The organism is Plantactinospora sp. BB1 (assembly GCF_003030385.1).
Classification (GTDB): Bacteria; Actinomycetota; Actinomycetes; order Mycobacteriales; family Micromonosporaceae; genus Plantactinospora.
This window is the reverse complement of record NZ_CP028159.1, coordinates 6,708,612-6,764,096: the sequence shown is the minus strand read 5'-3', so window position 1 is coordinate 6,764,096 and position 55,485 is coordinate 6,708,612. Positions and strand designations below refer to the sequence as shown.

Here is a 55,485-nt window from a genome sequence, read left to right as displayed (position 1 = left end):
CGGGATGCTCTTCGGTCTGCTGCCCCGGTCGCTGCGGCGACAGGCCTGGACCGGCCCGGCGTACGGCTTCGCCTTCTGGGCGGTCTTCGAGGCGGGCCTCGCACCCCTGCTCGGCATCGACGACCGCCGCCACCACGATGCCCGGGAACGGCTGGCCCTGCTCGCCGACCACCTGCTGTACGGCGTCGTCGTGGCCGCGTCACCCTGGCCGAACGCCGACTGACCGCCCCCGAATCCGCCCCGCCCGCCCCCGAACCCGAACCCGAACCCGAACCCACCCCGAACCCGAACCCACCCCGCCCCCGAACCCGGCCCGTCCGCGACCGATCCCCCCTGACCGATCCCGCCGCGACCGAGCCGCCACGCCGGTCGACCAGCGCACCGTCGCCGGTGGTGTCGTCGGTGGCGATTCAACGGTCGGTAACCGGGTAGCCGGCGACGGAAGCCGAGGGAGGGAGACCAGGATGGGTAAGGTCCACGGTCACGCCGACAACATCGTCTATGACCTGGTGTCGATCCAGTACCACGCCCTCAAGGGTGGTCAGGTCTACGAGCAGTACAAGAGCGACGCCGAGGGGCACGACGACGTCCGGCAGTTCATCGACCGCATCCAGCGGGAGGACATGGACCGGGCCCGGCGGGCCCAGGAGTTGCTGGCCAGCATCATCGACGTACCCGTCGGGGCCCGCTGACCGCCGCCGACGCCCGCCCTGGTCACGGCCGGGCCCGGCGTCGCGCCCGGCGCCGTCGCCGGATCAGCCACCACACCGCCAGGCAGAGCACCACCAGCGCGGCGAGGCCGGCACCGGCCTCGCCGAGGTGGTCCTCGATCCGCCGCCAGGAGGCGCCGGCCAGATAGCCGACCATCACCACCGTGGTCGCCCAGGCCGCGCCGCCGAGGGCGTTGAAGAGCAGGAACCGGCGGTACGGCATCCGGTTCATTCCGGCCAGGGCCGGCACCAGGGTCCGGAGCACCCCGACCCACCGGCCCAGCAGCACCGCCAGCGGTCCGTGCCGGGCCACGAACCGCTCGGCCCGATTCCAGCGCTCCTCGCCGACCCAGCGCCCGGCCCGGCTGCGTTTCAGTGGCGGGCCGGTCCAGCGACCGATCTCGTAGCCGACGCTGTCCCCGGCGATGGCGCCGACGGTGGAGACCACCACCATCGCCGGCAGGCTCACCCGGCCGGTCGCGGCGAGCGCGCCACCGAGCAGCAGGGCGGTCTCGCCGGGCAGGAACAACCCGACGAACGCGGCGGACTCGCCGAAGGCGAGCCCGCCGACCACCACCAGCGCCGCCCAGCCGGAGAGTGCGGTGAGGGTGTCGATCACGCCGTCCACCCGGGCCGCCCGTCAGCCGGTACCGGCAGCCGACCGGCCCGCGTCGCGGCCCCGGTCGCGGCCGGGCAGCTGATGGAGTACGCCGGGTAGCGCCGCACCGGCGGGCCGGCGGCGGGCGGGCGATTCGGCCGGGGCGAACTCCACTCGGCCATCGTGCCCGAGGAGATGCCCCGAAACGCCGTAAATGCCCCGACTAGCGCTGCTGGTGCTCCGACTAGCGCTGCTGGTGCCCCGAGGATCCGCCGAGGTGGCCGGACGGGCCGGCGAGGTACCCGGTGGTCCGGAGCACGGCCCGGGCGAACCGGCTGAGCGGCAGCGCGGCGAGTTCCGTCCGGCCGAACCAGCCGACCTCGCCGACCTCGTCGCCGTCCGGCACGGGCGTGCCGGTGACGATCTCGGCCCGGTAGACCGCGGTGACGTACGCGGCCCGGTCGCCGTGCGGATAGGTCACCTCGTACTCCGGACCACCGAGTACGTCGAGCAGCCCGGTCAACCGCACCCGCACCCCGATCTCCTCCGCGGCCTCCCGTACGGCGGCCTCGGCCGGGGACTCGCCGGGCTCGACGACACCGCCGACCAGTCCCCACCCCTCGGTGTGCCCCCGATGGCGTACCAGCAGCAGCCGGCCGGCCGGGTCGACCGGCAGTACCGAGGCGGAGGGCAGCAACAGCAGTTCGGATCCGACTGCGGCACGCAGCCGGGCGACGTACGGCGGGATCGGCATGTGCGCCACGGTAGAAGCATTGAGCTGCAACGAAAGGGACTTTCCGGGGCGTGTCCGGCGATAGGCTCGGCGGCGTGCGCCCCACCATCGAGGAGAATCCCCGGCTGCGCCCGGTGACCGCCGCCGACCGGGTCTGGACCGGCGTGACCACCACTGGTGACGGCCGGGTCTTCGTGAGCTTTCCCTCCGCCGACGGCCCGGGGATCCAGGTCGGCGAGGTGGTCTCGGACGGCCGGATCCTCCCCTATCCCGACGCGGCCTGGAACGAGGTCCGCGACGACCTCGATCCCGAAGGCGCCTTCGTGCACGTCAACGGGTTGCGGATCGGGCCGGACGGCAACCTCTGGATCGTCGACGCCGGCAGTCCGGGGGTCGGGCTGCCGGTCGTACCCGGTGGTCCCCGGCTGATCGTGGTGGAGCCGGAGTCGGCGACGGTGCTCCGCAGCTACGACCTCGGGCCGGCGCTGCGGCCGAACAGCTACGTCGACGACGTCCGGTTCAACGGCCGGATGGGCTACCTGACCGACGCGGGCGCACCCGGGCTGATCGTGCTGGACCTGGCGACCGGGGCGTGCCGGCGGGTACTCGACGGGCACGCCAGTACCGTCGCGCGCCGCCCGCTGCGGGCGGACGGGGAGATGATCCGCGACGCGCACGGCCGGGAGCTGCGGATCCACGCCGACCAGCTGGAGGTCTCGCCGGACGGGCGGTATCTCTACTACCAGCCCGCCTCCGGCCCGCTGCACCGGATCGAGACGCGCTGCCTGGACGACCCGGAGATTCCGCCGGAGATCGTGGCGCAGCAGGTCGAGCCGTGGGTGGACACCCCGACGACCGGAGGTACCGCGATCGACGCGGCCGGGGTGATCTATCTGAGCGACGTGGACCGGCGGCGCATCCTGGCGATCGACCTGGACCGCCGGATCGAGACGCTGGTCGCCGACCCCCGGCTGGTCTGGGGTGACGCGCTCTGGCTCGACGGCACCGGTCAGCTCTGGATCCCGGCGGCCCAGCTCAACCGGACCCCGGGGCTCTCCGGCGGCGCCTCGAACGTCGACTATCCGGTGTGGATCTACCGGATGCCGGTCGACGCGGTACCGCCCGCCAACGACCACGCCTGACCGCCGATCACCCGATCCCGCCACACCCGTGGGACCGGCGGTACGGGTCGCGCTGACCCCCGTACGGCTGTCACACTGACCCCCGTCCGGCCGTCACCGTGACCCCCGTCCGGCCATCAGGTCGCGCCGGACCGGTCCGGCGTTTCCGTCGACCGGAGACGGCCGGCAACGGGTGTCATCTGGGGCAAACCAGCCGTTATGCCTCTGCTATTGTTCGGCATCGATGTCTTGGGTGCGGTCCGGTTCGGACGTACCGCCGGGGCGGCGGAGCGACGGGAGGAGTCGGGCACGTGACTGTCTCCACCGCCACCGCCGCCTCCGCGCCGGCCGGGCGACCCGGGCCGGTCGACCCGCCGCCGGCCGGCACCGAGATGCCGGCGGCGAGCGCGCTGGGCTGGGTCTACACGATCTTTCCGGCCCTGCTCCGGCTCACCTGCGGGATCGCCTGCGCGGTGGCGGCGCTCGCGGTGCGTACCCCGCCGGTCTCCACCCCGCTGCTCGTCGTCGTGGTGAGCCTGCTGACCGCCTGGTCGGTGCTCTTCGCCGCCCTGGTGGTCCGGTGGCGGCGGCCGATGTCCGCGATGGCCGTCGACATCCTGCTCACCGTCGGCACCTGCCTGCTGATCCGTGACGTGGTCGCCGCCGAGGTACTGCCCGGCGAGGTGAGCTGGGTGGCGATCCAGTCCAGCACCTCGGTGATCGTCGCCCAGTTCATCCTGCCGGCCACCCGCTCGGTCCCGGCCGGGCTGCTGGTGGCCGCCGCGTACGGCATCGGCGCGCATCTGGCCGGCGACGACACCGAGGCGGTCGGGCACGCCGTCACCCTCGTCGTGCAGACCGTCAGCGCGGCCGCGCTCGCCGGGGTGGCCCGGCGCAGCAGCCGGCTCGCCGACGCCGCCTTCGCGGCCTACCAGGAGACCGCCCGGGCCGCCGTGACCGCGCGGGCCGCCCGGGCCGCCGAGCGGCAACAGAACCGCGACCTGCACGACACGGTGCTCTCCACCCTCACCGTGGTCGGTCTCGGCGCGGTCGCCGGCCGCTCACCGCTGCTGCGCGAACGGGCCGCCGCCGACCTGCGCACCCTGGCCGGCCTGGCCGGCGACCGATCGGCGTCCGGCGTCGAACCGGAGGGCGAGGTCCGGCTGATCGCGCTCGACGAACGGCTGCGCACCCTGCTCGGCCGCCTGCCGGAGCTGCGGGCCAGCGCCGCGCTGGAGCCGTGCGCGGTGCCGGCCCCGGTCGCCGAGGCGGTCACCCACAGCACCGGCGAGGCACTGTCCAATGTGCTCCGACACGCGCCGGGAGCCACCGCCTCGGTGCGACTGTGCCGCAGCGGCGACACCGTCGCGGTCGAGGTGGTCGACGACGGGCCCGGCTTCGACCCGACCACGGTCCCCCGGCACCGGTACGGCCTGCGGGAGTCCGTGCGCGGCCGGATGGCGACGGTCGGCGGCCGGGCCGAGGTCAGCTCCGCGCCCGGCCGGGGCACCCGGATCCGGCTGGAGTGGCCGGATGTCCACTGACCTGGCCGGCGGTGCCGCGGGTACGGTCACCGCCACCGTCGAACGTGGCCCCCGGATCGCCGCCGTGCTGATCGCCTTCGGCTGGCACCTGGCCATCAACCTCCCGGCGGTACTCGGCGACTGGGAGCACTACCGGCTGCCCTGGGTCGTCGGCATCGGCTGGCTGGTCTTCGGCGCGGTCGGGGTGGTCGCCGCGGTCAACCTGCTGCGCGGCACCCCCTCGCCGACCTGGCCACTCGTCGGGGTACTGCTCCTGGTCGACGTGGTGGTCTTCGCCTGCGTACCCGGGTCGCTGGTCTTCGACTCCGCCAACTTCGGCTGGGCGACCCTCGGCTGGTTCGTCGTACTCCTGCTCTGGGGTCGCCGGATCCCGGCCCTGGTCGCCGTACTGGCGGTCGGCGCGGCGATCGCCCTGGTCGGGGTACTGGCGCTGCGCGGCGGCGGCGCCGCGGACCTGAGCCGGTACGCGATGGCCGTCTACGGCAACGCGACCCTGCCGATCGCGATGATGATCGCGGTGAACCTGCTCGGCACCCTCGCCGGCACCACCGCCCGGGCGGCGGCGGCCCGGACGGCGATCGAGACCGAGCGGGCCGCCGCCGGCCGGACCCACCAGACCCGGCGGGACCGGCTCGCCGCGCTGGACCGGACCGCCGGGGCCATCCTGACCGAACTAGCGCAGGGCCGGGCCGATCCGGCGGACCCGGCCGTGCAGCGCCGCTGCGCCCTGGAGGCGTCCCGGCTGCGCCGCCTGATCGCCGAGTCCGACGACGTGCCGGATCCGCTCCTGCACGAGCTGCGCGCCTGCGTCGACGTGGTGGAACGCAACGGCCTGCCGGTCGACTTCGTGGCCGTCGGCACGCTGCCGGCACTGCCGGTGGAGATCCGCCGCCAGCTCGCCGAACCGCTGACCTCCACCCTGGCCGCCGCGACCCGGTGGGCCCGGCTGACCGTGGTCGGCCAACCCGACGAGGTCGTGGTGAGCCTGACCACACCCGGCACGTCGATCATCACGTCCGGGCCGGACCAGCCCGGTGACACCATCGGAGGCACCGGCGACGACCAGCTTTCCGCTGCCGGCGGCGAGGTCGAGTACGTCTACGAGGAGAACGAGGAACTGGTATGGGTGCAGACCCGGTGGCGGGCGGCGTGACCCCGGGAGGATCGCGGATCACGGTCGCGATCGTCGACGACCACCCGGTGGTCATCGAGGGGATCCGCTCGTGGCTGGCCGCCGAGCCACGGCTGGCGGTGGTGGCGACCGGCGAGGACCCGGACACGGTACTCGCCGCCGGCCAGCCACCGGCCGACGTGATCCTGCTCGACCTGCGGCTGCGCGGCCGGATGGTGATCGACAAGGTGGCCGAACTCAGCGGCGCCGGCCGGCGGGTGGTGGTCTACTCCGAACACAGCGACTCCGACACCATCCTGGCCGTCCTGGACGCGGGTGCGGTGGCCTTCCTGGCCAAACAGGAGGGACGGGAGCACTGCGTACACACCGTACTGGCGGCGGCGAGCGACCGGCCGTACGTGCCACCGGCGCTGGCCGGCGCGATCGTCGGCGACCGGCGTACCGGCCGGCCCGTCCTCTCGGACAAGGAACGCGAGGCGCTGCTGCTCTGGTTCCAGTCGATGTCGAAGGCCTCGGTGGCGCGCCGGATGAACATCAGCGAGCACACCGTCAAGCAGTACGTCGACCGGGCCCGGATCAAGTACGCCCGGGCCGGCCGGCCCGCCGCCACCAAGGCCGCGCTGCTGGCCCGGGCCATCGAGGACGGTCTCGTCCGGGCCGACGAGATCGGCAACTAGCCTGCACGACCCCGGCCGCCGATCGCCGCGGCGTCACGTCGACTCCCCTCGCTGTCACGTCGACGCGGCCGTAGATCCAACGCCAGTCACCCAACGGCCGTCCGGGGGTCAGCCGAGCGTCCGACCCCCCAACAACCGTCGTGACAGCGGATCGGAAGTCCGCCAGCCTAGAAGGTACGACGTCCCGTACCCGGGAGGCCCTCCCCCATGACCGAGAACGCGTCCCCGTTCTTCATCCGGCCCCACCGTTTCGACGACCCGGACCAGGACGACACCTACTTCCCCCGGCTCGACTGGCACCGCCGGCTCGTGCTGGACACCGACGAGCGGGTGCTGTGGCGTGACCGGGTCCAGGTCGCCGGATACCTGCTCGCCCCGCACGCCGGCCCGGACGAGTTGGCCTGGTCGCTGCCGCGTCCGGCCGAGGTGACCGTCACCGACCGGCGGCTGACGTACGTCTGCGTGGACTGCCACATCGGACCCGCGCCCGGGCTCGGGGCCGATCCACGGCACCGGCGGCGGACCGGACCGGTCGCCAGCCGGGTGGTGACCGGGCAGATCCGCTGGCAGTGGCCGGCCGGGTTGCGCATCCTCGCGCCCGGCACCGGTCCGGAGACCGATCCGGCGGTGGCCGGTGAACGCCTGCTCGTCGTCTGCGACGCGGTACGCGCCATCGGCCGGCCGGCGCTCGCCCTCTCCGGCGGCCCGCTCGACTCGCCGCAGAGCGTACGGCGGTTGGCCACGGTGATCCGGCGGGCGGTCGCCGGGTTCCGGCTGGCCAATCCGGCCATGGTGGAGCTGGCCCCGCCGGAGTGGGACGCGCTGCTCAGCCGTGCCGGGCTGGCGCTGCACGCCGACGCCCTCGCCGATCCCCGGCGCGGCGTCGACCTGCCCGGCTCGCTGCCGGTCGAGTTCGCGCACCGGGACGACTACTACCGTCGCGCGCTGCGTCGCCGGAACGCGCCGACACCGAGCCGGAGTTCCGCCCCGCCGACCGGCAACTCGTCGACCCCGGGCGGCGGCTCGCCGACGCCGGGCCGGAACCTGTCGCCGTCCGGGCACAACTCGCCGGCACCGAACCGGATGTCGGGCACGACACCTTCGCGCTGGCCGGAACGGCATCCCGGCTCCGCCTCCTGACCGGGTCGGGTCCCGGGCGGCTTTCACCGCCGGAACCGCACAGATCGGCCGACAGCGGCAGGTGTCGCCCGGGCATCGGGCGGGTACCCGTGACGCCGAGGTCGACAGGAGGCGGACATGGGCAACGCGGCCGACCGGTCGAACGGGTACGGCGGGCGCCCCAGCCAGCTACTGGACCGTCTCCCCTGGTTGGTGCGCTGGGCGGTGTTGGCCAGTGCCTGCCTGCTCGTCATCACGGCCGGGGCGTACGTGCTGGCGCAGATCGCCACCCGGCTCGCACCGCTGAGCATCGCGCTCGCGGCCACCCTGTTCCTGGCCGGGCTGCTCGATCCGGTGGCCAGCCGGCTGCGCCGGTACCGCTTTCCGCCGGCGCTCGCCGCGCTGGCCACCGTACTGCTGCTGCTGGCGCTGCTCGGCGGCGCCGTACTGCTGGTCTGGCGGCTGACCGCCGACCAGTTCTCCGACCTGGCCCAACAGCTCGACCAGGGGCTGGAGCGGACCCGGGACTTCGTCACCGGCACGCTGCCGATCAGCGAGCAGCAGCTCGACAGGTTGACCCGGCAGGCGGTTACCGGGGTGCAGAGGTCGGCTCCGGACCCGGTCAGCGGCGCGGCCACCCTGGCGGAGGCGGCCGGCGCCCTGCTGCTGGTCCTGGTGCTGCTGTTCTTCCTGTTGAAGGACGGGCGCCCGATGTGGCGGTGGGTGCTGGGTCGGGTCGCGGAACCGTCCCGCCCCCGGGTGGCGGCGGCCGGTCGGGCCGGCTGGCACACGCTGGGCGCGTACACCCGGGGCACGATGATGATCGCCGCGATCGACGCGATCGGCATCGGGATCGCCCTGGTGCTGCTCCGCGTCCCGCTGGCGCTGCCGCTGGCGGTGATCACGTTCCTCGGCGGCTTCGTGCCGATCATCGGAGCCACCGTCGCCGGAAGCATCGCGGTCCTCGTCGCGCTGGCCGCGAAGGGGCCGACCACGGCGCTGCTGGTGCTGGCAGCGGTGATCGCCGTGCAGCAGACCGAGGGGAACCTGCTCGAACCGCTGATCATGAAACGGCAGGTCCGGCTGCATCCGGTGGTGGTGCTGCTGGTGGTCACCGCCGGCACCCTGCTCGGCGGGATCGTCGGCGCCTTCGTCGCGGTGCCGATCGCCGCGGTCCTCTACAACGTGGTCGACAGGGTCGCGGCCGACCGGCGTGCCGCCAACGACGCCGGGACTTCCCGCCGACCCGGACGTGTGGTCGACGACGACCGGGTCGCGCCGACCGGCGAGGAGCACGACGCGGGCCCGACGAGACCCGGCGACGCCGGACGGAACCCGCCGGAGAACTGACCCGCCGCTGGCCGCCGCTGTTCGGCCCCATCGACATCGCCCCGCCGCCCCCGGCGGATCCGGAGCCGCCCGGGGGGAGAGGGGTCTGCCTGCTCTCCGCCGCCCAGCGGGCGCCCCGGCTGCTCGGCTACGGTGCGCCGAGCCGGCTGTGCAGCTCGGCGCCGTCCAGGTCGGCGAGATAGACCGGGGTACCGGGCTGGTGCCGGCGCCCCTGGGTCAGCGGGCCGGCGTCCACCGGCTCGTACCCGACCTGCTCGATCAGATCGGCGACCTGCCGTTTCGCCCCGTCGTCGTCACCGGAGACGGGGATGCCGTAACGGCGCTGCGCCGAGGACTGGCGGCCGTACTCGCGCAGGTGCTCCCAGCGCATCGCGTTGAACGCCTTCACCACGTGCGCCTCCGGCAACTGCCGTTGCAGCAGCTCGCTGGAGGTGGTCCGGTCCTGGTCCAGCTCCGGGTTGGGGCCGTCCCGCTCCGGATAGTAGTTACCTGTGTCGATCACCGTCTTGCCCCGCATCGGCTCGGCGGGCAGCTCGGCGTACCGGCCGACGGGTACCGAGACCACCACCACCTCGCCGAACCGGGCCGCCTCCGCCACGGTCGCCGGGTGTACCCGTTCGCCCAGTTCCTCGGCGAGCCCGCGCAGCGTCTCCGGGCCTCGCGAGTTGGCCACCGCCACCTCGTGGCCCGCCTTGGTGAACAACCGGGCCAGGGTGCCGCCGACGTGCCCGGTGCCGACGATGCCGATCCGCATGATCCTCCCCCTCCACCACCTGGGCCGGGCTACCCGGCCGGGTACCCGGCAAACGCCCGCCACCGCGCCCCGGCCGGCGGACATAGGCTGGTCGGAGCCGTGCGGGAGGTGCCAGGGTGACGGACGAGGCGAGGTCGGAATTCGTCGAGCGGCGTCCGGCGCCGGCACTGCGGCCCTATCTCGCCGGTTACGTCGGCTACCGGGAGAGCGGCCAACCGCCGGGACGGCACCGGGGACTGCCGTCGCCGTACCTGACGTTGATCGTCACCCTCGACGACCCGCTGGTGATCGCCGTCCACCCGGATCCGGCCACCCCGCCGGGCCGGTACGACACGCTGCTCGGCGGCCTGCACACCGCGCCCGCGCTGATCGCGCACCCCGGCCGGCAGTCCGGGATCCAACTGGCGCTCAGTCCGCTCGGTGCCCGGGCGCTGCTCGGTCTGCCGGCCGGGGAACTCGCGCACACCGACCTCGACGCCGGTACGGTGCTCGGGCCCTTCGCCGCCGAACTCCGGGAACGACTGCACGCCACCGACGGCTGGGCCGGGCGGTTCGCGCTGCTCGACCGGCTGCTCACCGAACGGCTCACCCCGGACACCCGACTCCCAGCCGAACTCGTGCACGCCTGGCGGCGCCTGCTGGCCAGCGGCGGCACCGTGCCGGTGGCGGAGCTGGTCCGGGAGACCGGCTGGAGTTCCCGCTATCTGAGCCGGTCGTTCGGGGTGGAGATCGGGCTGAGCCCGAAGCGGGCGGCCCGGGTGGTGCGGTTCGACCGGGCCCGCCGGCTGCTCCAGCGTCCGCCCCGGCCGGGCCGGGCCGGTGCGCTGACCGAGGTGGCGGTGGCGGCGGGCTACTACGACCAGGCGCACCTCGACCGCGACTTCCGGGCCTTCGCCGGCTGCCCGCCGAGCCGATGGCTGGCCGACGAGGCCGGTGGCGGGTTCCGAAACGTCCAAGCCGGGGCGGGGGCCGGGTCGGCAGACTCGGCCGCATGACAGTCAACTCACCTCCGCCGCCGCAGGTCTGGCCCACGTTGCGGGCCCGGGACGCCCGGGGGCTGATCCGGTTCCTGGTCGACGCGTTCGGCTTCGAGGAGGTCATGGTCAGCGCCGAGGGTGACCTGGTGCATCATGCTCAGCTCCGCTGGCCGCCCGGCGGCGGCATCATGCTCGGCTCGGCCCGGGACGATCCGACGGACCCGTGGGCGCTGCAACCGGGCAGCTTCGGGGCGTACGCGGTGACCGACGACGTGGACGCGTTCTATGCCCGGGCGGTCGCGGCCGGTGCCGAGGTGGTCCAGGACCGGCGGGACACCGATTACGGCGGGCGCGAGGTGCTGGTCCGTGACCCGGAGGGCAACCGCTGGTCGTTCGGCAGCTACCGGGGCGAGGCCGCACCCTCCTGATCGGCACGCCAGGCGGGCCGGTGCCCGGGACCGTGTCGACGGGGGACACCGGTCCGGCCCGGTGGGGAGGGCCGGGTGCGGGGCGGGACGGTGTATGCACCGTCCCGCCCCGCACCCGAGCCGTCAGTTGCTAGGCGGCGCTGTAGGTCAGGCAGTGGTCCAGTCGGATGCTGTCGTCGTGGCTCCAGTACTCGACGATCCGGTCGCCGTCGACCCGCAGGATGTCGACCCCGGAGCAGGCCACGACGATCCGGTGTGGACAGACGCTGCCCGGGTCGTCGCCGGCCCGGGTGAGCATCCACCGGCCGGCGATCAGGTCGGGCCCGATGATCGGACCGACCTCGACGGCGAGCTGCGCGTCCGGGCAGCCGGCGTGCCGGCCGGAGACCCAGGCGACCAGCGCCTGGCGGCCCCGGACCTGCTCCGGCGACCCGCCCGGCACCGGCAGGTGGGCCAGAACCGTGGGCGCGAGGATCTCCTCGACGAGCGACCGGTCGCCGTTGCGCAGCGCCATCCAGTTCTGCCAGAGCATCGGTCGGGAGTCGACGGGGGCCACGACCGAGCTGTGGTTGGTGTTGATGGTCATCGCGAGAGTCCTCCCGTGGGCGGTGATCCGGCCCGGCCCGCCGATCGCGTCGGCGGCACCGCGCCGGCCTCGTCATCCACCATTCTCGACGCCGGTCAGGACAGCATCCTGTCCGCTTTTCTCGACGAATCCGCTCGTCCGGGCAGTTGCAGCGGGGTCGCCGGCACGTCCAACCCACCCCGCCAGGCCGGCTCGATCGACCGGGGCGGAGCCGTCTCGTTGGTCGGCGCGGCCCGGCGCATCCGGTCCAGCCGGAACCCGCGTACCTCCTGCCGGAGCCGGCACCAGCCGACCAGATACCAGAGCCGGCCGGCGCCGAGCAGCTCCACCGGCTCGATCAGCCGCTGCGAGGCGGCGCCGTTGCGGTCGACGTATTCGATCGCCAGCACGGTGCGGCTGAGCAGCGCGTCACCGGCGGTCCGGAGCACCTGCCGGGCGGGCGCCGCCACCGGCTCCGGCTCCAGCGCCGTCAGCCTGATCCGGCCGGCCAGCTCGGCCACGGCCTCCACACCGGACGGTGGCATCACCGCCAGGATCTTGTGCAGCACCGAACGTGCCGCGTCGAGGAACGGGGTGTCGGCCATCGTCTCCAGCGCGACGGCGGCGGCGATCGCCTCGCGCGGGGTGATGTTCACCGGCGGCAGCGTGTAGGCCCGGTCCAGCACGTAGCCGCCGCCCCGACCCAGCTCGGGGTAGATGGGCACGCCGGACTCCTGTAGGGCGCCGATGTCCCGCCTGATCGTGCGCGCGTCGACCTCGAATCGGTCGGCGAGCCAGCGTGCGCTGCGCGGTCGGGGTGCGACCGCGCGCAACTCCTCCACCAGGGCATAAAGCCGATCGGTACGGTTCACCTGCCAAAACTACCGGTCGGGTACGACGTTTCCGCCCTGCTCACGCACCGCCCTCGCCGGTCAGGAGCCGCTGCTCACCAGCCCCGGCGCATCGGCCAACCGCAGTACGATGCTGGCCAGCGCCGGAGTCCGGGTGTCCCGGGGATCGCTGAGGATCCCGGCCCAGAACCGGGCGTCCCGGGCCGCCTCCCGGTCACCGGTCTCGTCGTACGCCCGGGCGAGCATGTTCAGCGTGGCCGCCTGGGCCGACGGCATGCTCATCTCCTCGAAGGTGCGCGCACAGCGGCGCAGTACGCCGACCGCCGCCGCCGCGCGTCCCTCACCGATCCAGCTCACCGCCAAGTCCCGTTCCAGGCCGGTGGCCCAGGGGCGGTCGCCCAACTGCACCGCCAGGTCGTGACTCTGCCGGAGCCGGTGCACCGCCTCGGCACGCCGGCCGAGGCAGATCGCCGCCGAAGCGAGGTGGCGCAGGGCGGCCAGCAGCACGTACCGGTCGTTGACCGTACGCAGCAGCGCCACGGCCCGCTCCGCGGCGGCGTACGCCAGCGCCGGTTCGTCGCGGAGCAGCCGGGTCACCGCGAGCGCGTTCAGGCAGCGGGCGGTGACGATCTCGGCAGCGCCCAGTTCACCTGCCTCGGCCACCGCCGCCTCGTCCACCGCCAGCGCCTCGTCCAGCCGGCCCAGCCCCCGGTACGCGGCGGAGAGCACCGGCGCGGCCAGCAGGGCGCCGAGCGGGTCCCCCTCGGCCCGGAACAGCGCCACCGCCCGTTCGGCCGTCGACGCGGCGTCCTCGGCGCGATTCTGGTAGTCGTAGAGCACCGCCTCGTCGCTGAGCAGGCAGGCCAGGCCGTGCCGGTCGGCGAGCCGCTCGTACCGGTCCCGGCCGTCGCGCAGCCGCTGCGCCGCGCCCGCCAGGTCGCCCCGGGCCAGTTGGAGCAGGCCCGTCACGAAGTCGGCCCGGGCGATGGTCCGGTCGTCACCGATCCGCTCGGCGGCCTGCCGGGCCAGCCGCTGCACCGCCTGGAGTGCCGTCCAGTGCCCGTGCACCCAGCAGAACGGGGCGAGCCGCTCGGCGAGGTCGATCGCGGCCCGTTCGGCCCCGCACTCGGGTGCGAGTCCGAGCAGGCCGGTGAGGAGGTCGAGTTCGGCGCCGAACCAGCCGAGCGGGTCGGCGGCGGCCAGTTCGGCGGCGCGCGGTGGGCGTACCCGTTCGGCCGGCTCCGCGAGCCGGGCCCAGGTCAGGGTCCGGGGCAGCCGGCGGGCGGCGCTGCCGGCGAGCGCGGCGGCCGCCGCCACCAGTCGGCGCTGCGCCCCGGCCCGCCGCCCCGGCGCCGCGCCCGCGGGCTCCACTGTGCAGGAGGGCCGGTCCGGCGCGGGACGGTCGTCGGTGGCGGCGAGTTCCTCGGCGTAGACCCGGAGCAGGTCGTGCAGGCGGTAGCGCGGCTCGCCGCCGTCGGCCGGCCGGGTCACCTCCAACAGGCTCGCCTCGACGAGTTCGTCGAGTATCCGGTCGGCGTCGGCGCTCTCCAGCAGCTCGGCGACCGCCCAGGCCGCGAAGCTGACCGGGCCGAGCGAGCCGAGCAGGCCGAATGCCTCCCGGGTCGGCGGGGAGAGCGCCTGCACGCTCAGCGCCAGGCTGGCCCGGACCTGGAGGTCTCCGGCGGCTAGCTCGTCGAGGCGCTGCCGCTCGTCGTCGAGCCGGTCGGCGAGGATCGCCAGCGGCCACGACCGGGTGGCGAGCCGGGTACCCGCGATCCGGACCGCCAGTGGCAGGTTGCCGCAGGCGGCGGCGATCCGGGCCGCCTGGCCGGGCTCCTCGGCGACCCGCTCCGGACCCACCACGTCGGCGAGCAGCGCCCGGGCCTCGTCGTCGGTGAGCGGGCCGACCGGCAGGTGCCGGGCGTCGATCAGGCCGCTGAGCCGGCGCCGGCTGGTGGTCAGCACGGCGCTGCCGGGGGTACCGGGAAGCAGCGGCCGGACCTGGGCGGCGGTGGCGGCGTCGTCGAGCACGACCAGCACCCGGCGGTCCGCGAGCCGGGCCCGGTAGGCGGCGGCCAGCGCGGAGAGGTTCTGCGGCAGCGCCGAACCGGGCACGCCCAGCACCCGGAGCAGGTCGGCCAGGACCGCGGCCGGATCCCGGGGTGCGGCCGAGGCGCCGGCCAGGTGTACGAAGAGCTGCCCGTCCGGGAACCGCTCCCGGATCCGGTGCGCCACCGTCACCGCCAGGGCGCTCTTGCCGACGCCCGGCTGGCCGGAGACCGCCACCACCGGCACCCCGCCGTCGGCCGGGGCCAGCAGCCGCTCGATCCGCTCGATGCTGCCGGCCCGGCCGACGAAGCCCGACAGGGCCGGCGGCAACTGGCAGACCGGAAACGGTGACCGGGGTGCGACCTCGGGCCGGTTGCCGACCCGGCCGACCGACGGTTCCTCGCCCCGCAGGATCGCCTGGTGCAACCGGCGCAGTTCCGGTCCCGGCTCGACGCCCAGCTCGGTGACGAGGATCTCCCGGGCCCGCTGGTACGCGGCCAGCGCGTCGGCCCGGCGCCCGGCGCGGTAGAGCGCCACCATCAACTGGCCGTACGGCCGCTCCCGCATCGGGTGCTCGGTCACCAGTTGGTGCAGTTCGGACAGGACGGTGGCGAGGTCGCCGTCGGCGCGCAGGTCGGCGTCGACGCAGTCCTCCTGCGCGCCGACCCGTTCGAGTTCCCACTGCGCCAGTTCGGGTTCCAGCGTCGGCACCGTCAGGTCGGCGAGTGGCCGTCCCCGCCACTGCCGCAGTCCGCGCCGGAACCGGTCGGCCGCCAGCGCCGGATCGCCTGCGGCCAGCGCCGCCCGGCCGGTGGCGACCTCCCGCCGGAACACCAGTACGTCGACGTCGTCGGTCCGTACCCGCAGCAGGTAGCCGTCGCTGCGGTGCTCGATGCGCAGGCCGGGCAGCCGCTCCCGGAGCCGGGAGACGTAGGTCTGGAGGTTGGAGGCGTACGAGGCCGGCGGGTTGTCACCCCAGAGCGTCTCCACCAGCCGGTCGACGGTGACGAGTTGGCCGGCGCCGACCAGCAGCGCGCCGAGCACGGTGCGCTGGTGTCGGCTGCGCAGCACCAGCTCGGCGCCGGAGTCCGTGCAGACCCGCAGCGGCCCGAGCACCCCGAACCTCACTCGCCGTCTCCCTGAGCCGCAGGCAAATCACGGACATGAAACCGTACTACGGTGTCTGCCCAGCATGGCGCGGTGCGCCGGGGTTGCGGCGGCGTGGCGTGTGGCAATCGTGTGGCAGTTGTGTGGCGGGCATCCCCAAGCTGCTAGAGGCCCGCGGGGGGCGGGCCGGTCACGGGGGTCGGCGTTCGGGGGGACTCGGGTGCGGGGAAGTCCCTGACACCGGATCGAGCGCCGGGCACCCGACCATCCGACTACCGCCACCGTCCCGACCCCTGGTCCGGGCGCGCCGGGCGAACCGGGCGGGCCCATAATGCTGCTGCTCCAAACGCTGCTTCCCCGGCGGCCCCGGCCAACGGGCCTCGCAGGGGGCGCGACCATACAGTTCTTGGCGAAAGGCAATGATGTCCACATATCCCCCTCCGGGCTACGGCCCCGGAGAGCCGCCCCACGACCCGCGCCAGTCCGGCCAGCCCGGTGGGTACGGCGGCCCGGCGGGCGGCGGTTCCGGCTACCCGCCGCCCTCCCAGGGCGGCTACCCGCAGTCCCCGTCGTCCGGCGGTCCCTACGGACAGCCCCCGTCGTCCGGCGGTCCCTACGGGCAGTCTCCGTCGTCCGGCAACCCCTACGGACAGTCGGAGTCCTACCCGCAGTCGGGTGGTTACCAGCAGTCCGGCGGTTACCCGTCGACGCCCTCGTCGCCGGCCGGGCCGGCGGCACAGTTCGACGCACCGGTTCCGCCGCCGAAGAAGAGCAAGGCGCCGCTGGTCATCGGCATCGTCCTCGGTGTCGTGCTGCTCTGCTGCGGCGGCGGCATCGCGTCGTACCTCTGGGCCGGCGACGACGAGCCGTCGAACGTGGCCGCCAGCGACGAGACCCCGAGCCCGACGGCGAGCGCCAAGGCGACCCCGCCGAAGGGCAAGCCGTCGCCGACTCCGGGAGAGGAGTCGATCGAGGGCAACCTCGACCAGTTCAAGAAGGGCGACTGCCTCACCATCGACGAGGCGACCGACGAGGTCGACGAGGCGAGCTGCGGCACCAAGGGCGCGCTCAAGGTGCTGCTGCGCAAGGACGGCACCATCAAGGAGTCCGCCTGCGAGTCCACCGACTACACGCAGTACCTCTACCAGGACGGCGCGATCGGCACGCTCGAGGACTTCATCCTGTGCGTCGCGCCGGCCCGCTGACGCGGCCCGGCGCGTGATCCGCCCCCTCGCCGCCCGGGAGGGGGCGGGTCGGCGGGACTGACAGGGCGACGTCGACCGCCCGTGCGGTGGATCGACGGGAGTCGACCAACGGGGGGTGCGGTGGTCCGGGGGCGGGGAGCGCCCGGGCCACCGCACGGTCGCTTCCTTAGCCCCCAACCAAGCGATTCTTAAGACTGAACTAAGCGGGCCGCTCGGACTGGTTTCCGACACCGTCAACCGGTACATATTCTTCGTGACTCGTCGTCGGGATGTCGAAACGGCCGAGCCGCTCACCGAATGGGTGACCGGCCTGCTGCCCCGGGTGCCGTCCGAGGACCCCTACGACCGGCCACCCCGTGGGCGCGACCGCGAACCGTACGACGAGTTCGAGCGGTACGCCCCGGCGGAGCCGACCCGTTCCGAGGGCAACTGGACGTCTCCGACCCGTGGCCGTGAACCGGCTGCGACGCGTGGCCGCGAGCCGTGGTCGTACGCCGAGGAGGCACCGGCGTACCGGCCCAACCCGATCAGCGGGGCGGCGGAGGCGGCCCGGCACCGGGAGACCGCCGAGGTCGAGCCGTACGACCGCAGTGGCCGGCTCTTCTTCCACATCGTCTTCTGGTCGGCGCTGGCCACCAGCGTCGAGCTGTGGTGGCTGAACACCCCGGCCGGGTCGATCCGGACCACCGCCGACATCCTGATCGCCGGTGGCCGGCTCACCGGCATGGTCGGCGGGTTCCTGCTGCTCGCCCAGGTGCTGCTGATGAGCCGGGTGCGCTGGCTGGAACGCTGGATCGGGGCGCACTCGCTGCTGATCTGGCACCGGGAGCTGGGCGCCTTCCTGCTGCTCGCCATCCTGGCGCACGCCGGGCTGATCGCGGTCGGCTACAGCAAGCTCACCAACACCCCGATCGTCGAGGGCACCTGGTCGCTGCTGAGCACGTACGAAGACATGATCAGCGCGACGGTGGCCACCGGCATCCTGGTCGGCATCGCGCTGCTGGCGATCCGGGCGATCCGCCGGATGATGAACTACGAACTCTGGTACTACCTGCACCTGAGCACCTACCTGGTGCTGCTGTTCAGCTACGGCCACCAGTTCGCCGCCGGGCAGGAGCTGTCCAAGCCCGGCTTCGGGCAGTACTTCTGGGCCGGGCTCTACGTCTTCGTCATCGCCTGTGTCCTCTGGGGACGGATCATCTCCCCGATCGCGTTCAACCTGCGGCACCGGCTGCGGGTCGAGGACGTGGTGCCGGAGGCGTTCGAGATGGTCTCGATCTACATCTCCGGCAACCGCCTCGACGAGCTGGACGCCCGGGCCGGGCAGTACTTCCGGTGGCGGTTCCTCACCAAGGGCTGCTGGTGGCAGGCGCACCCGTTCTCGCTCTCGGCCGCGCCGAACGAGCAGTGGCTGCGGTTGACCGTCAAGGTGGTCGGCGACCACACCGAGTCGCTGCAGTACCTGGAGCCGGGCACCCGCATCTTCGCCGAGGGGCCGTCCGGGGTCTTCACCGCGGACCGGGCGATCCGGCCCCGGGCCCTGCTCATTGCCGGTGGCAGCGGCATCGCGCCGATCCGGGCGCTGCTGGAGGACCTGCCCGAGCAGACCGTGGTGATCTACCGCTCCCGCAGCGAGGAGGAGCTGCTCTTCCGCGACGAGCTGGACTTCCTGGCCCGGTCCCGCAACGCCCAGGTCTGGTACGTGATCGGTTCGCGCGAGGACCCGGCGCCCCGGCACCTCTTCACCGCCAAGGGCATGCGCGAGCTGGTGCCGGACGTACGCCGTCGGGACGTCTACCTCTGCGGGCCGCCCGGCCTGGTCGACGTCTCGATGCGGACGATGCGCAAGCTCCGGGTACCGCGCCGGCAGATCCACCTCGACCCGTTCGAATTCTGATCCCCGGAAAATTCCGATCCCTCGGACTTCCACCCCCAACGGAGGTACATCCCGTGCGTCGCGCCGCCTTCGCCGTCCTCGGCACCGCCATCGGCGCCACCCTGCTGATCGGTGCCAAGCTCGGCACCTCGACCGACGACCCCGCCCAGGTGGCGCTGGAGGAGGAGACCGGCGACGCGACCGCCAGCCCGACGCCGGGCGGCAAGGCGCCGGCCGGGAAGAAGACCACGGCGCCGCCGGCCAAGAAGCCGCCGGCCAAGGCGCCGGCCGGCGGGCTGAAGGACGGCACCTTCGTCGGTGCGACCGCCAACTACGACTACGGCGCCATCAAGGTGACCATCAAGGTCTCCGGTGGCAAGGTCACCGACGCGGACGCGACCTATCCCGACGAGGACCCGACCAGCGCCAGCATCAACGAGGGCGCGATCCCGAAGCTGCGCCAGCAGTCGCTCGCCGCCACCAGCGCCAGCAAGGTGAACACGGTCTCCGGGGCGAGCCTGACCAGCGCGGCCTACAAGGCGTCCCTCCAGTCGGCGCTCGACAAGGCGAAGGCCTGACTCCGATGGGCACCACCGGGCTGCGCCGGGTCGAGCAGATCATGGGTACGCCGATCAGCGTGCAGCTCACCGATCCGCTGCCGGCCCGGCGCCTGGAGGCGCTGGCCGAGCAGACGTTCGACTGGTTCCGTGAGGTCGACGAGCGGTTCAGCACCTACAAGGAGCAGAGCGAGGTCAACCGCTTCGACCGGGGCGAACTCTCCATCCAGGACTGCTCCGCCGACCTGCGGCTGGTGGTCGAGACCTGCGCCGACCTGTGGCGGGAGACGGACGGCTACTTCGACGCGTACGCGACCGGCCGCTTCGACCCGTCCGGCTACGTCAAGGGCTGGTCGGTGCAGGTGGCCTCGGACCGGCTGCTGGCGGCGGGCTGCCGCTCGCACTGGATCAACGCGGGCGGGGACATCCGGGCCCGGGGCGGCCCCCGACCCGGTGAGCCGTGGCGGATCGGCATCCGGCACCCGTGGCAGGAGGACAAGATCTGCTGGGTGCTCGGCGGTAACGACTTCGCGATCGCCACCTCCGGCACGTACGAGCGCGGTTTCCACGTGATCGACCCGTACCGGGGTGCCCCGGCCACCGAGCTGACCTCGGTCACCGTGGTCGGCACGGACCTCGGCCGCACCGACGCGTACGCGACGGCCGGGGTGGCGATGGGCCAGGCCGGGCTGCGCTGGCTGGCCGAGCTGCCGGAGCACGAGGTCGGCATCATCACCTCCGACGAGCTGTGTTACCGGACCGACGGCTTCCCGGTGCTGCCCACCGAGCCGGCGCAGCGGCCCGCCGCGACCCGCTCCGAGCTGACCGGCCAGCCCGCGCCCCGGCTGGGCTGACCGGCCGGGACCGGCCGAGGGCCACTCCGGGGCCGGGCGCGGTGTGCTCCGGGCACGGGTCGCCTCAGGCGTGCCCGGTGGCTCCGCCGGCCGGCATCGAGCCGTCGAGTGTGGAGTCGCCGAGGAGCCGGGACCAGGTTCCGCCGTCGAGCAGCCCGCTGTCCCGGACGAACTGCCGCACCGCCGGCAGTACCCCGGCGGTGCCGTAGAGCGCCACCGCCAGCCCCGGGTCGAGCCCGGCGGGGTGGTCGGCCGGTACGCCGTCCGGGCCGGTCGGAAGGGGATGCCGGCGGCGGGCGTCGCGCAGGGTGCGCTCGCCGGAGAGGGTGCGCCGGGGCAGGAACCAGCCGGCCATCCCGACGAACGCCAGCACCACCAGCAGGCCGACGCCGACGCCGAGCAGGTCGGCCGCGACCAGCCGGGCCACCAGCAGCGGCAGCACGAGCACCAGCGTGGCCGGCAGGAGCAACCGGCGCCAGGCCGGGCGGAGCAGTCCCAGCCCGATCAGACCCTCCCGCTGCTCGGCCAGGGCCTGCCGGACCCGCCGCCGGCTGGCCACCTCCCGGGGCGACATCGTGCCGTACAGCGCACCGAACAGGGCCCGTTCCAGCGGCTCCGCGTACGCCGGCAGGCCGCCGGTCCGGCTGAGCCCGCCGGGTCGGGCGGCCGTCACACCGCCCCGGCCGTGCAGCGTCACCAGTCCGGCCCGGACGGCGCCCCAGGCACCACCGTTGAGGTAGCCGAGGTCTGTCGTACTCAGGTCGCGGGGCACCGCCGTCATCCTTCGAGTATGGAAAACCGGTGCACGCCCGCCCGGTCCGGGTCGCGGCCCGACGGGACGGTGAGCCCGGTCAGCCCCGGTCAGCCCGGCGGGACGGTCAGCTGGGCGGCAGGTGGTCGACGAACCACTCCGCCGCGTCCCGGGCCACCCGGTCCAGCGTGCCGGGCTCCTCGAAGAGGTGGCTGGCACCGGGTACCACCCGCAGCTCCGCGCCGCTGTCGAGTTCGGCCAGCGCCTGGTTGTTGAGCCGCAGCACCTCGTCGTCCAGCCCGCCGACCAGCAGCAGGGTGTCGGCGCGTACCCGTGGCAGGTCGGCGCCGGCCAGGTCGGGTCGGCCGCCCCGGGAGACGACCGCGTACACCTGGTCGGGGCGCTGGGCGGCGGCGGAGAGCGCGGCGGCGGCTCCGGTACTCGCCCCGAAGAGGCCGATCGGGAGCCGCCCGGCCGGTTCGCCGGTCGCCAGCCAGTCGACGATGCTGACGAGCCGGCCGGTGAGCAGGCCGATGTCGAAGCGCAGCGCCCCGGTACGGTCGTCGACCGCCTCCTCCTCCCGGGTCAGCAGGTCTACCAGCACGGTCGCCAGGGCGTACCGGTTGAGCGCCTCGGCCACCATCCGGTTGCGCGGGCTGTGCCGGGAGCTGCCGCTGCCGTGCGCGAACAGGATGATCCCGCGCGCGTCGGCGGGCACGACCAGGTCGCCGGTCAGTCGTACCTCGCCGGCCGGAATCGTGGTGTCGCTGGTCCGGATGTCCATCCGGCTGCCTCCCCTGCCTCTTCCCGGCGCGGCTTGCCGGTGCCGGTCGTGCCGCCACGCCGCGGTCCCGCCGCCCTTTGTCGGCCTTACCCGGCGGTGCCGGGCTCAACCACGCGCCGGGAGCCGCTGCGGTGGCCGGGTTTGCCGGTACCCAGTCGGGGAAGGCCGGATCGTCCGACCAGGTACCGGGCCGGCGCTCACGCCGACCGGCAGAGGAACGTGAGGGACGTCATGGCCCGCCAGAAATCCGGCAAGGCGAAGTCCGGCCCGGCCCGCGCCGACGAGGCGGGACAGCAGCAGAATCCCGACCGGAGCGAGTGGGCGGACGAGGCGGCCAAGGCGAGGTCGCTCGACGACCCGCGCCGGACGCCGCCCCGCGACGCGGTGGGCATGCCGTCCAGCGGTGAGCGGTACAACGACGATCCCCGCGACCGCTGACTCCCGCCGGACCGGGCGGGTTCTACGGCGTGCCGCGCCTCAGGCCCGGAAGGTACGGCGGTAGGTGTCCGGCGGTACGCCGATGGTGCGCTGGAAGTGGCGGCGCAGCGTCGTCGCCGTGCCCATGCCGGCGGCCGAGGCGACGGTGTCGACGCTGTCGTCCGTGGTCTCCAGCAGCTCCTGCGCGCGGCGGATCCGCTGGGTCAGCAGCCATTGCAGCGGGGTGGTGCCGGTCACCGCGTGGAAGTGCCGGGCCAGGTGGCGTGAACTCATCTTCGCCTGGCGGGCCAGGTCCTCCACGGTGAGCGGCTGGTCCAGCCGCCGCATCGCCCAGGGGAGCAGCTCGGCCAGCGGATGGTCGTCCTGGGCCGGTACCGGGGTGGTGACGAACTGGGCCTGACCACCGGCCCGGTGCGGCGGCACGACCAGGCGCCGGGCGACCACGTTGGCGACCGCCGAGCCGTGGTCGCGGCGGACCAGGTGCAGGCAGAGATCCATCGCGGCGGCCTTGCCGGCGGAGGTGAGCACGCTGCCGTTGTCGACGTAGAGCACGTCCGGGTCGACCTCGACCCGGGGGTAGCGCGCGGCCAGTTGCTCGGTGTGCGCCCAGTGCGTGGTCGCGCGCAGCCCGTCCAGCAGGCCGGCGGCGGCGAGCACGAAGGCGCCGGTGCAGAGCGAGACGACCCGCGCGCCCGACTCGTGTGCCGCCCGTACCGCCGCGACCAGGTCGGCCGGCGGGTCCTCGTCGACGTCGGCCAGGGCCGGGACGATCACGGTGTCGGCGTCCGGCAGCCGGTCCAGCCCGCAGTCCGGCTCCAGCCGGAACCGGCCGACCCGGACGGGGTGCGTACCGCTCACCCGGACGTCGTACCAGGGGCCGGGCAGGGCGTCCGGTGCGGAGCCGAAAACCTCGTAGGCCATGGCCAGCTCGAAGTGCAGCATCCCGTCGGTAGCCGCGACCACCACGGAGCGCGGGAAGGAACTCATGTCGGGAATTGTACGGCTCATGTCGTTCCGGACACTGGCACCGCCGGGTCGACCGGGACAGGATCTTCGTACTGGATCACTTCGGGCTGGTGGGAGCGGTAATGGGATCGGGTCGGCAGGTGGCGGTCTTCGGCGCGTACGGGCACACCGGGCGGTTCGTGGTCGCCGAGTTGCACGAGCGCGGGTACGTCCCGCTGCTCCTCGGGCGCGACCGGGAGAGGCTGCTGGCCCTGGCGCAGACCCGACCGGGGCTGGCGGCGCGGCAGGCGTCGGTCGACGATCCGACCTCGCTCGACCGCGCCCTGGACGGCGCGGCCGCCGTGATCAACTGCGCCGGGCCCTTCGCCAGCACCGCCGGCCCGCTGGTCGAGGCGGCGTTGCGCGCCGGCATCCCGTACGTCGACGTGGCGGCCGAGATCGAGGCGAACGTCGACACGTTCGCGCACTTCGCCGAGCGGGCCCGCGCCGCGAACCTCGTGGTGGTCCCGGCGATGGCCTTCTACGGCGGCCTCGGCGACCTGCTGGTCACCACCGCGATGGGCGACTGGACGGCGGCGGACGAGGCACACATCGCGTACGGCCTGAGCGGTTGGCAGCCCACCGCCGGAACGCTCGCCTCGGGCACGATCTCCGGGCAGCGCCGGGGTGGCCGGCGGGTCCGCTACACCGGCGGACGGCTCGAATACCACGACGACGCCCTGCCGACCCTGGAGTGGCCCTTCCCGGCTCCGCTCGGCGCTCAGGAGGTGATCGGCGAGTTCTCGATGGCCGACATCGTCACCGTCCCCAGCCACCTGGCCGTACCGGAGGTGCGCACCTACATGACCGCCAAGGCGGCGAGGGAGCTGGCCGCGCCCGACGCCTCGGCACCGACCGCCGTCGACGAGCGCGGCCGCTCCGCGCAGACCTTCGTCGTCGACGCCCTCGTCCGCTCCGGCGGCACGGAACGCCGGGTGGTCGCCGCCGGCCAGGACATCTACGCGATCAGCGCGCCGCTCGCGGTGGAGGCCGTCGACCGGATCCTCGCCGGGCGAACCAGGACCACCGGCGTCGTCTCGGCGGGCGCGGTCTTCGACGCCCCGGACTTCCTCCGCGCCCTCTCCGCACACCTGGGGCTGCACGTCCCGCTCGACGCACGCGGCTGACCGGCGACCGCCGCCGTCAGATCGACCGCCGCCGCAACCGCCGCCCGGTGCACGGCACGTCGTGGTCGATCCGCAGGCCACAGCGCCGGCCGCCGGGCAGCCGCCGGGGGCAGAACACCCGATGCCGTACGTCCTGGTGTTGCTCCTCCGACACGGTGGTCTCCTGGGCGTCGACGCAGAGGAAGGTCAGCGCCCGCGCGGCGGTCCGGGCCAGGACGCGGGCCCGGAGCAGGTCGGTCGTGAGGATCGGCAGGTGGATGACGTACCGGTGCAGTTCGACGGCCATCATCGGGCCACGCGGTAGGACTGTCGCAGCTGGGCGGACTGCCAGCGCCGGAGTGCGTCCTTGATCCGGGCCGTCTCCTGCCGGCTACGGGCCAGTTCGGCCTGGACGCCGCCGAGTTCGTCGGCGACCCGGTCGAGGAAGGCGCCCACCTCGACGGGATCGAGGCCACGCCAGGTGATCCGGAACCGCCGGCTCCGCACCTGCCAGGGCCGGATCGGCGGGTACGAAGCGGAGCGGCATCCGCCGATCACCGAGTGGAGCCGGGTGGACGCGCTCGATCTGGTCAGGATGCGCCGGAGCAGTTGCCGCACGTCGTAGTCCTTTCTGCTGGGGGTTTCCCTGCAACGAGTGGGCCGGGAGGGGCCCATCGCCGAGCCGATGGCCGAAGCGACGTTTCGCTGTGCCTCAGCCGGGCATGCTCGGCGCCCCGATTGCCGTTGGCAGCTAGTCAACCCGGGGGTAGGCAACCTGTCAATCCTATCGACTAGAAGGTGCGCCCAATGCATGTCATGGCGCTCGCAGAAGTCGCCGACTATCTCGGGGTCAGCCGCCAGCGTGCCGCAGTTCTGGTGGACAGGCCCGACTTCCCGGCGCCTCTGGACACGTTGACCGTCGGCCGGATCTGGTCCGCCGCGGATGTCAGGGAGTACGCAGCGCGTCGTCGTGAGCGCTTGGACAGCACCCGGGACGAGTAGCTGTCGCAGAGCCACCTCGCCGGTTACAGCTCTGACCGTAACCTCGCCTCGCTGGTAGGGGAGCCGAGGGTGGTCGGCGCGGAGACTGTCGAGCTGGGTGCACAGGCGGGGCACGGAAGCCGGGGTTGTCGACAGCCGGGGTTGTCGACGGTGTGACGCGGTTCGGGTCGACCGGCGGGCGGGACCGGGCTTCGGACAGCCCGGGAGGGTGGGCGCACAAGCGGGGCAGCTCGACAGTCTCCTCCGCGAATGTTCCACCCCCGCACCCAACCCGACGTGAGATCGCCGGCTCAGAGATGATCGCCACGACGGCCGACGTGGGATTGCCGCTAGCGCAGTTCCGCGATCCTGGCCCGAGTGTTGGCCGGGGCCTCGGGGTGCCCGTGCTCGACGTCGGCCCGGACGTCGGCCACGGTCCTGCCGGCCAACTCCCGTCGCCAGGCCAGCTCCGCGCCACGCATCGCCTGGGCGAACGCGCAGGACTGTCGGTAGTCGACGCCGGCATGCTCCCCCGGCCCCTTGCTGAGGATCTGGTCGCACCGGAACAGCTCCTCCGGGCCCTCGATCGCGGCGACGATGTCCAGTAGGGAGACCGCCTCCGGGGCCCGGGCCAGCCGGAAGCCTCCGCGCGGTCCCGAGGTCGAGGTCAGGATCCCGGCCCGGACCAGGGCTTGGAGCTGCTTGTTCAGGTAGGCCGGCGGCAGCTCGTAGAACGCCGCGAGGGTACCGGTCGGCACCGGGTCGTCCAGCCAGCTCAGGTTGAGGCACGTGTGGAGGGCCCATTCGACGCCCTGGCTCGTCCGCATAATCCTGGACTTTACACGTCCAGAAACTGTGACGCCCGCCATGATCACTAGCGCCGCCGATTCTGGATATCTAGTGTCTAGGAATCAGCGAAGCAACGAAGGAGCCGACAATGACCCTGGTACGCGCAGCCGAAGCCGAGGTTCTGGAGAGCGACCCGGCCAGCGTGATCACGCTGCTACTCGACCCCGAGCACACCGGCGGCACCCTGACCAGCAACCGCACCCTGCTCAAGAGCGGCACCGACGGCGCCCCGCCACACCTGCACACCCGCTCCGGCGAGCTGTTCTTCGTGCTCGACGGCGCCCTCGAAATGCTCGTCGGCGACGAACTGCACACCCTGCACAAGGGAGACACGCTCTTCGTTCCGCCGCACACCCCGCACGCCTTCGCCCCCGCCGACGGCCAGGACGCCGACTTCCTCGTCGTGCTCACCCCCGGCAAGCCCCGGTTCGACTACTACCGGCTCCTCGACCGGGTGCACCAGGGCGAGGCCACCTGGCAGGAGGTCGGCCAGACCCAGGACCGCTACGACAACCACTACGTGGAGAGCCCGGTGTGGACGGCACGCGGCTGACCACGACCTGAGGTGACAGCGGTGGAATCGGGTCGGGCGGCCGAGGATGGCCACCCGGCCCGGTGTCGGGTGGCTACTCGACCAGGCGGTCCCGCCTGATCTTGTAGACCCCGTACAGGCTCTCCAAGCCTCCAACGACCATCAGCACCACGCCGAGCTTGGTGGGCGTGAAGATGACGACATGCTCGTCCGGTCCGAACAGCCGGAGCGCCAGTCCCACCACAAAGGTGGCCAGGCCGGTGAGCAGCGTCTTACGGGCTGAGGACATCGAGGATCCCTGCTGGAGAAGAGGGGCGGGAGGATCTTCGAAAAGCCTAGTCAGGCCCGCTATCCCCAGCCTCCTGCCGGTTGAGGAAACCGGACTACATCCTTCGACCGACACCACACCGGCCCCCGCCTCCGAGAGCTGCCCGGCGCCTCGACCGGCACGTCGCCCATGAAGCAATTTCCACGGCGGATCACTCCGAAATCCACCTGTTCGACCCAGTTGATCAGGTAGGCTGACCCCGGTTTCGCCCGGTGGCGCACCCCTCCGCGCCGGCGTGACCGCCGCCGAATCACTTTCGGGTGAGCCGGGGACCCAGGTAGGTGGGGTGAGTCCGCAACCGCGGTAGGGACTTGTTCCGTCCCGAACCCGTCAGCTAACTCGGTAGGCGGGCGACGGAGGGACATGCATGACGGGATCCACACGTCGGCGGCTTCCGCTGGCCCTGGCCCTGCTCGCCACGTTCGGCGCGCTCGCCGGGGCAGCACTCCGGCCCGGCGTGGCGGAGGCGAACAGCCCCGCCGTCCTCGGCGACGAAGGCGACACCCCGCTCCTACGGGACGTGCTCGAATCGACCGGCCGAGGTTACCTACAGGCCAGAAACGCGCTGGCCAACGCGAAAGCTCGACAGGCGAAGATCGTCGCCGAGCTACGCCGGGTCGAGGAACGCATCGCGCAGTTGCGGCCCCGGGTGGAGCAGGTGGCCCGGACGGCGTACCAGACCGGCCGGATCGGCCCGGTGTTGGTACTGCTGCACAGCGGCTCGGCCGACGAACTCCTGGAGCGCGCCCGTGGCCTGGAGGCGGTGGCGCTGCGGGACAACGACGTACTGCGCGCACTCGGCCAGGCCCGGGAGCGGGCCGCGCGGGCGAAGCAGGCGCTCGACGCCGAGGTGGTCGAGGAGCGCCGCCAACTCGCCATCATGCTGCGGCAGAAGCAGGCCGCCGAGCGGGCGCTGGCCCAGGTCGGCGGCGCCTCCACCGGGGGCTTCGTCAACGCGAGTTCGCCGGTGGCCCGACCCGCGCCACGCGCCGCCGACGGCTCCTGGCCACCACAGTCGTGCAGCCAGCCCGACCCGACCACCACGGGCTGCGTCACACCACGCACCCTGCACGCCTACACCGAGGCACGCCGGGCCGGCTTCGGCCGCTTCACCGGCTGCTACCGCTCCGGCGGCCCGTACGAGCATCCGAAGGGGCGGGCCTGCGACTTCTCCGCCGAGGCGGGTGGCTTCCGAGGTGCCGCCACCGGCGCCGACCGGACGTACGGCAACAACCTCGCCGCGTTCTTCGTCCGCAACGCCGACCGGATCGGGGTGTTGTACGTGATCTGGTATCGGCAGATCTGGTTGCCGACGATCGGCTGGAAGTCGTACGGCGGCGCACACGGCGACCCGTCCAGCGACCACACCAACCACGTACACCTGTCGCTGGTCTGACGGCCGGGGGGAACACCCCCGGCCGAGCGGACCGCCGGGACGGGAGGGTCAAGTCGGTTCGCTCTCCGGGGTACGTCGGACCGGGGCGCGGCCGGCCGGTTGGGCGGGCTGCGGACCCGTCGGGCGGGCCGGCGGGATCGGCCGGGTCACCGGCTCCAGGCAGGTGATCCGGACCTTCTCCCCGTGGTGCAGCAGTTCGAGGGCGTCGTCCGGCTCGCCGTCGCGCAGCTCGTACGTCGCCTCGCGCGGCCGGACGTCCACCCGCAGGTGCACGCCCCGGTAGCGGAGCGAGAACTCCAGCCGGTCGATCCGGCTCGGCAGCCGGGGTGCGAAGGAGAGTGTCGCGGTGTGGTCGCGCATCCCGCCGAACCCGGCCACCAGGGCGATCCACGCCCCGGCCAGGGAGGCGACGTGCACGCCGTCCCGGGTGTTCTGGTTGAGGTCGTGCAGGTCCATCAGGGCCGCCTCGCCCAGATAGTCGTGCGCGAGTTCCAGGTGCCCGGTCTCGGCCGCCAGCACCGCCTGGGTGCAGGCCGACAACGACGAGTCGCGGACCGTACGCCGCTCGTAGTAGGCGAAGTTCGCCGCCTTCTCCTCGTCGCTGAACGCGTCGCCGCGCCAGTGCATCGCCAGTACCAGGTCGGCCTGCTTGATCACCTGTTTGCGGTACAGGTCGAAGTAGGGGTAGTTGAGCAGCAGCGGGTACTGCTCCGGCGGGGTGCTCGCGAAGTCCCACTCCTGGAAGCGGGTGAAGCCCTCCACCTGCGGGTGCACGCCCAGCTCCGGGTCGTACGGGACGTGCATGTCGTGCGCGGCGTCCCGCCAGGCGGCGGTCTCCTCGTCGTCGACGCCGAGCTTCCATGCCTCCTCGCCGTGCCGGGCGGCGGCGTCGGCGGCGGCCAGCAGGTTCCGCTGGGCCATCAGGTTGGTGTAGACGTTGTCGCTCTTCACCGCCGTGTACTCGTCCGGCCCGGTCACCCCGTCCAGGTGGAACCGGCCGTGCCGGTCGTGGTGCCCCAGCGAGCGCCAGAGTCGCGCGGTCTCCACCAGCAGTTCCAGCCCGACCTCGCGTTCGAACTGCTCGTCGTCGGTCGCCTGCACGTACCGGCGTACCGCGTCGGCGATGTCGGCCGCGATGTGGAACCCGGCGGTCCCGGCCGGCCAGTACGCCGAGGTCTCCTGGCCCCGGATGGTCCGCCACGGGAAGGCGGCGCCGCGCAGGCCCAGCGTCCGGGCCCGTTCCTGCGCCAGGTGCAGGGTGGAGTGCCGCCAGCGCAGCGCGGAGGCGACCGCCGACGGCAGCGTGTAGGTCAGCACCGGGAGTACGAAGGTCTCGGTGTCCCAGAACGCGTGCCCGTCGTAGCCCGGCCCGGTCAGGCCCTTCGCCGCGATCGGCCGCAGCTCGGCCCGGGCGCCCGCCTGTAGCACGTGGAAGAGTCCGAACCGGACCGCCTGCTGCACCTCCGGGTCGCCCTCGACCCGCACGTCGGAGTCGTCCCAGAAGGTGTCGAGATAGCTGCGCTGCTCGGTGCAGAGCCCGTCCCAGCCGGAGAACTTCGCGCCGGCCAGCGCCGCCGCCACCTGGTCACGCAGCGCCGGGCGGGACCGGCGGCTCGACCAGCCGTACGCGACGAACTTGACGATCCGGAGCTGCTCACCCGGCTTGATCACCGAGGTGACGGTGGTCCGGGCCCAGTCCTCGTACGCCTCGGTGCCGACGAGCTTGCGTTCCGGCCCGTGCACCTCGTGGCTCATCGAGACGGCCACCCGCAGCCCGCTCGCCTTGGTGCGGTGGATCAGCAGCGCACCGTCGCTGTGCACCAACTGCTCCTCGGACTGCAACGGCGACTCCAGCACCGCCGCCACCCGGGGGTCCCGGCTCTGCGCCGGAAGCTGCTCGTTGGCGACCAGTTCCGACTGGACGATCAGCCGCATCGGCCCGTCGACCGGCTCCACCCGGTATTCGATCGCCGCGATGGAGCGCTGGGTGAACGAGACCAGCCGGGTCGAGCAGATCCGCACCGTACGCCCGGCCGGGGAGCGCCACTCGACCGACCGTTGCAGGGTGCCGGCGCGCAGGTCGAGCACCCGCTCGTGGCTGAGCAGTTCGCCGTACCGGACGTCGAAGGGCTCGTCGTCGACGAGCAGCCGGATCGGCTTGCCGTTGGTGACGTTGACGATCGTCTGGCCCGACTCGGGGAAGCCGTAACCCGCCTCCGCGTACGGCAGCGGCCGCAGCTCGTAGAAGGAGTTCAGGTACGTCCCCGGCAGGCCGTGCGGCTCGCCCTCGTCCAGGTTGCCGCGCAGCCCGATGTGCCCGTTCGAGAGTGCGAACACCGACTCGGACTGGGCGAGTACGTCCAGGTCGAGCCGGGTCTCCCGGACGTGCCACGGCTCGACGGGATAGGCCCGTTCCCGGATCATCGGCGCCTCCTCGCAGTCACCGGACCACCTCCGGCCCGGCCTGCGCCGTTCCGGCACCACCCCGACCGCTCGCCGTCGGGTCGCCGCCCGCCCCGCCGAGTAGTTCGGAGAGGTCGCGCACCACGATGTCGGCGCCGTGTGCGCGTAACGCGTCGGCCTGGCCCACCCGGTCGACCCCGACCACGTAGCCGAAGTTGCCGGCCCGGCCCGCCGCCACCCCGGCCAGCGCGTCCTCGAAGACCACGGCCTGGTCGGGGCGGACCCCGAGCAGTTCGGCGCCGGCCAGGAAGGTGTCCGGATGGGGCTTGCCGCGCAGCCCGCGCCGCCGGGCGACGACACCGTCCACCCGGGCCTCGATCAGCGGTTCGAGGCCGGCCGCCGCGACCACGTCGGCGGCGTTGGCACTGGCCGAGACGACGGCCCGGCGCAGCCCGGCCGCCCGCGCGGCGTGCAGGTAGTCCACCGATCCCTGGTACGGCAGCACGCCGTCGGCGTGGATCCGCTGTAGCAGGATGACGTTCTTGCGGTTGCCGACCCCGTTGACGGTGTCCAGGGTCGGCGGGTCGTCCGGATCGCCCTCCGGCAGGGTGATGTTCCGGGAGGCGAGGAAGGTACGCACCCCGTCGGCCCGGGGGCGGCCGTCGACGTACCGGTTGTAGTCGTCCCCGGGGTCGTACGGCCGGAACGGTTCGCCGGTGGCCGCGGCACGCCGCCGGAGGAAGTCGTCGAAGGTTTCCGCCCAGGCGGCGTTGTGCACCCGGGCGGTCTGGGTCAGCACACCGTCGAGGTCGAAGAGGCAGGCGGTCACGTGCGCGGGTAGGCCCAACACGCCTAACAACCTAACCGGGAAGGCATCGCGCGGCAGGGTTTCGGGTTCGGCCACGCCGATGCGCCCCCGGGGCTCCCCCGGCGACCGTGCCGCCGGGGGAGCCCAGTCGGTCACCGGTGCTGGGCGTGCCCGTGCCCGCCGGGTGGCCGGCCCGGTCGCTGGCCCGGCTCGACCACCACGAACTGCCCCATCATTCCGAGGTCCTCGTGGTCGAGGAGGTGACAGTGGAACATGTACGGCATGTTCGGGTCGGTGTAGTCGGCGAACCGGGCGATGATCCGGATCGAGTCGCCGGCGGTGAGCAGTACGGTGTCCTTCCAGCCGGCCAGTTCCGGCGGCGGTTCCCGGCCGTCCACCGAGAGCACCTGGAACTGCACGTCGTGCACGTGGAAGCTGTGCGGGGTGGCGTCCTGCTTCTCGATCTCCCAGATCTCGGTGGTGTCCCGGGTGACCGCGAAGTCGATCCGCCCCATGTCCATGGGCCGGTTGTTGATCTGGCGTCCGTTCAGCCGGAACCGCCGGGTCTGCGCGGCCGAGGCCGGGTCGAGCCGGTCGACCGGTACCAGCCGGTCCGGCACCTCCGGTGACGCCGCGAGGTTTCCGGCGGCCCGCAGTTCGAGTACGTCGAAGGTGTCGTCGCCGCCGGTGAAGCGGCCGCCGAGGAACTCGACGCCCTGGTCCGGCGGGTAGCTGCGCAGCACCACCCGCTCTGCCGGCCGCACCGCCACCACGATCTCGGCCCGCTCGCCGGGCGAGAGCCGGATCCGGCCGGTCCGGTGCGGACGTTCCAGCAGGCCGCCGTCGGTGCCGATCAGGGCGAAGGCCCGGTCGTCGGCGAATCCGAAGTCGTACGTGCGGGCGTTGGAGCCGTTGAGCAGCCGCAGCCGGACCCGTTCGGTGGTGACGTCCAGGTACGGCCCGACGGTGCCGTTGACCAGGATCGTGTCGCCGAGGATGCCGACGCCGCCGAGGCTGGAGCGGCTCTCGTCGAACCGCCCGTCGGAGTGGAACTGGCGGTCCTGCACGATCAGTGGGATGTCGTCGACGCCGTACCGCTGGGGCAGCGCCAGCGCGGCCGACGGCTCGTCGTCCAGGATGAACATCCCGGCGAGTCCCCGGTAGACGTGCTCGGCGGTCTCGCCGTGCGGGTGTGGGTGGTACCAGAGCGTGGCGGCGGGCTGGTCGATCTTCCACTGCGGCGACCAGGTCGCGCCGGGCCGGACCATCTGGTGCGGACCGCCGTCCATCGCCGCCGGCAGGTGCATGCCGTGCCAGTGCACGGTGGTCGGCCGGCCGATCCCGTTGACGACGTTGACGAGTACCTGTTCGCCACGCTTCGCCCGCAGCGTCGGCCCGAGGTAGTCGCCGTTGAAGCCCCAGGTGGCGGTGGCGCCGCCCTGACCGAAGTCCCGCTGGCCGGGCTGGGCCCGCAGGTCGAAGACCCGACGTCCCTGGCCGTCGATCCGCGACTCGGCCAGTGGCGGTACGGCCAGCCGGTTGACGAAGTCGACCTCGCCACGGGTGTCGACGACGTTCCGGGTCCAGACCCAGGTGCCCACCGCCGTGCCGATCCCGCAGAGCAGCAGTACGACCGAGAAGACTCCGAGCAGTACCCGCAGCCAGAGCCGTGATCCCCCGCCGGCCATTCCGACACCTCCCCATATCTCAGCTGACTACATGTAGCCTGCCTTCATATGAGGTCGTCGTCCACCAACGGCGAGGGAACTCAGGGACGGTTCAGGGAGACCCGGACCGAGCCTCCGGGGGAAGCGGGGTCAGCGCGGCTTGAGCGTCCAGTACACGGTCATCTCGGTGGTCGACGTCCCGTCCTCGGTGCCGATCTCCACCGCGACCGGGAACTCCGGCCGGGCGCCGGACTCGAACTCCGCCACCACCTCGGCGGCCGGGCGCCCCAGCCGGGCCGTCGCCCGGACCGCACCCATCGCCAGCCGCCGGTAGCGGATCTCCGCCTGGGTGGCCAGCGGTACCGCCCGCCCGAAGAGCTGCCCGAACGCGGCGAGCACCACCGCGCCGGAGGCGGTCTCGCCGAGCGTGAAGAGCGCACCGGCGTGCGGGCCGCCGACGTGGTTGTGCGTCGGCGGCGAGTCGGGCAGCCGGACGACGGCCTCGATCCCGCCGGCCCCGTCCGGGGTCACCTCGACCAGCTCGAAGCCGAGGGTCCGGGCGAACGGTACGGCCTCGAGCAGGCCGGCGGCGATCTGCCGTACGTCGGGAGACATGGCCGTACGCTACTCGCTGGTAACTTCCGGCGGCAAGCCTCCGGACAAGCTCAGAAGAGGTTGCCCAGGCTACGCAGGATCTCCGCGTAGAAGTTCCCGTCGATGCTGCGGAAGAGCGCGAACGGCCGCTCCGGGTCGCCGAAGAACGGCCGCAGCGTCCACGCCAACTGGGTACCGACGAACCCGAAGAGCAGGATCCAGATGTAGAGCAGGGTCATGCTCGCCGGGCGGGGACCGCCGGACGCGGAATGTGGCGCTCCCGGCCGGCCGATCGGGTGCGGATCCGGCCCCCGGTAGCCGTACTGCGGCAGGAACTGCCCCGCGACCACCTGCCCCGGAACCGCCTGCCCCGGCAGCACCTGCGCCGGAGCCGGCTGGGGCGGAGCCGTCGGCGCGACGGCCGGGGACGCCGCCTCGACCGGAGCCGGCGTGCCGACCGCCGACTGGGCGGGCGTGGCCGGGGCGGGAGTGGCCGGTCCGTCCCCGTTGACCGTGGTCGCCGGGGCCTCGCCGTTCACCGCGCCGACCGCGACCGGCACCGGCTGCGGCACCACGGCCGGCGGCGCCGCCGCACCCGGCTGGGCCGGGGCGGCCACGGCCGGCTGACCGGCCGTCACCGCGGCGGCCGACTGGCCGGCGGTCGGCGCGGCGGCCGACTGGCCGGCGGTCGGCGCGGCGGCGGTCGGCGCGAGCAGGCCGTGTGCGTTGAGCACCTGCATGCCACCGGTCAGGAAACGCAGCCCGACCAGCGCCGACATGGTCAGGATCGCCACGTTGAGCAACTTGAAGAAGGCGTAGTCCGGCGCGGTGATCAGGAAGAAGAGGCTGATCGGCGCGAACGCCACCGCCAGCATCGAGGTGACCGTGATCGCCACCATCACCATCGAGATGGCCTGCCGCACCGAGAGCCGGGCCCCGAAGACCAGGTTGAACAGATAGAGCGTCGGCAGGCAGATGGCCAGCGTGACCAGGAAGAGCAGCGGCAGCTTCACCGCCGAGGTCAGGGCCATCAGGACGCTGTGGAAGGCACCGAGTACGGCGCCGTAACAGGCCAGCGCGATCGCCGAACTGGCCAGCATCCGACCGGTGAGCGTGTTCAGGTCACGCTCTTCGACGATCTGCTGCCAGATGCTCTGCCGGTCGCGGAGGATCCGCTCGATCACGAGCAGGCCGGGTCGTTCCTGTGACACGAGCGGCTCTCCTAACGGGACCACTATGAATGGGAATCGACAGACGTTAAGGGACGCGGGTCGGTCAGCGCCACCCCACGTCGATCCGGTCGCCGCGCTCGTCGAAGAAGTGCACCGCGTCCATGCGTACCGAGACGGCCATCGGGTGGCCCGAGGTGACCGCCGGGTACGGCGCCAGCCGTACCGCCAGCTCGGCCGGACGGCGGTGGTGCCGGCCCGGGTCCAGCACGCTGCCGCCCCGGCCGCCCCGCTCCTCCTGGGTCTGCTGAGCCGACCCGACGGCGCGTCCGGTCAGCCGCTGCATCACCTGGCCGAGCCGCCGCAGCCCTCGGCCACCTCCGGCCGGGCGCTCGTCGGTGACCGGGCCACCCAGGTCGTCGACGACGATCGCGGTCGCCCCGATGTCGAGGAACGCCAGCGACTCGTGCCCGTGGTGCTCCAGATAGCGGATCCGCCCCTGCAACACGTCGCCCGGCGTGTCCGGCGCGACCGGGGTCAGCGCCTCGGCCCGCATCCCTACCACGATCCGCTCGCCGTGGTAGTGCGCGACCGCCCGGGCCCGGATGTCGTCCCAGGGCAGATAGAGCGCCTGCTCGCCGAGGTTGAGCGCGACGTACCGGTCGAGGTGCACGTAGACGGTCGCCTCCAGCAGGTTCATCCGGGGGCTGCCCAGGAACGCCGCGACGTAGAGGGTGGCCGGGCGGCCGTACACCTGGGTCGGGGTCCCGACGTCCTGGAGGACGCCCTTGCGCATGATCGCCACCCGGTCGGCCATGGTCAGCGCCTCGGCCTGGTCGTGGGTGACGTAGATGGTGCTCACCCCGAGTTCGCGGACCAGCCCGGAGATCTCGGCCCGCAGCTCCGCGCGCAGCCCGCTGTCCAGGTTGGAGAGCGGCTCGTCCATCAGGAACAGTCCCGGGCGCCGGACGATCGCCCGGCCCATCGCCACCCGCTGCCGCTGCCCGCCGGAGAGCTGGCTGGGCTTGCGCCCGAGTACGTCGCCGATGCCGAGCGCACTCGCCACGTCGGCGACCCGCTCGCCGCGGGCCCCTTCCTCGACGCCGGAGAGCCGGAGCGGGAAGGCAATGTTCGCCCCTACCGACATATGCGGATACAGCGCGAAATCCTGGAAGACCATGGCAATTCCACGGTCCCGTGGCGGCAGGTCGTTCGCCAGTTCGCCGTCGAGCATCACGGCGCCGGTCGTCGGGTCCTCCAGACCGGCGACCATCCTGAGTACGGTGGACTTTCCGCAGCCCGAAGGCCCGAGCAACACCATGAACTCGCCGTCGTTGACGTCGAGACTGACGTTGTCGACCGCCACTGTCCCATCCGGGAATACCTTCGTGACGTCTTTGAGCGCGACGGTAGTCACCGTCACCTCCCCGCAGCGTTATGGCCGGCCCCGGGAATGACTGTGACGAGGATCATCACAGAAGCCCATCGGGTAAACGTGCCATGTTCACGTTGTGACATGACGGTTACCAGACTCGATTCGACCTCCGCTGATGAAACTTCCACCGGCTGGTCGGCGGCCCGGGATCGATACCGGCGGTACCGAATTCGCCGTGCCGGGGCAGCCCGGTCCACTGCGCCCCACCGTCCCGCAGGAAGTACTCCAGACCCGGATCCCAGGTGTGCCCGGCCGGCCGGCGCTGATAGACGTAGCCGAGCGGATGGGTCCGGTAGACGAGCCCACCGGCCCGGCGGACCCGGTCGATGAGTCCCCGGTCGACCGAACTCGGCACCGGACGCCAGCCACCCACCTCGGCCAGATCGCCCCGGCCGATCAGGATCGTGCCACCGGCGACGACCGGGGCGAAGCTCTCGGCCGCCCCGGCGTCCCGCCGCACGGTGGTGTCCAGGGCGCCTAGATAGACGAACTCGGCCGCCTTGCCGACCATCGTCGCGCCGGAGTGGTGCCGGGCCAGGACCAGGTCCCAGACGTGCTCCGGCCCGTACGTGTCGTCGTCGTCGAACTTCGTGACCAGGGTGCCCCGGGCCCGGGCCGTCGCCGCGACCAGCGCCTCGCCGAAGCTCTGCCCGGCCGGCACCTCGACGACCTCGACCGGCCGCCCGCAGTCGGCGAGCCGCTGGCGCAGCTCGACCGGCAGGCCCGTGCCGTGCAGGCAGAGCACGATCTCCAGCTCGGGATAGCTCTGCGCCGCCACCGTCGCGACCGCGTCGAGGACGTGCTCCAGCCGCCGGGTCACCAGCAGCACCGAGACCGGCGGCAGCGCGCCGAGGCCGGGGAAGGTGGCCGCCGCCAGCCGGGGCAGCGCGAAGCCCCGGGCGTGCCGGCGCAGCACCGCCCGGCGCTGGCGTACCGCCCGGGCCTCCCACTCCAGTTCGGTCTGCGGGTCGGGCCGGCCACCGGGGCGGTCGGGCAGCGGCGCGCGGAGCACCTCGACCACCTCGTCGGCCAACTGCGCCCGGCAGGAGACCGGCAGGCCGGGCGCCCAGACGAGTACCCCGGCCAGCGCGAGGTGCAGCAGCAGGGCGGCCTCGGCCCGGGGCCGCAGTCCGGGTACCACGCAGTGCAGCACTCCGATCCCGGCCAGCGCCGACCAGTCCTGCTCGGACAGCCACGGCCGGTCGAGCCGACCCTGCCGGTCCAGCCCGGCCGGTCCCCGGATCCGCCAGCTCCCGCCGTCCGGTCCGGGCGAGAAGGTCAGCTCGGCCCGGGGCGCGTCCGGCCCGAACGGCCCGTACCGGCCGACCGGGACGGCGTGTTCGGCGTCGAGGAGTACCGGTCCGGTCCGGCCGCCATCCTCGGTGTCCGGCACGCCGAGCCGGTCCACGGTCAGCCGGCCCCGGTACGCCGTCCCGGCCCCGTCCCCGGCCACCGACGGGTCACCGCCGTCCGGCCGGAGCACCAGGTCGTACGGGCGGACCGCCGGGTCGCCCGGCAACTCCCCCGCGACGACGGCGAGGCCGGGGCCGGCGCCCAGCCAGCCGGGGAGGACGTCCTGGGCGGTCACCTCCGGACTGCCCGGCGTCGGCAGTGGACGGACCGGGGTGAGCAGCGGCAGCACGGCCGCCACCACCGAGCGCAGCGGTACGGACCAGCGCAGTTCGATCTCGACGACCGCCCGGCCCCGGTCGTGCCGGGGCAGGGTGACCCGCTGGGCGAGCAGGTGCGGTATCGGGCCGAGCCGGCCGGACCAGCCGCGCTGCGGGATCTCCCAGTCCTGCACGACGACGCCGACCCGGCGTACCCGGGTCAGCCCGACCGGATGGTCGAGCAGGTGCCGCAGCCAGCTCACCGACCGGGCGGCGACGGCCATCCGGACGACGAAGATCCGGTGCCAGGCCGGCCCGGCGCGGTCCCGGGGCGCCGGCTCGGCCGCGCCCTGGCCGGGCACCCGGGTCGGGGTGGCCGGGCCGGGGATCCGGGTCAGTCGGGAGCCGAGCATGACCGGCGACCACCGTCGCCGGCCGACGGGTTCGCCGACGGCAATCCGCCAGCGGAGGTACTTCTCCGGGTCGTCCCTGCCTGGCACGCCGATCCCTTCGTCGGCCGAGCACCGACGCCAGCCTACGTGGCGCTATCGCGAAGGCACTTACGGTAGTCGACGGGTCGGCCTGTTTCGACGGACATCCGCCACGCGGCGCGCGATTATCAGCTCTCGGCGACGGGATAGTTACACTGTGCCGCGTGTCCAGCCGCACCCGGGCCACGACGGCCCATCCCCCGGTCCGGTTGTTTCGGAACGACTGGAGTCGGCTCACCCCACCCGAACTGGCCGACTGGCAGCCGACCCGATCCGTCTCGCTGATCGTCCCGGCCCACAACTGCCAAACCTCGCTCGACCTCACCCTCGCCGCGCTGCGCGCCCAGACGTACCCGTCGGGGTTGCTGGAGGTGGTGGTGGTGGACGACGGCAGCGACCCGCCGCTGGTCCTGCCCCCGATCCGCCCCGAGAACTGCCGGCTGCTCCGGGTCGCCGACCACTGCGCCGGATGGGGCCGGTCGGCCGCACTGCACGTCGGCGCGGCGCGCAGCGAGGGCGAGATCCTGCACTGGCTCGACGCCGACATGGTGGTCTTCCCGGAACACGTGGCGGCGCAGGCCCGCTGGCAGCACGTCAGCGACGAGGTGGTCACCCTCGGCTACAAGCGCTTCGTCGAGGCCGACTGGCCCACCCCGGAACAGGTCGCCGAGAGCTGCGCGGCCGGCACCGCCGACCGGCTCTTCCGGCTCGACGACTCACAACCGCACGAGTACGTCGAACGCCTGATCGACGACACCGACCAGCTCCGGGGCGGCGACCACCTCAACTTCCGGGCACACGTCGGCGCCACCGCCGCACTGCCGCGCAGCCTCTACGACGAGACCGGCGGGCTCAACCCCGAGCTGCGACTCGGCGAGGACACCGAGTTCGGCTACCGGCTGGCCCAGGCCGGCGCGGTCTTCGTGCCCGAACCCCGGGCCCGGAGCTGGCACCTCGGGCCGTCGCACATGATGACCCGGGGCGAGGCGCTGCGCCGGTACAACCGGCCGTTCCTGGCCGACCTGATGCCACAGCCCCGCTACCTGCGCTCCGCCGCACACCGGAGCTGGGCGGTACCGCTGGTGGTGGCGGTGGTCCGGGCCGACGGGCCGTACGAGATGGTCCGCACCTGCGTCGACCGGCTGCTCGCCGGTGACCAGACCGACCTGCGGGTGGTGCTGGTGGCGGAGTGGGCCGAACTGACCGATGACCGCCGCTCGGTACTGGTCGACCCGCTGCTGGACCGGCGGCTGCTCGCCGCGACGTACCGCTCGGAGCCCCGGGTGGAGTTGGCCGGGCAGCCGCCGACGACCGCGTACCCCTCGCCGTACCTGCTGGAACTCGGGTCGCACCTGGGGGTCGACGCCGACACCGTACGCCGGCTGGTGGCGGTCGCCGACCAGTGGCAGGTGGGCCTGGTCCGGCTGCTGACCGTCGGGGCGACGACACCGGACGACGGGCTGTCGCTCTGGCGCACCTCGGCGCGCAGCCGCGCCCTCCGGGTACGCCGGCCGAACGAGGCCCTCGACGAGGTGGTCGCCGAGGTGGCCGGGCGGCGCTGGGTCAGCGGCGACGACTTCGGGGTGGCCGACCTGCGGCTGCTGCCGGAGAACAGGTGGGTCTCCCCCCGACCCCGGCTGGTGGTCCGGCCGGACAAGCGGGCCCGGCGGGCGGCCCTGGCCGGGGTGGAGACGATCCCGGTCGGCGGGATCCGGTCGCTCGCCTCGGCCACCCGGTTCGTCGCCGGCCGGTACGCCGGGCTCGCCGCCGACCGGGTCCGGCAGCGGGTACGCCGCCCGTCCACCCCGGTCGACTGAGCGAGGATCCGTCGTACACACGTTCTATCCACAGGCTGTGGATAGAACGTGTGTACGACCGGTCAGTTCCGGCCGGGGCCGGCGTCGAAAAGCGCCGAGTACATCTCGACCAGCATGTTCCGACCCTTGATCCCGGCGACCGCCTCCGGGCCCTTGACGCCGTCCGGCATCTGCCCGGCGCCGCCCTCCGGGCCGAGCGGCACGACGATCACCGGCGGCATCGGCTGATAGTCGGCGGGCTCGCCCTCGCCGGTGATCAGCGCCCGGATGTTGGCCGCGATCAGCTGGCCCTGCATGCTCGCCCGGCCGGCCATGTTGAGGTCCGCGTCGGCCATGTCGCCGATCGCGAAGACCCGCTGCTGGCCGTCGACCCGCAACTGGCCGTCGACCCGGAGGTAGCCCCGCTCGTCCCGAGCCCCGGCGAGCGCGCCGCGCAGGTAGCCGGTGGTCGGGCTGACCCCGAAGCAGCGGTACCAGACGTCGGCGGCCAGCTCGTCGCCGTCCCCGGTGCGCACCGAGATCGCCGCCCGGGTCGCGGGGTCGGCGGTCGGCAGCTCCAGCCGACTGCCCAGCCGCAGCTCGACGCCGAGCTTGTCGAGCTGGCGGTGCAGCTCCTCGCGGAGTTCCGGGGCGTACGGGCCGGGCAGGATCTCCGGGGCGGCGTCGGCGATGGTCACGTGCTTCTCCGGGAAGTACGCCTTGATCTCGCCGGCCAGCTCCAGCCCGGACGGGCCGGCCCCGACCAGCAGTACCCGCCCGGCGTCGCGTAGTACGGCGTGCGCGGCCCGGAGCCGGTCCCGGGCGGTGCCGAGGTCGGGCTCGTCCACCTTCGCCGGGAACGGGTACGTCGACCCGGTCGCCAGCACCAGGTAGTCCGGTCTGAGGCGTTCGCCGGAGCCGAGGGTGACCTCGTGCCCGTCCGCCGCGACCACCCGGTCCCGGACGAAGCGCCCGCGCCGGAGCAGCCGCTCGTACGGGAAGAAGATCCGGTCCAGCCACTCCGGCTCGACCAGCGCGCGCCAGGCCGCCACGTTGTGCGTGAACGCCTCGGTCGGGTCGACCAGGGTCACCTCGGCGACGTCGTCCAGCGCCTTGGCCGCGTTGATCCCGCCATATCCACCGCCCACGACCAGCACGCTCGGCCGTGGGTAGGTCTGCTCGCTCATCATGCTCCCCAGCAAGATTAGAAGTTGCACGGCCCGTCATAGCCGCTTCGGAAATACTAGCGACATCGGGAGCGATAGTATTCCGGCATGCCGCCCCCCGCCCCGGAGCCGCCCGGACCGGAGCGCTGCGCACCCGCCGACGCCGCGCTCACCCGGGCCTTCTCGGTGCTCGGCAAGCGGTGGACGGCCAGCGTGCTCGGCAGCCTGAAGTCCGGCCCGGCCGGTTTCCGGGAGATCTCCCGGGCCGTCGGCCGGGTCAGCGACTCGGTGCTCTCCGACCGGCTGGCCGAACTGACCGAACACGGGCTGGTCGTCCGGACCGTCCGGGAGGGGCCGCCGATCGCGGTCTCCTACCGGTTGACCGAACGGGGCCAGGCGCTGATGCCCGCGCTGGAGCAGATCGCCCGCTGGGCCACCGAGCACCTGCCCGCCGACGACGACGCCCGGACCTAGACCGGGTCTCGGGTGCCGCTCAGTCGGGCTCGTCGAGGAGGACCCGCCGGACCACCCGCTCGGCCGCCCGACCGTCGTCCAGGGCACAGAAGCGGTCCCGGAACCGCTGCCGGGCCAGCGCGGCCGGCGGGCCGTCCACCGCGCCGCTGCGGAACGCCGTCAACAGCTCCGGAAACTCCGTCACCGCCACCCCCGGCCCCTCGGCGAGCACGTCCAGATAAACTCCGCGCTCGCGCCGGTACTCGGCCCAGTCCGGGGCGTACACCACGATCGGCCGGTCCAGGGTGGCGTAGTCGAACATCGCCGACGAATAGTCGGTCACCAGTACGTCGGCGGCGAGATAGAGATCCTCCACCGAGGGATGGTCCGTCACGTCCCACACCCGGTCCCGACCCGCCGGAGTTCCCGGGGCGGAACACGCGCCCGGATCGAGATAGTGGCCCCGGACCAGCAGCCGGCCGGCCGGACCGAGTACCTCCAGCAGGGCGCCCGGGTCGAACGGCGGCGAGTACCCGGGCCGGTGCTCGCGGTGCGTCGGCGCGTACAGCAGCACCCGCTCGCCGGAGCCGATGCCGAGCCGGCGCCGGACGGCCTCGACCTCGGCGGACCCGGCGTTCACCAGCCGGTCGTTGCGCGGATAGCCGACCTCCAGCGTCCGGTACTCCGCCGGATAGGCCCGTTCCCACATCTGCGTGGAGAAGGTGTTGGCGCTGAGGCTGTAGTCCCAGCGGTCGATCCGGCGCAGCAGCCGGGGAAAGTCCAGCCCGGCCGCACCGCGCGGATAGCGCTGCTGGTCCAGCCCCATCACCTTGACCGGAGTGCCGTGGTGGGTCTGCAGATGCACCGAGCCGGGCCGCTTGACCACGTAGTCCGGGAAGTTCACGTTGTTGACCAGCCACCGTGCCCGGGCCAGCGCCCGGAAGTACGACCGGCTGCCGGCCACCACGTACGGCACCCCGGGCGGCAGGGCGGCGACCCGGTCCCGGCGTACCACCCAGACACCCCGGATCCACGGCGCCAGCTCCCGGGCCTTCCGATGCACCGCCGCCGGGTTGCAGGCGTAGCCGCGGTACCAGTACGCGGCGTAGAGCGCCAGCGCCGGATCGAGCGGACGGCGCAACTGGGCGTGGTAGTAGGCCCGGAGCAGCCCGGCGCGGCCCAGCCGGGCAGCCTCGGAGAGCACCGCCGGCAGCCGGGACGCCGCCACCGGGGCGGGTTGGCGGCGCGACGGCGACCACGGCAGCGACCGCCGGACGAGCCGGCCGGCCCCGCCCCGCCGCCGGGAGTGGTGCAGCGCCCGCAACACCGCGTACGTCCGCCAGTGCCCGCCGGCCACCAGCCGGTGCTTCAGCCCGTCGACCCCGCCCGGCACCCGGTAGCCGGCCGGCGGCAGCCAGCGCCGGTAGTCCGCCACCACCTGGTCGAAGAAGCTCCGGCGCAGTTCCGGGGAGAGGCGCCGCCCGTTGCCGAGCACGATCAGGTAGTGCCAGACCATCCGCTCGAAGATCAGCGGCCGGAGGTCGTCGTACTCGGGTCCCCAGCGCGCCATCAGCTCGAAGACCCGGTGCCAGTGCGGGAACACCTCGAAGTGCCGGTCGTCCCGGGTCCGGGTGATCGCGCCGGACCGCCGCTGCCGGTAGTTGACGCAGACCACGTCCAGCACGCTGATCCGGTCGGCGGCGAGCAGCACCGGATAGCTGAACGACACGTCCTCGTACCAGCCGGGGCCGAAGCGCAGGTCGGCCTCGACCAGGAAACGGCGGCGCACCAGCTTGTTCCAGGCGGTGTGCAGCACGCCGAGCACCTCCGGCCGGTCCCGGACGGTGAAGACCTCGACGCCCGAGTCCGGCACCGACCGGTCCAGGCCGCTGCCGAGCGTCCGGTGGTCCCAGTACGCCCGCACGTGGTCGACGAGCAGCACCTCCGGCCCGACCCGGCGCAGCCGCTCCGCCACCGCCGGCAGGCAGCCGTCGACCAGCCAGTCGTCGCTGTCCAGGAACCAGACGTACTCGCCGGTGGCCAGGTCGAGGCCGATGTTGCGGGCCTCGCCCAGCCCGACGTTGCGGTCGAGGGAGACCACCCGGACCCGGTCGTCCCGGGCGGCGTACTCGGCGATGATCTCGCCGCAGCTGTCCGGCGAGCAGTCGTCGACCACCACCACCTCGACGTCGGCCACCGGCTGGCGCAGGATCGAGTCGAGGCACTCCCGCAGGTAGCCCTGCACCCGGTAGACCGGCACGACGAAACTGATCAGCGCCATCGGCGCCGTACTCCCGCTGGCAGCGTCATGCGCCCCTCTCCGCCGCGCCGCCCGTGCGGGTGCCCGGTCACCCCACCGGCGGCGTCATCCGTCCCACTCCCGCCGCTGCGGCGTCCCGGTCCGGTCCGGTCGCTCCGGGGTAGCGGCGTTCCCCTCCCCCGCCCGAGCGGTCGCGTACGCGTCGGGGGCGGCGGGGTGGCCACCGGACCCGACGGCGGCGTCGGCCGGCTGTCGTGGCGCGGGAATGTCCCTGGGTACCCAGCCACGGAGCGCGTTCACCAGGAAAATCACCGCCAGGTAGCCGGCGAGCAGCAGCAGCGCCACCCGACCGGCGACCGGGCCGACGAGCACGGCGACGGCGAGCAGGATCAGCCGGCCGTCCCAGCCCAGCCCGAGCGCGTGCATCAGTGGCGCGCGCTCCCGCTTCTCCAGCCGGGCGGTGAGGTCGTAGTGCCGCAGGGCGAGTACGAAGAGCAGCGCGAAGATCACCGCACCGTCCGCGTCGACCAGCAGCCCGGCCCCGATCACCAGCAGGTATTCGGCGGCCCGCAGCGCCGCCGGCACCAGCCAGTCCAGCGCGCCGCCGTGCGGTGTCGTCGCCGACAGCCCGGCGACCAGCACGGCCAGCACCGCCAACGGCACCAGCCAGCGCGCCGACTCGGTGCCGAGCCCGGCCAGGCCGGCACCGAGCAGGAGCAGGCTGACCACCACCCCGAGCAGGGCGAGCGGCAGCGGCCCGAGCAGCCCGGCACGCCGGCCGAGCGCGGCGAGCGAACGGACCACCGGCCCGTCGTCGCGGTGCAGCGTGGTGTCGACCTCGGTCAGTACCGCGACCCGCATCGAGCGGGCCCGCAGGGTACGCAGCGCCAGCGTGTACGCCGCCGCCAACCCGCCCCAGACCAGTACGGCGACCAGGCTGACCAGCGGACTGAAGATCGCCACGGTGAGCGCGATCAGTGCCCACCGCTCGCCGATCGGGAACACCACCGTCCGCTTCGCCCAGTACGTGAACGAGCCGGTGTCGGCCTGCACCCGGTTCGACGCCTGGCTGAGCCGGTCACCGAGCCCACCGGAGCCGCCCTGCCCGGCCGGGCGGGGACGCTTGGCCGCCTCGTCGTGCAGCGCGCCGTACCAGGTGTCGGTCATGTGCCGGACGGTCTGCAGGGTGATCGCCGCGATCGCCAGCGCCCAGCCGGGGCCGTCGGCCCGTTCGACCCCGATGCCGAGGCCGGCGTAGACCAGGTATTCCTTGGCCCGGTCGGCGATGGTGTCGAGCCAGCCACCCCACGGGCTGAAGTGCCGGGTGTAGCGGGCCAACTGCCCGTCGACGCAGTCGAGCATGAAGCCGAGGTAGAGCAGGACCGCGCCGGCCACCAGCGCGGGCCGGTCGCCGAAGGCGAAGAGCGCCGCCGCCGCCACCGCGAAGGCGACCGAGATCGCGGTCACCCCGGTCGGGGTGAGCCGGAGCCGGGCACAGAGCCTGGTCACCCAGGGCGACCAGGTGCTGACGAAGTACGTCGTGAAGAAGTCGTCCTTCTCCTTGACCGAGAGCCGCAGTTCGGCCCGGTCGGAGTCGACCGCCGCCACCGCCGCCTCCGCCTCGGCCAGCGCCGCCGGGTCGGCGACCCGACGGGCGACGAGCAGGCGTACCCGGTGGGCGAAGATCGTGATGCCGGTGCCGGTCGCCGGTTCGGGGCGGGTCAGCGCGGCGAGCAGCCGGTCCAGCAGCGGGGTCGGGCCGGCGGGCGCCTCGGCGACGGCCCGGGCCGCGGCGACGTTGCCGTCGGGCAGGTCGGCGACGGCCCGGGCCGCGGCGACGTTGCCGTCGGGCAGGTCGGCGACGGCCCGGGCCGCGGCGACCAGGGCGGGCAGGTCGGGCACGCCGACGCGTACCGCTCCGCCGGAGGCGCCGGTCGGCGCGGTGGTCAGCGTGCCGACGGTGCCGGCCGCCCCGGCGGGGTCGCCGACGGCGACCACCTGGTTGCGGTCCTCGACCACCCCGACCGGGCCGGCGCCCGGCTCGGGCAGCACCAGGGCGACGGTGCCGGGCATCGGACTGGTGGCCAGGTGCCGGAGTACGGCGGTGTGCGCGACCAGGTCGCCGGAGCAGAGGAGTACCGGTTCCCGGGCGGTGCCGGCCAGCACGGCGACCTCGCCCGGATCGTCGGTGCTGACCACGTCCCGGGCGCCGGCGGCGCGCAACTGCTCGCGGAGTGCGGCGGCGAGCGGCACGCCGTCGGGACGGGTCAGCGGCGCGCCCGGCCGGGTGGGGGTGAGCAGGATCGCCAGCATCACGGCCTGACCACGTCGTGGTATGCGTCAAGAGCCTCGCGTATGGTGCCGTCCACCCGCAATCGTCCTCCGTCGAAGTAGAGTCCCCGGCTACAGAACCGGGTGAGATCGTTCTCGTTGTGCGAGACCAGCATCACGGTACGGCCCTCGGCGATCAGCCGGTCGATGGTGTCGTAGCACTTTTTCCGGAAGTCGGCGTCGCCGACCGCCGTCACCTCGTCCATCAGCAGCACCGGGTGCTGGAGCTGGGCGATCACCGAGAAGCCGAGCCGGACCTTCATCCCGGACGAGTAGTGCCGGACCGGGGTGTCGATGGCCTTCGCGATCTGCTCGCCGGAGAACTCGATGATCTCGTCGAAGTGCCGGCGCAGGAAGCTCGGGCTGAGCCCGTGCAGCGAGCCGACCAGGTGGACGTTCTCCCGCCCGGTCAGATCGTTGGAGAAGCCGGCCGAGAGTTCCAGCAGCGGTGCGACCGCGCCGCCGACCCGGATCCGGCCCTCGTCCGGGATCAGCACCCCGGCGATCAGCCGGAGCAGGGTGCTCTTGCCGGTGCCGTTGCGGCCGATGATCCCGACGGTGTCGCCGGGGGCGACCGAGAACGAGACGTTGCGCAGCGGCCAGAAGACCCCGGCGGCGGGCTGCCGGCCGCCCCGGTGGATGAACATCTCCCGCAGCCGCAGGTTGCGCCGCCGGTTCCGGACGAACCGGATGCCCAGGTTCTCCGCCTGCACCATCGCCCCGGCCACTACAGCTCCTTCAGGACGGCGGGTTCGAGCCGGCGGAACACCCACCAGCCGGCGAGCAGCACCAGCAGGCTGCCGCCGACCGAGACGCCGAGCAGCCGGGCGTCGGGGAACTCGTCGGGGTACCAGACCGCGTGGTGGAGCTGGAAGATCCCGACCAGCGGGTTCAACTCGTAGGTGATCTTGACCCAGTCCGGCAGCGCGGAGTCCCGGACCAGGGTCAGCGGATAGATGATCGGGGTGGCGTAGAAGAGCACCCGGGTGACCAGCCGCATCAGCCGCTCGATGTCCCGCATCAGCACGTTGAGCGAGGAGAGCAGCAGCGCGATCCCGACCAGCAGGGTCGCCTGGATGAGGATCGCCAGCGGCAGCGCCAGCAGCGACACGCCGAACTCGATCCGGTCCAGCGAGGCGTAGGCGATCGCGACGGCGACCAGGATCGGCAGCCCGGCGACGTACTCGGCGAACCGGCCGGCGACCCGGCCGATCGGGAAGACCTCGCGGGGCAGGTTCATCGTGGTGATCAACCGGGCCTGCCCGGTGAGCGCGGCGGTCGCCTCGCCGATCGCCGAACTGGTCCACATCCAGGCGAAGATGCCGGTGATCAGGAAGAGCGGGTACGACTCGGCGGCGTCACCGAGGTGCCGGTCGGTGGCCGACCGGTAGAGCACGCCGAAGACGAAGAAGTAGATGACGCCCATGCCGAGCGGCTCGATCAGCGACCAGAGGTAGCCCAGCACCGACTGCTGGTATTTGACGGCCAGGTCCCGGCGGACGAGCAGCCGGAGCGTGTTGCGGTGTGACCACACCGCCGCCACGCCAGACGTCACCGCCGCCTCCCGTGCTCGTCATGGTCCGACCGGTCGAGCCCGACATAGGGTAGCAGTCGGGAAAATCGCCCCAAATAAGGATCGGCCGGGCTGCGACACCTTCCCGGGTAACGCGCCAACGCTACCCGAACGGCGCCCGCCCGCCATCATGCCGACGCCGGACTCGGCACCCGACGCTCAGCACTCGATGACGTTGACCGCGAGCCCGCCCCGGGCGGTCTCCTTGTATTTGATCTTCATGTCGGCGCCGGTCTCCCGCATCGTCTTGATCACCTTGTCCAGCGAGACGGCGTGCTCCCCGTCACCCCGCAGCGCCAGCCGGGCCGCCGTGATCGCCTTGATGCTGGCCACCGCGTTCCGCTCGATGCAGGGAATCTGCACCAGGCCACCGACCGGATCACAGGTCAGCCCGAGATTGTGCTCCATGCCGATCTCGGCGGCGTTCTCCACCTGGGCCGGGGTGCCGCCCAGCGCCTCGGCCAGCCCGGCCGCCGCCATCGAGCAGGCGGACCCGACCTCGCCCTGGCAGCCGACCTCGGCACCGGAGATCGAGGCGTTCTCCTTGAACAGCACCCCGATCGCGGCGGCGGCGAGCAGGAAGCGGAGTACGCCCTCCTCGGACGCCCCCGGCACGAACCGGGTGTAGTAGTGCAGCACCGCCGGGATGATCCCGGCCGCGCCGTTCGTCGGGGCGGTCACCACCCGGCCCCCGGCCGCGTTCTCCTCGTTGACCGCGAGCGCGAAGAGCGTCACCCAGTCCATCACCCGCAACGGGTCGGCCGAACCGGGATCCGCCTCCAGGCCCCGCCGCAACTCGGCGGCGCGGCGCCGGACCCGCAGCCCGCCCGGCAGCGTCCCGTCCCGCCGGCTGCCCCGGTCCACGCACTCCCGCATCACCCGCCAGATCTCCAGCAGGCCGGCGCGGATCTCCGACTCGCTGCGCCACGCCCGCTCGTTGGCGAGCATGATCCCGCTGATCGGCAGCCCGGTCTCGGCGGTCAGGGCCAGCAGCTCGGCGCCGGTGCTGAACGGGTACCGGACCCGGGTGCTGTCCGGCTTGATCCGGTCCGCGCCGGTCGCGTTCTCGTCCACCACGAACCCGCCACCCACCGAGTAGTAGGTGCGGGCCCGCAGCGGTGCACCCGCCGGGTCGTACGCGGTGAAAATCATCCCGTTCGGATGGAACGGCAACGACCGGCGGCGGTGCAGCACCAGGTCCCGGTCGGCGTCGAAGTCGACCTCGTGCGCGCCGAGTACGGCCAACCGGCCGCTGGCCCGGATCCCGGCCACCGTCTCGGCGACCCGGTCCGGGTCGACCGTCTCCGGCGCCTCCCCGAGCAGCCCCAGCAGTACCGCCGGCCCACTGCCGTGCCCGTGCCCGGTGGCACCGAGCGAGCCGAAGAGTTCCGCCCGCACCCTGGCCGTCTCCGCGAGCAACCCGTCGGCCTTGAGCCCGGCCGCGAAGGTCCGGGCGGCCCGCATCGGGCCGACGGTGTGCGAGCTGGACGGCCCGATCCCGACCGTGAACAGGTCGAAGGCGCTGATCATCGAAACTCCTCCCGGCCGGCCCCGTTGCCGGCCCTGGCCCCGGGGCGGTCGCCGGGGCTTCCCCCAAGCATCGCCCCTGAGCTGCCGGTCCGCGAGCCTACCCGGCCCCGGCCCGGCAGGCGCGGGACGGCCGCCGGAGCAGATCCGTCCGGATGCCCGGCACCGGACCCGGGTGTCCGCCGGCCCCGCCCGGGTAAGTACCTACGGGTACGCGGTGTCCGGATCCGTCTGGAGACCGAGGGCGGCCCGACCTCCCGTTCCTACCGTGGAATCAGCCGCCCGTTCCACCGCTATCAGAGGAGACGTCGATGAGCCGCAAGCTCACCCGCCCCCGAGACAACCGCATGATCGCCGGAGTCTGCGCCGGCCTGGCCCGCCGCTTCGGCATGTCCGCCGGAATGGTGCGGCTGCTCTTCATCCTCTCGCTGCTGCTGCCCGGCACCCAGGTGATCGTCTACCTGGCGCTCTGGATCATCATGCCGAACGAGGACCGCCACTACGTCGCCGCGCACTGACCTGCGGTACGGGCCGGGCGGTCAGCCCCGCCGGTGCTGCCGGCCGGGCAGAGCGCCCGACCCGGTGCCCAGGCCCAGCCGCTGTTCCGTGATGCGCCGCCGGATGCCCCCGGCGGTCTGCTCCACCTCGTCGGCGAGCAGAGCCGACCGGTAACGGCTCCGTCGGCGCAGTACGGTCAGCAGCCCGCCCTGGAGGCCGAGGACCACCACCGCGAACCCGGCGAGGACCCCGGCAAGCCGCCACGACCCGTCGTACCGGGACGCCAGGGCGACCCCGACGGCGACGACGGTGAGCCCGCTCCAGACCGCAACCCCGACCGCGACGACGGGATGGTCGCGCAGCCACCGCCGCAGGTCACGGTCCCGCCGGGCGTGCAGCGCCGGCACCGTCTCCTCGGAGAGCCGGGTCAACAGCCGGCCGAGCCGGTCCAGCTCACCGGCCGGCAACTCGGCGAGCCCTTCCGCCTCGGCCCGTACCCGCCGGAGCACGTGACGCACCTTCACCCGGTCGTCGACCGGGATCGACTCCGGCGGCCACACCCGCTCGAAGTCGGCCTGGCGTACCGCCCGGACACCGGCCCAGACGACCATGGCCAGCGGCAGGGGCAGCGCCATCAGCAGGCCGAGGTAGCCGAGCAGGGAGTCGGCGTCCCCGGTGACGATGTTGATGCCGTACCCGCTGGTGGCCGCGACGAGCACGGCGGCGGCCGGCCCCCGGACGTGGTCGAGGTAGACGTCCTGCCGGGCCCCCTCGACCAGCCGGTCGAGGGGGCCGAACCAGTTCCGCAGCAGGTGTACGACCAGGTTGGCGACGAACACCACCGCCATCACCAGGATGGACCAGATCGCCGCCCCGAACAGCATCGGCGGCTCGTCGGCCGACGGTGCCGCCAGCGTGCCCAGGGCGGCGACGGTCACGGCTGGACGTAGCTGACGGTCACCCGCTCGTAGCCGAGCGACCGGAGCAGTTGGTCCAGCATTTTCCGGGTGTTCTCCTGGGCGCGCTCGCCGAGCCCGCTGCTCTTGGCCGACTCGGCGATCTTCTGCTCGGCCTTGAGATAGACCTCGCGCTGCCGGTTCGGGTCGCCGCCGAAGACCTCGCCGAGCTGGTTGAGGATGCCGCGCTTCTCGGCGAAGACGTAACTCCGCTCCAGGTCGAGGTTGACCTCGCCGAGCTGCGGTGCCGGCAGCTTGATCTCCACCGACTTCCCGTCGGCGGAGACGACCACCGCGTCGTCGCGGAGCGTTCCGAAGTCGACGTACGCGTCGACGGTGCCGGCCCCGACGAAGAGGGTGCGCTCGCCGAGCAGGAACTCCGGAACGTACTTCCGGTTGTTCTCCAGGTCGACGACGACCTCGAAGTTCCCCTCCGCCGCGACGTAGCGGCTGAGGTCCTGGATCGACTTGAGCAGCGGCGGCTGGCTGCGGTCGGTCTGCTCCTTGGCGAACGGGTTGCGCCAGTCCGGCAGGATCCCGCTGACCTGCACGCCGAGCACCAGTACGGCGACCACGCCGATGATGCCCACCAGGACGAAGACGCCGCGACCCCACCGGCCGCCGCCGGTCGGCTCCGGATCGGACCGCTCCGGCCGGGGCTCGTCGGCGTCGAACGGCCGGGTGTCGTCGTGCGCCGTGCCGTCGGACCAGGGATCGGCCGGGCCGGGGGGCGTGGCCTGCCCCTTCGCATAGCCGGGAAACTCACGCGTGGGCTGGTTGACATCGCCTTCTCGGGACATCCGCCCTCACCGTCCTTGTCGAAGGAGCACCTGGAGAAAACGGTACGACTCCGGTACGACACCCGCGAGTCGAACCGGAGGGACGCGGGCCGGGCTCACGTCTGCCCAGCTCGCGACGGCGGCAGCCGAGCACGACCGCCGATGGGGGCGGGCCCGGAGGTAGGCTCGGCGTGGCGGTGGTGACTGGCGTCGGGTGGAGCACCACCGGGAAGCGACCGCCGGGCTCGACTCCGTCGCCGTACGCCTGGGCGCCGGGGCTTTCCACGTCGAGAGGAAGCCCCGTGACCGTCTCCGAGACCCCCACCGACGCCGAGGTACGCACCGCCCGGCTGCTGCCCGGCGGCCCCGTCGCCGAGGCGGTCCTCGCCGACGTCGCCGCCCGGGTCGCCGCGCTGCGCCGCTCCGGTGTCGTGCCGAGCCTGGCGACGATCCTGGTCGGCGACGACTCCGCCAGCGCCGGCTACATCCGGATGAAGCAGCAACGCGCCGCCGACCTCGGCTTCGCGTCGCCGCACACCCACCTGCCCGGCACCGCCGGCCAGGCGGACCTGCTCCGGGCGATCCGCGAGTTCAACGAGGACCCGGCGGTGCACGCCATCCTGGTGCAGCACCCCGTCGGCCACCTCGACTACCAGGCGGCGATCGCCGCGATCGATCCGGCCAAGGACGTCGACGGGCTGCACCCGGAGAGCCTGGGCCGGCTCGCCGCCGGGCTGCCCGGCCCGGTCCCGTGCACCCCGGCCGGGATCGAGGCGCTGCTCGCCTTCCACGAGATCCCGGTCGCCGGCCGCGACGTGGTGATCCTCGGCCGGGGTACGACCCTGGGCCGGCCGCTGTCGCTGCTGCTCGGGCAGAAGCGGCCCACCGCCGACGCGGCGGTGACCGTGGTGCACAGCGGGGTACCCGGCTGGGAGCGGCACACCCGGCGGGCCGACATCGTGGTCGCCGCGGTGGGCGTACCCGGGATCGTGCGGCCGGAGCACCTGCGGCCCGGCGCGGTCGCGATCGGCGGCGGGGTCCGTTACGCCGGACGCCGGCTGCTGCCGGACCTCGACGAGTCGTGCGCCTCGGTCGCCGGGGCGATCACGCCCCGGGTCGGCGGGGTCGGCCCGACCACCGTGGCGATGCTGTTCCGCAACGCCGTCGAACTCGCCGAGCGGCGGAGCACCACTTCGGCAGGTGATCCGGGACACCGGGACCGCTAGGTTCGAGGTGCAGCGAATCGACGGCGGCCAGCGTTAGGAGCCCGGAGGAGGAGCCTGTGGCCCACGGTGCGTTCAGCGACGCCGAGGAGTTCGCTCGGGCCCGGCTGGACGCTTTGCGGCGGTTCGCGTACCTGATCAGTGGCAGCGCGGCCGAGGCGGACGACCTGGCCCAGATCGCGGTGGTCGAGGTCTGGCAGCGGTGGCCGAAGGCCGGGCAGAATCCCGAGGCGTACGCCCGGCAGGTGATCGTGACCCGCAACGTGAGCCGGTGGCGGCGGTGGCGTCGTGAGGTGCTGACCGACGACGTCGACCACCGGTCCGACGATCCGGCCGCGACCGCGGTGGGCAACGGCGCGCTGTGGCAGGCGTTGCAGCAGCTCGGCAAGGCGGAACGGACGGTCGTGGTGCTGCACGTGCTGTACCGCTACACGTTCAGCGAGATCGCCGGGATCTGCGACGAGCCTCCGGGCACGGTTTCCAGCAGGTACGCGAGGGCCAAGCGCGTGCTACGGGCGCACCTGGCGCCCGCCGACTCGACGATTCGGAGCGGACGTGGTTGACGAGGTAGGTCCGGTGGACGACGGGCGGCTCGATCGGGAGCTGGCCGCCACCCTGACCCAGGCACAGCACGCCCTGCCGGCGGCCGATCCGGAGGCGATCACCACGATCCGCCGGCGTTACCGGCGCAGGCGTCGGCAGCGGGCCGGGCTGGCCAGCCTGGCGACAGCGGTCCTGGTGCTGGCGGTGACCCTCACCGGGGCGCAGCTGACCCGGACGGTGCCGTCGGTGCCGCCGCCCGCCGACGGGGCGTCCGGGACGATCCGGGTCTGGGCGATCACCCAGCCGGGCGACGAACCCGCGCTGCGGAAACTGGTGGACCGGCACAACCAGGGCGCCGGGGTCGACGTGGACCTCGTCACCTTCGGCAACGAGGAGTACAAGCAGAAGCTGCGTACCGGGATCGGCTCGTCGGAGGGGCCGGACGTCTTCGCCACCTGGGGCGGGGCGAGCCTGGCCGGGCTGGCCCGGGACGGGATGCTCGTCGACCTGACCGCGCTGCGGGACGAGCCGGGGGTGGCCGGCCGGTTCCTGCCCAGCACGCTGGCCGGCGGGGTGGTGGACGGCCGGCAGTACGGCATCCCGATGGGCGGTACCCACCCGGTGGTGCTCTTCTACCACAGGGGTGTCTTCGCCGACGCCGGCGTACGGCCGCCGGGTAGCTACGCCGAGCTGCTCTCCCTGGTGGAGACGTTCAAGGCGCGCGGCATCACCCCGATCTCGCTGGGCGGTGCCCAGGGCTGGACCGAGCTGATGTGGGTGATGTACCTGGCCGAGCGGATCGGCGGTCCGGGCACCACCGCCGACATCGTCGCCGGCCGTCCCGGCGCCTGGTCGAAGCCGGCGGTGGCGCAGGCGCTGCGGGAGGTACGGGCCCTCGTCGAGCGGGGCGCCTTCGGTGCCGACTTCGCCTCCGTCGCCTACGACGACGGCGACGCGTCCGGGCGGTTGGCCAGCGGGCGGGCCGCGATGCAGCTCATGGGTACCTGGGAATATCCGACCCAGCTTGCCCGGAACCCGGACTTCATGGCCACCGGGGACCTGGGTTTCGTGCCCTTCCCGGCGGTCTCCGGCGGGGCCGGGGATCCGGCCGACCTGGTCGGGGTGCCGACCCACTACTTCTCGGTGGTCGCCGGCAGCCGGCATCCGGAGGCGGCGCTGGAGTTCGTCCGGTCCGTGGCGTCGGACGACTATCTGGACGCCCTGGTCGCCGACGGCGAGGTGCCGCCGGTGACGGATGCGGCGCAGCGGCTGCGGGGCACCCGGCACGCCGAGTTCGCCACCTCGGTGCACGAGTTGGTCACCCGGGCCCCGTCGTACGGGCTGGCCTGGGACCAGGCGTTGGAGCCGGCGGCGGCGACGGTGCTCCTCGACAACCTGCGCCGGCTGTTCCAGGGGAAGCTGACTCCGGAGCAGTTCGCGGCGGCGATGGCGGAGGCCGGCTGAGCACAACTCCCGCGCCTTTTACCATCTCTGACGATCTTCGAGCAAGATCGAGCCCACCCTCCAGAGTGTCGGATCTCCGACAGTGTGCCCGGCAGCAAATCCGTACCCGACCCGCGTTCGGGTAGCGATCGACGCGCATCCGTCCCCTGCGCGCCGCTCCCCGCCGGTTCCGACCGGCGGCTGACGGAGAACCACACCCTGGAGGCCTTGCTTCGATGAGAAAACTTCGGATAGCCCTGGTCGGCGTGCTCGCGGCCGGCGCCCTCTACACGGTCGGGCCGTCGACCGCCACCGCCGCCGCCCCGACCCAGGCGCCGATCAACGCCGTTGCGACCAAGGGCGGCTCCGCCGCACACGTACCC

General features: G+C 73.2%; 53 protein-coding genes, 1 pseudogene and 2 riboswitches (2 of these 56 running past the window's edge). Of the genes and pseudogenes, 26 read left to right on the top strand and 28 right to left on the bottom strand.

Going from position 1 to position 55,485, the window contains the following annotated elements; genetic code table 11:
* Positions 1–223: the final stretch of a hypothetical protein gene (locus C6W10_RS29540; RefSeq protein ID WP_199853765.1), read on the top strand. The gene continues 239 nt to the left of window position 1, outside the view; 223 of the gene's 462 nt are visible here — the last part of the coding sequence; the start codon falls outside the window, past its left edge; the stop codon is at positions 221–223.
* A gap of 241 nt (positions 224–464) precedes the next feature.
* Positions 465–692 carry a hypothetical protein gene (locus C6W10_RS29535; RefSeq protein WP_107262410.1) on the top strand — a complete coding sequence of 76 codons (228 nt, stop codon included), beginning with the start codon at positions 465–467 and terminating at the stop codon, positions 690–692.
* Between the two features lie 22 nt (positions 693–714).
* Here the strand turns inward: C6W10_RS29535 and C6W10_RS29530 are convergent, their stop codons facing one another.
* Positions 715–1,329, bottom strand: coding sequence for a DedA family protein (locus C6W10_RS29530; protein ID WP_159104803.1), 615 nt, complete (start codon positions 1,327–1,329; stop codon positions 715–717).
* 223 nt (positions 1,330–1,552) lie between these two features.
* Positions 1,553–2,062 carry an NUDIX domain-containing protein gene (locus C6W10_RS29525; RefSeq protein WP_107262408.1) on the bottom strand — a complete coding sequence of 170 codons (510 nt, stop codon included), beginning with the start codon at positions 2,060–2,062 and terminating at the stop codon, positions 1,553–1,555.
* A gap of 74 nt (positions 2,063–2,136) precedes the next feature.
* Between C6W10_RS29525 and C6W10_RS29520 the strand changes: the two genes are divergently transcribed.
* The 6 genes from C6W10_RS29520 to C6W10_RS29495 all read left to right on the top strand — a co-directional run bounded on the left by C6W10_RS29520 (position 2,137) and on the right by C6W10_RS29495 (position 8,984).
* Positions 2,137–3,183 carry an SMP-30/gluconolactonase/LRE family protein gene (locus C6W10_RS29520; RefSeq protein WP_107262407.1) on the top strand — a complete coding sequence of 349 codons (1,047 nt, stop codon included), beginning with the start codon at positions 2,137–2,139 and terminating at the stop codon, positions 3,181–3,183.
* Between the two features lie 371 nt (positions 3,184–3,554).
* Positions 3,555–4,706, top strand: a complete 1,152-nt coding sequence (locus tag C6W10_RS29515; RefSeq protein ID WP_107264377.1) for an ATP-binding protein — start codon at positions 3,555–3,557, stop codon at positions 4,704–4,706.
* The gene (locus C6W10_RS37600; RefSeq protein WP_159104802.1) at positions 4,696–5,859 is read left to right on the top strand and encodes a hypothetical protein; all 1,164 of its coding nucleotides are present in this window, start codon (positions 4,696–4,698) and stop codon (positions 5,857–5,859) included. Before C6W10_RS29515 ends, C6W10_RS37600 begins: the two co-directional genes overlap by 11 nt.
* The gene (locus C6W10_RS29505; RefSeq protein ID WP_107262406.1) at positions 5,829–6,515 is read left to right on the top strand and encodes a response regulator transcription factor; all 687 of its coding nucleotides are present in this window, start codon (positions 5,829–5,831) and stop codon (positions 6,513–6,515) included. The genes C6W10_RS37600 and C6W10_RS29505 overlap by 31 nt, the downstream gene beginning before the upstream one ends.
* A gap of 207 nt (positions 6,516–6,722) precedes the next feature.
* Positions 6,723–7,655: a hypothetical protein gene (locus tag C6W10_RS29500; RefSeq protein WP_234361473.1), complete on the top strand. Its 933-nt coding sequence runs from the start codon at positions 6,723–6,725 to the stop codon at positions 7,653–7,655.
* Between the two features lie 117 nt (positions 7,656–7,772).
* Positions 7,773–8,984, top strand: a complete 1,212-nt coding sequence (locus C6W10_RS29495; RefSeq protein ID WP_107262405.1) for an AI-2E family transporter — start codon at positions 7,773–7,775, stop codon at positions 8,982–8,984.
* A 127-nt stretch (positions 8,985–9,111) separates the two neighbouring features.
* Here C6W10_RS29495 and C6W10_RS29490 read toward each other — a convergent pair whose 3' ends face one another.
* A complete protein-coding gene (locus C6W10_RS29490; protein ID WP_107262404.1) occupies positions 9,112–9,738 on the bottom strand; it encodes an NADPH-dependent F420 reductase in 627 nt (208 codons plus the stop codon).
* Between the two features lie 116 nt (positions 9,739–9,854).
* On the opposite strand from C6W10_RS29490, the gene C6W10_RS29485 reads away from it, so the two are divergent.
* Both C6W10_RS29485 and C6W10_RS29480 read left to right on the top strand, forming a co-directional pair.
* Complete coding sequence (locus C6W10_RS29485; RefSeq protein WP_107262403.1) at positions 9,855–10,733, top strand: AraC family transcriptional regulator; 879 nt, start codon at positions 9,855–9,857, stop codon at positions 10,731–10,733.
* Positions 10,730–11,143, top strand: a complete 414-nt coding sequence (locus tag C6W10_RS29480) for a VOC family protein (protein WP_107262402.1) — start codon at positions 10,730–10,732, stop codon at positions 11,141–11,143. Before C6W10_RS29485 ends, C6W10_RS29480 begins: the two co-directional genes overlap by 4 nt.
* Before the next feature lie 130 nt (positions 11,144–11,273).
* Here the strand turns inward: C6W10_RS29480 and C6W10_RS29475 are convergent, their stop codons facing one another.
* From C6W10_RS29475 to C6W10_RS29465, 3 genes are all read right to left on the bottom strand, one after another.
* The gene (locus C6W10_RS29475; protein WP_107262401.1) at positions 11,274–11,729 is read right to left on the bottom strand and encodes a nuclear transport factor 2 family protein; all 456 of its coding nucleotides are present in this window, start codon (positions 11,727–11,729) and stop codon (positions 11,274–11,276) included.
* A 95-nt stretch (positions 11,730–11,824) separates the two neighbouring features.
* Positions 11,825–12,580 carry a YafY family protein gene (locus tag C6W10_RS29470; protein ID WP_107262400.1) on the bottom strand — a complete coding sequence of 252 codons (756 nt, stop codon included), beginning with the start codon at positions 12,578–12,580 and terminating at the stop codon, positions 11,825–11,827.
* Positions 12,581–12,640: 60 nt separating this feature from the next.
* Positions 12,641–15,736, bottom strand: coding sequence for an AfsR/SARP family transcriptional regulator (locus tag C6W10_RS29465; protein WP_107262399.1), 3,096 nt, complete (start codon positions 15,734–15,736; stop codon positions 12,641–12,643).
* A 398-nt stretch (positions 15,737–16,134) separates the two neighbouring features.
* Here C6W10_RS29465 and C6W10_RS29460 point away from each other — a divergent pair, with 398 nt between their 5' ends.
* From C6W10_RS29460 to C6W10_RS29445, 4 genes are all read left to right on the top strand, one after another.
* The gene (locus tag C6W10_RS29460; protein WP_159104801.1) at positions 16,135–16,920 is read left to right on the top strand and encodes a hypothetical protein; all 786 of its coding nucleotides are present in this window, start codon (positions 16,135–16,137) and stop codon (positions 16,918–16,920) included.
* A gap of 253 nt (positions 16,921–17,173) precedes the next feature.
* Positions 17,174–18,817, top strand: a complete 1,644-nt coding sequence (locus tag C6W10_RS29455) for a ferric reductase-like transmembrane domain-containing protein (RefSeq protein ID WP_234361472.1) — start codon at positions 17,174–17,176, stop codon at positions 18,815–18,817.
* Positions 18,818–18,870: 53 nt separating this feature from the next.
* The gene (locus C6W10_RS29450; RefSeq protein WP_107262397.1) at positions 18,871–19,374 is read left to right on the top strand and encodes an FMN-binding protein; all 504 of its coding nucleotides are present in this window, start codon (positions 18,871–18,873) and stop codon (positions 19,372–19,374) included.
* Between the two features lie 5 nt (positions 19,375–19,379).
* Positions 19,380–20,207: an FAD:protein FMN transferase gene (locus tag C6W10_RS29445; RefSeq protein ID WP_369930155.1), complete on the top strand. Its 828-nt coding sequence runs from the start codon at positions 19,380–19,382 to the stop codon at positions 20,205–20,207.
* Between the two features lie 64 nt (positions 20,208–20,271).
* Here the strand turns inward: C6W10_RS29445 and C6W10_RS29440 are convergent, their stop codons facing one another.
* Together C6W10_RS29440 and C6W10_RS29435 are read right to left on the bottom strand one after the other, a co-directional pair.
* A complete protein-coding gene (locus C6W10_RS29440; RefSeq protein ID WP_107262396.1) occupies positions 20,272–20,988 on the bottom strand; it encodes a TIGR04222 domain-containing membrane protein in 717 nt (238 codons plus the stop codon).
* Between the two features lie 97 nt (positions 20,989–21,085).
* The gene (locus C6W10_RS29435; protein WP_107262395.1) at positions 21,086–21,742 is read right to left on the bottom strand and encodes a dienelactone hydrolase family protein; all 657 of its coding nucleotides are present in this window, start codon (positions 21,740–21,742) and stop codon (positions 21,086–21,088) included.
* Between the two features lie 231 nt (positions 21,743–21,973).
* Here C6W10_RS29435 and C6W10_RS29430 point away from each other — a divergent pair, with 231 nt between their 5' ends.
* Positions 21,974–22,180: a hypothetical protein gene (locus C6W10_RS29430; RefSeq protein WP_107262394.1), complete on the top strand. Its 207-nt coding sequence runs from the start codon at positions 21,974–21,976 to the stop codon at positions 22,178–22,180.
* 39 nt (positions 22,181–22,219) lie between these two features.
* Here the strand turns inward: C6W10_RS29430 and C6W10_RS29425 are convergent, their stop codons facing one another.
* Positions 22,220–23,167 (bottom strand): helix-turn-helix domain-containing protein, encoded by a 948-nt coding sequence (locus tag C6W10_RS29425; protein WP_107262393.1) that lies wholly within the window; start codon positions 23,165–23,167, stop codon positions 22,220–22,222.
* A gap of 101 nt (positions 23,168–23,268) precedes the next feature.
* On the opposite strand from C6W10_RS29425, the gene C6W10_RS29420 reads away from it, so the two are divergent.
* Entirely contained in the window at positions 23,269–24,312 is a 1,044-nt protein-coding gene (locus C6W10_RS29420) for a trans-acting enoyl reductase family protein (protein WP_107262392.1), read from the top strand.
* A 16-nt stretch (positions 24,313–24,328) separates the two neighbouring features.
* Here the strand turns inward: C6W10_RS29420 and C6W10_RS29415 are convergent, their stop codons facing one another.
* Together C6W10_RS29415 and C6W10_RS29410 are read right to left on the bottom strand one after the other, a co-directional pair.
* Positions 24,329–24,601, bottom strand: a complete 273-nt coding sequence (locus C6W10_RS29415; protein WP_369937159.1) for a hypothetical protein — start codon at positions 24,599–24,601, stop codon at positions 24,329–24,331.
* Positions 24,598–24,909, bottom strand: coding sequence for a DivIVA domain-containing protein (locus C6W10_RS29410; protein ID WP_369937157.1), 312 nt, complete (start codon positions 24,907–24,909; stop codon positions 24,598–24,600). Before C6W10_RS29410 ends, C6W10_RS29415 begins: the two co-directional genes overlap by 4 nt.
* A 189-nt stretch (positions 24,910–25,098) precedes the next feature.
* Here C6W10_RS29410 and C6W10_RS29405 point away from each other — a divergent pair, with 189 nt between their 5' ends.
* A complete protein-coding gene (locus C6W10_RS29405; protein ID WP_234361471.1) occupies positions 25,099–25,293 on the top strand; it encodes a DNA-binding protein in 195 nt (64 codons plus the stop codon).
* Positions 25,294–25,622: 329 nt separating this feature from the next.
* Here C6W10_RS29405 and C6W10_RS29400 read toward each other — a convergent pair whose 3' ends face one another.
* Complete coding sequence (locus C6W10_RS29400; protein ID WP_107262389.1) at positions 25,623–26,099, bottom strand: Rrf2 family transcriptional regulator; 477 nt, start codon at positions 26,097–26,099, stop codon at positions 25,623–25,625.
* A gap of 110 nt (positions 26,100–26,209) precedes the next feature.
* On the opposite strand from C6W10_RS29400, the gene C6W10_RS29395 reads away from it, so the two are divergent.
* Positions 26,210–26,674: a cupin domain-containing protein gene (locus C6W10_RS29395; RefSeq protein ID WP_107262388.1), complete on the top strand. Its 465-nt coding sequence runs from the start codon at positions 26,210–26,212 to the stop codon at positions 26,672–26,674.
* A 73-nt stretch (positions 26,675–26,747) separates the two neighbouring features.
* Here the strand turns inward: C6W10_RS29395 and C6W10_RS29390 are convergent, their stop codons facing one another.
* The gene (locus tag C6W10_RS29390) at positions 26,748–26,942 is read right to left on the bottom strand and encodes a DUF5708 family protein (RefSeq protein ID WP_107262387.1); all 195 of its coding nucleotides are present in this window, start codon (positions 26,940–26,942) and stop codon (positions 26,748–26,750) included.
* A gap of 272 nt (positions 26,943–27,214) precedes the next feature.
* Positions 27,215–27,345, top strand: a riboswitch (cyclic di-AMP (ydaO/yuaA leader).
* A gap of 3 nt (positions 27,346–27,348) precedes the next feature.
* On the opposite strand from C6W10_RS29390, the gene C6W10_RS29385 reads away from it, so the two are divergent.
* Positions 27,349–28,377, top strand: coding sequence for a hypothetical protein (locus C6W10_RS29385; RefSeq protein WP_234361470.1), 1,029 nt, complete (start codon positions 27,349–27,351; stop codon positions 28,375–28,377).
* A 48-nt stretch (positions 28,378–28,425) separates the two neighbouring features.
* Here C6W10_RS29385 and C6W10_RS29380 read toward each other — a convergent pair whose 3' ends face one another.
* The 7 genes from C6W10_RS29380 to C6W10_RS29350 all read right to left on the bottom strand — a co-directional run bounded on the left by C6W10_RS29380 (position 28,426) and on the right by C6W10_RS29350 (position 38,563).
* Entirely contained in the window at positions 28,426–30,801 is a 2,376-nt protein-coding gene (locus C6W10_RS29380) for a glycoside hydrolase family 65 protein (RefSeq protein ID WP_107264372.1), read from the bottom strand.
* Between the two features lie 16 nt (positions 30,802–30,817).
* Complete coding sequence (locus tag C6W10_RS29375; RefSeq protein ID WP_107262386.1) at positions 30,818–31,630, bottom strand: beta-phosphoglucomutase family hydrolase; 813 nt, start codon at positions 31,628–31,630, stop codon at positions 30,818–30,820.
* Positions 31,631–31,740: 110 nt separating this feature from the next.
* Entirely contained in the window at positions 31,741–33,276 is a 1,536-nt protein-coding gene (locus tag C6W10_RS29370) for a multicopper oxidase family protein (RefSeq protein ID WP_107262385.1), read from the bottom strand.
* Between the two features lie 129 nt (positions 33,277–33,405).
* Positions 33,406–33,870, bottom strand: a complete 465-nt coding sequence (locus tag C6W10_RS29365) for a DUF4442 domain-containing protein (protein ID WP_107262384.1) — start codon at positions 33,868–33,870, stop codon at positions 33,406–33,408.
* A gap of 50 nt (positions 33,871–33,920) precedes the next feature.
* Positions 33,921–35,060: a hypothetical protein gene (locus tag C6W10_RS29360; protein ID WP_107262383.1), complete on the bottom strand. Its 1,140-nt coding sequence runs from the start codon at positions 35,058–35,060 to the stop codon at positions 33,921–33,923.
* A 64-nt stretch (positions 35,061–35,124) separates the two neighbouring features.
* Entirely contained in the window at positions 35,125–36,435 is a 1,311-nt protein-coding gene (locus C6W10_RS29355; protein ID WP_107264371.1) for an ABC transporter ATP-binding protein, read from the bottom strand.
* Positions 36,436–36,541: 106 nt separating this feature from the next.
* Positions 36,542–38,563 carry a glycosyltransferase gene (locus C6W10_RS29350; protein ID WP_107262382.1) on the bottom strand — a complete coding sequence of 674 codons (2,022 nt, stop codon included), beginning with the start codon at positions 38,561–38,563 and terminating at the stop codon, positions 36,542–36,544.
* Positions 38,564–38,718: 155 nt separating this feature from the next.
* Here C6W10_RS29350 and C6W10_RS29345 point away from each other — a divergent pair, with 155 nt between their 5' ends.
* Positions 38,719–40,371 (top strand): glycosyltransferase family 2 protein, encoded by a 1,653-nt coding sequence (locus tag C6W10_RS29345; RefSeq protein ID WP_107262381.1) that lies wholly within the window; start codon positions 38,719–38,721, stop codon positions 40,369–40,371.
* 62 nt (positions 40,372–40,433) lie between these two features.
* On the opposite strand, the gene C6W10_RS29340 is transcribed toward C6W10_RS29345, so the two are convergent.
* The gene (locus C6W10_RS29340; RefSeq protein WP_234361469.1) at positions 40,434–41,540 is read right to left on the bottom strand and encodes an NAD(P)/FAD-dependent oxidoreductase; all 1,107 of its coding nucleotides are present in this window, start codon (positions 41,538–41,540) and stop codon (positions 40,434–40,436) included.
* A gap of 84 nt (positions 41,541–41,624) precedes the next feature.
* Here C6W10_RS29340 and C6W10_RS29335 point away from each other — a divergent pair, with 84 nt between their 5' ends.
* Positions 41,625–41,990, top strand: a complete 366-nt coding sequence (locus C6W10_RS29335) for a helix-turn-helix domain-containing protein (RefSeq protein ID WP_107262380.1) — start codon at positions 41,625–41,627, stop codon at positions 41,988–41,990.
* A gap of 19 nt (positions 41,991–42,009) precedes the next feature.
* Here C6W10_RS29335 and C6W10_RS29330 read toward each other — a convergent pair whose 3' ends face one another.
* The 5 genes and pseudogenes from C6W10_RS29330 to C6W10_RS29310 all read right to left on the bottom strand — a co-directional run bounded on the left by C6W10_RS29330 (position 42,010) and on the right by C6W10_RS29310 (position 49,663).
* Positions 42,010–44,250 (bottom strand): CDP-glycerol:glycerophosphate glycerophosphotransferase, encoded by a 2,241-nt coding sequence (locus C6W10_RS29330; protein WP_107262379.1) that lies wholly within the window; start codon positions 44,248–44,250, stop codon positions 42,010–42,012.
* 192 nt (positions 44,251–44,442) lie between these two features.
* Positions 44,443–46,542, bottom strand: a pseudogene (locus C6W10_RS29325) (DUF5941 domain-containing protein); the annotation flags it as partial.
* On the bottom strand, positions 46,542–47,276 hold the full coding sequence (locus C6W10_RS29320; protein WP_369931442.1) for an ABC transporter ATP-binding protein: 735 nt from the start codon (positions 47,274–47,276) through the stop codon (positions 46,542–46,544). The gene C6W10_RS29320 and the pseudogene C6W10_RS29325, both read right to left, overlap by 1 nt.
* An 11-nt stretch (positions 47,277–47,287) precedes the next feature.
* Positions 47,288–48,115, bottom strand: a complete 828-nt coding sequence (locus tag C6W10_RS29315) for an ABC transporter permease (protein ID WP_107262376.1) — start codon at positions 48,113–48,115, stop codon at positions 47,288–47,290.
* Between the two features lie 177 nt (positions 48,116–48,292).
* Positions 48,293–49,663: an L-serine ammonia-lyase gene (locus C6W10_RS29310; RefSeq protein WP_107262375.1), complete on the bottom strand. Its 1,371-nt coding sequence runs from the start codon at positions 49,661–49,663 to the stop codon at positions 48,293–48,295.
* A gap of 308 nt (positions 49,664–49,971) precedes the next feature.
* Between C6W10_RS29310 and C6W10_RS29305 the strand changes: the two genes are divergently transcribed.
* A complete protein-coding gene (locus tag C6W10_RS29305) occupies positions 49,972–50,178 on the top strand; it encodes a PspC domain-containing protein (RefSeq protein WP_107262373.1) in 207 nt (68 codons plus the stop codon).
* A 21-nt stretch (positions 50,179–50,199) separates the two neighbouring features.
* On the opposite strand, the gene C6W10_RS29300 is transcribed toward C6W10_RS29305, so the two are convergent.
* Positions 50,200–51,096: a hypothetical protein gene (locus C6W10_RS29300; RefSeq protein WP_107262371.1), complete on the bottom strand. Its 897-nt coding sequence runs from the start codon at positions 51,094–51,096 to the stop codon at positions 50,200–50,202.
* On the bottom strand, positions 51,093–51,914 hold the full coding sequence (locus C6W10_RS29295) for a DUF4230 domain-containing protein (protein WP_107262369.1): 822 nt from the start codon (positions 51,912–51,914) through the stop codon (positions 51,093–51,095). The genes C6W10_RS29300 and C6W10_RS29295 overlap by 4 nt, the downstream gene beginning before the upstream one ends.
* Before the next feature lie 169 nt (positions 51,915–52,083).
* Positions 52,084–52,171, top strand: a riboswitch (ZMP/ZTP riboswitch).
* A 24-nt stretch (positions 52,172–52,195) separates the two neighbouring features.
* Between C6W10_RS29295 and C6W10_RS29290 the strand changes: the two genes are divergently transcribed.
* The 4 genes from C6W10_RS29290 to C6W10_RS29275 form a co-directional block, all read left to right on the top strand.
* Entirely contained in the window at positions 52,196–53,119 is a 924-nt protein-coding gene (locus C6W10_RS29290; RefSeq protein WP_107262368.1) for a bifunctional 5,10-methylenetetrahydrofolate dehydrogenase/5,10-methenyltetrahydrofolate cyclohydrolase, read from the top strand.
* A gap of 56 nt (positions 53,120–53,175) precedes the next feature.
* Positions 53,176–53,679, top strand: a complete 504-nt coding sequence (locus tag C6W10_RS29285) for an RNA polymerase sigma factor (RefSeq protein WP_107262366.1) — start codon at positions 53,176–53,178, stop codon at positions 53,677–53,679.
* On the top strand, positions 53,672–55,123 hold the full coding sequence (locus C6W10_RS29280; RefSeq protein WP_107262364.1) for an ABC transporter substrate-binding protein: 1,452 nt from the start codon (positions 53,672–53,674) through the stop codon (positions 55,121–55,123). Before C6W10_RS29285 ends, C6W10_RS29280 begins: the two co-directional genes overlap by 8 nt.
* 215 nt (positions 55,124–55,338) lie before the next feature.
* Positions 55,339–55,485, top strand: partial view of an endo-1,4-beta-xylanase gene (locus C6W10_RS29275; protein WP_107262362.1) — the 5' portion only. It continues 1,017 nt past the right edge of the window; only the first 147 of its 1,164 coding nucleotides appear in the window; it begins with the start codon at positions 55,339–55,341; its stop codon lies off the right edge, out of view.

Bases quoted from the DNA above. Each gene is read 5' to 3' on its own strand.
- C6W10_RS29500 (WP_234361473.1), top strand. From the start codon at position 6,723: ATGACCGAGAACGCGTCCCCGTTCTTCATCCGGCCCCACCGTTTCGAC.
- C6W10_RS29385 (WP_234361470.1), top strand. From the start codon at position 27,349: ATGACGGGATCCACACGTCGGCGGCTTCCGCTGGCCCTGGCCCTGCTC.
- C6W10_RS29480 (WP_107262402.1), top strand. From the start codon at position 10,730: ATGACAGTCAACTCACCTCCGCCGCCGCAGGTCTGGCCCACGTTGCGG.
- C6W10_RS29370 (WP_107262385.1), bottom strand. From the start codon at position 33,276: ATGGCCGGCGGGGGATCACGGCTCTGGCTGCGGGTACTGCTCGGAGTC.
- C6W10_RS29400 (WP_107262389.1), bottom strand. From the start codon at position 26,099: ATGCGGACGAGCCAGGGCGTCGAATGGGCCCTCCACACGTGCCTCAAC.
- C6W10_RS29420 (WP_107262392.1), top strand. From the start codon at position 23,269: ATGGGATCGGGTCGGCAGGTGGCGGTCTTCGGCGCGTACGGGCACACC.
- C6W10_RS29430 (WP_107262394.1), top strand. From the start codon at position 21,974: ATGGCCCGCCAGAAATCCGGCAAGGCGAAGTCCGGCCCGGCCCGCGCC.
- C6W10_RS29475 (WP_107262401.1), bottom strand. From the start codon at position 11,729: ATGACCATCAACACCAACCACAGCTCGGTCGTGGCCCCCGTCGACTCC.
- C6W10_RS29380 (WP_107264372.1), bottom strand. From the start codon at position 30,801: ATGATCCGGGAACGGGCCTATCCCGTCGAGCCGTGGCACGTCCGGGAG.
- C6W10_RS29425 (WP_107262393.1), bottom strand. From the start codon at position 23,167: ATGAGTTCCTTCCCGCGCTCCGTGGTGGTCGCGGCTACCGACGGGATG.
- C6W10_RS29415 (WP_369937159.1), bottom strand. From the start codon at position 24,601: ATGATGGCCGTCGAACTGCACCGGTACGTCATCCACCTGCCGATCCTC.
- C6W10_RS29395 (WP_107262388.1), top strand. From the start codon at position 26,210: ATGACCCTGGTACGCGCAGCCGAAGCCGAGGTTCTGGAGAGCGACCCG.
- C6W10_RS29435 (WP_107262395.1), bottom strand. From the start codon at position 21,742: ATGGACATCCGGACCAGCGACACCACGATTCCGGCCGGCGAGGTACGA.
- C6W10_RS29310 (WP_107262375.1), bottom strand. From the start codon at position 49,663: ATGATCAGCGCCTTCGACCTGTTCACGGTCGGGATCGGGCCGTCCAGC.
- C6W10_RS29320 (WP_369931442.1), bottom strand. From the start codon at position 47,276: ATGGTGCAGGCGGAGAACCTGGGCATCCGGTTCGTCCGGAACCGGCGG.
- C6W10_RS29460 (WP_159104801.1), top strand. From the start codon at position 16,135: ATGATGTCCACATATCCCCCTCCGGGCTACGGCCCCGGAGAGCCGCCC.
- C6W10_RS29340 (WP_234361469.1), bottom strand. From the start codon at position 41,540: ATGATGAGCGAGCAGACCTACCCACGGCCGAGCGTGCTGGTCGTGGGC.
- C6W10_RS29335 (WP_107262380.1), top strand. From the start codon at position 41,625: ATGCCGCCCCCCGCCCCGGAGCCGCCCGGACCGGAGCGCTGCGCACCC.
- C6W10_RS29525 (WP_107262408.1), bottom strand. From the start codon at position 2,062: ATGCCGATCCCGCCGTACGTCGCCCGGCTGCGTGCCGCAGTCGGATCC.
- C6W10_RS29490 (WP_107262404.1), bottom strand. From the start codon at position 9,738: ATGCGGATCGGCATCGTCGGCACCGGGCACGTCGGCGGCACCCTGGCC.
- C6W10_RS37600 (WP_159104802.1), top strand. From the start codon at position 4,696: ATGTCCACTGACCTGGCCGGCGGTGCCGCGGGTACGGTCACCGCCACC.
- C6W10_RS29515 (WP_107264377.1), top strand. From the start codon at position 3,555: ATGCCGGCGGCGAGCGCGCTGGGCTGGGTCTACACGATCTTTCCGGCC.
- C6W10_RS29440 (WP_107262396.1), bottom strand. From the start codon at position 20,988: ATGACGGCGGTGCCCCGCGACCTGAGTACGACAGACCTCGGCTACCTC.
- C6W10_RS29295 (WP_107262369.1), bottom strand. From the start codon at position 51,914: ATGTCCCGAGAAGGCGATGTCAACCAGCCCACGCGTGAGTTTCCCGGC.
- C6W10_RS29305 (WP_107262373.1), top strand. From the start codon at position 49,972: ATGAGCCGCAAGCTCACCCGCCCCCGAGACAACCGCATGATCGCCGGA.
- C6W10_RS29445 (WP_369930155.1), top strand. From the start codon at position 19,380: ATGGGCACCACCGGGCTGCGCCGGGTCGAGCAGATCATGGGTACGCCG.
- C6W10_RS29505 (WP_107262406.1), top strand. From the start codon at position 5,829: ATGGGTGCAGACCCGGTGGCGGGCGGCGTGACCCCGGGAGGATCGCGG.
- C6W10_RS29330 (WP_107262379.1), bottom strand. From the start codon at position 44,250: ATGGCGCTGATCAGTTTCGTCGTGCCGGTCTACCGGGTGCAGGGCTAC.
- C6W10_RS29405 (WP_234361471.1), top strand. From the start codon at position 25,099: ATGCATGTCATGGCGCTCGCAGAAGTCGCCGACTATCTCGGGGTCAGC.
- C6W10_RS29535 (WP_107262410.1), top strand. From the start codon at position 465: ATGGGTAAGGTCCACGGTCACGCCGACAACATCGTCTATGACCTGGTG.
- C6W10_RS29495 (WP_107262405.1), top strand. From the start codon at position 7,773: ATGGGCAACGCGGCCGACCGGTCGAACGGGTACGGCGGGCGCCCCAGC.
- C6W10_RS29365 (WP_107262384.1), bottom strand. From the start codon at position 33,870: ATGTCTCCCGACGTACGGCAGATCGCCGCCGGCCTGCTCGAGGCCGTA.
- C6W10_RS29390 (WP_107262387.1), bottom strand. From the start codon at position 26,942: ATGTCCTCAGCCCGTAAGACGCTGCTCACCGGCCTGGCCACCTTTGTG.